The organism is Flavobacterium daemonense, from assembly GCF_007341385.1.
In the GTDB taxonomy this organism is placed as follows: domain Bacteria; phylum Bacteroidota; class Bacteroidia; order Flavobacteriales; family Flavobacteriaceae; genus Flavobacterium; species Flavobacterium daemonense.
Genome location: NZ_VJYD01000002.1, coordinates 1 through 57,671 on the forward strand (window position 1 = coordinate 1; position 57,671 = coordinate 57,671).

Here is a 57,671-nt window from a genome sequence, read left to right on the forward strand (position 1 = left end):
CTTCCTTTCTCAATCATAAATCTACTCAAAATTTCAAAAAACAAATCTAAAGGAGGAACGAGGAATCTCCACGAGTAGCTCTACAAAGATTGTCGATTTAGATTGTCGAGTTTCTTGCAGAGATTCCTCGTTCCTCGGAATGACAAAAATGAAGATTATGATAGTGAAAATGGATATTAAATTTTCAAAACAAAAAACCTCAACTATCTATTTTTTATATTAGTCTGTATCGTTATTTTTACTTTCTAATAAATCATCAAGCAAATCAAATTCGCCTTAAACTTATCGTTATGTTCAAAAAATCAACTTTTGCTATTCTTCTTCTTTTAGTTCTAAATTCATGTCTCGTTCAGCGAAAAAGTTTAGAAATAAACGATTGGTATGCTTTTACAAAATCTAATACAGCACAACAAGAACCATCAAAAGTATATGAGTTCACAGACGGAATGATTCGTATGCACGGTGAAGACCCGAGTTGTTTGATGACCAAAAAAAGCTATAAAAACTTTGAGCTTGAGCTTGAATACAGATGGAATCTTGACGAAAAATACAAAATGAAAGGTGTAAAAAACAGTGGCGTTATGTATAATATTCCATTAGACGCCTCTGACAGAATCTGGCCAAAAGGAATTCAATTTCAAATAAAAGAAAACGTTACTGGAGATTTTATTTTTTTAGATCAAGTTACGGCAAAAGTAAACGGAAAATTGGTCGAAGCTGGCGCAAGTGTGGTTTCTCCTAAGTTTTTAGAAAACGAAAAACCGTATGGCGAATGGAATTTGGTTGTCATTAAATCTTTAAACGGAAAAATAAAGCAATATTTGAACGGAAAACTAGTAAATGAATGCACTGAAGCTTCTTCGACCGAAGGTAAAATTTCTTTGAATTATGAGCGTTCTCCAATTGATTTTAGAAATATCCAGATAAAAAACATTTCTAAGGAGTAAAGATTTAGTCGAAAATCTTATGAAAAAGCTAACATGAGAAACTTCATGAAAAACATAATCTTGATTTGCTCTTTGATTTTTACAGTTTGTGTTAATGCGCAGAAATATTCTGAAAACACATTTTTAAAAGTTTCAAAAAAAATAGAACCTCAAAAACTTATTGAAACTAAACTTGTAAGGAGTAAACTACCCAAGAAAAAACCAAAATGTATTACTTATCAATGCAATACTAATTTAAAAACCTCATTCTGCAATGATGATTCAGATGAGAATTATGTCGAATTTCAGGAATTAGGTTATATCATGAATACTGACATTTTTGTAATAAATAAATTTACTTACAACGAAGAATTTTATATCCTGCTAAACAAGAAAGAGTGCAAAAGCTTAACTTTAGATGGATTTCCTCTAAAAATAGAAAACACTAACTTTTCTATCGTTTATAATGATCCATCAACTGACCAAAGAAAAAAAATAGAAATCCTTAAAATGGAAAATGGAAAAATGAGCCAATTTGGCAAGATTGTTTTTCCTGAGAAAATCAAGCTTAAAAAGTTTATTCGTTTAGACTCAAATGAGGTTTATATTCTTGATGAAAAAAATCAACTTTGGAAAACAATAATTTCGAAGTAATTTTTCGGCTAAAGCCATTCCCTTTAAAACACAAAAACCTCCAGTTAAAACTGGAGGCAATTTAATTTACTCATTTATTTAAATGAACTTATATTTCTTATATGGTTTTAGAATTTAGCTGTTTAACAACTCAATTATCTTATCCACATTAATCTCACTATAATCATTAATATAAAAATCGCATGGCGGAAGTTCTTCTTTTGTATGCGTACTCAAAACGCCAACCACCTTCATTCCCGCATTTAATCCTGCAGAAGCACCCGAAAAAGAGTCTTCAAAAACGACACAATCAGAAGGAGAAACACCAACACGCTCTGCCGATTTCAAATATACTTCGGGATTTGGTTTATGAAATTTCACATCTTCACTAGACATCATAGAATCCATTTTGTCTGCAATTTTCAAAGTATTTATGATCAAATCCAGATTCGCACGTGGCGCCGATGTTGCGACCGCCGTTTTAAATCCGCGTGATTTTAATTCGCTTAAAAAATCTAAATAATACGGAATCGTATCGACTTTGTCTTTGTAAATCTCACGAAACATTCCTTCTTTTTCGTCTTCTAGTTTTAGAAGTTCTTCTCCTGCAATCGGGCGTTTGAAAAAATGCGTCATGATATAACTATTGTGTTTTCCGTACATATGTTCTTCAAATTCTTCTTTCGTGTACGGAATATTATATTTATCGAAAAACTTTTTAAAAGCGATTACATGATGCGGATTGGTATGTGAAATCACACCATCCATATCAAAAATTACACATTGCTGTTTCATTTTATTTTTTTGTTTTTTAACGAGTGCAAGATAGGGGAATAAAGTGTTATTCCACAGAGATTCACGGAGGTTTTTCGCGGAGATTCGCTAAGATTTTGTTTTAATCTCGCAAAGTCGCAGAGGCGCAAAGATTTATTTTAAAGCCACAGATTAATAAGATTTAAAGGGTTTTCTTTCACGCAGATTCTGCAGATTTTTGCAGATTTAATTTTAATAATTTTCTACGCTGATCTGCTTAAATCATTTAAAATCTGTGTGAAATAAAACTTTGCGACTCTGCGTCTTTGCGCGAATAATCAACAAAGATTGGTAAAAACTTGAAACATTAAACCTGAAACAAAATCTCTACCCAATCCAAATCTTGCTTTTAACCAAAGTCATAGTTTGTCTCAAATGCTGATTACACGCAATTAGAATAATCAAAACCAGCAAACCATAACCAACAACCGTATAAATCTCCATATCGGCCAGTAAAGTCGCTTGTTTGGCAACTGTTCCGAAGACTTTTTTCAAGGCTAAAGTATTCGCATTATCTGCAGAATAACCTTTTGCCATAAAACTTTGTGTTGTTGAAGCAATAGTTTGTTGCGCTTCCGGGTTTTCACTGGTTACAAACTGACTTAGTTTTAAAAAGTGTTTTTTATTAAGAAAAACGACCGCATTCTGCATCACACAAAAACCAATCGTACTTCCCCAAAAACGTCCGGAAACCCCAACAATTCCCGAAGAAACCGCCATTTTTGCAGGAACCGATGATGTGGTAAATAAGATGAGCGGAACAAATAAAAACCCAACACCGATTCCTTGCAAAATATAGGGAATGATAATATCGCTCAGCGCAACATCTGGCACAAAAAGAAACGTAAACCAGAAGTGGAAAATAGCAATGAGCGTAAAACCAATTATAAAAATGATTTTGGTTGAAACGGATTTCATCAGAAAATAAGCCGCTAAAATCAAACCTATTACATTTCCTAGTCCGTTAATGTATTGCACGCCCGCAACGCGCGATGGATCCCAATTCCAAATGGAGAACATTGCTGAGTGACAAAGACTCAACGTAGCTCTGCTGATGTAAAAAAGGAAAAACAGTAAAAACCCGATTCGGAGGTTGGCGTATTTAAAAACTTCAAAATCAAAAGTGGGTCTTTTTACTAAACGTTCTTTAAATATGAATAAACCACCCGTAATCAAGGCAATCATCAACATCAGAACCATTTCAGAAGAATCAAACCAGTATTTTTTCTCCGCATACACAAAAAAGTAGGCACCGCAAAGAATGGCAGTTAAAACCAAAAAATAACTCATCCAGTCGATTTGATACAACGGAATTTTCTTTGTGATTCGGTGCCCACGAAAAGTAACTAAGATTAAAAAGACATTCAAAACCTGTAATCCACCTGAAACATAAAGCATGTATTTCCAGTCGTAATGATCCAGAAACCAAACCGCAATGTTCATAATAAAAGGCGTTGACAATAATAGCGAACCGTAATAAAACGAAAAACCAATTATTATGGCGTTTTTCGAATTAAACTGCTCGATCAACAATTGTCGGATTGTAATTACCGGAAGCGCCATCAAGATTCCTTCGGCAATTCTCAGCATTAAAAAAAGATAAAAATTGGTGATATATGCCGATGAAACAATCGTAATCCCAATTAAGGAATAAACAGCCATTAGGTAATTTTTTGCCGGAAAAAAACTCGAAAATCGGCTTTCTATCAAAATCGTAGCCAGCAAAGTTCCATACGTAACGCACATCGCAAACTGCAAATCTTCGGGCTCAATGTCCAGAAAACTTGCTGCGTAGGTGACGTTTGAAGTATAAACTCCCAATAAAATCATGGAATGCAAAAGGCAGACAAACAAAATTGTAATGATTGCCCATTTTGGAACCCAGGATTTAAAAATACTTTTATCTTCCATTTTAGTGTGCTGCGATCACAGTGATATTCATTCCCGCTCTTAAAAAATCGGTTAGTTTGTCGTTGTCTTTTAATTGAATTCTAACCGGAATTCTTTGCTCAATTTTAACGAAGTTTCCGGTTGCATTATCCGGAGGAAGAAGCGAAAATCTAGCCCCGCTTGCTGGCGACAACGAAGCTATTGTCCCCACAAAAGTTTTGTCGCTCAAAGCATCGGCTTTAATTTCAACCTCTTGCCCCACGGTTAAATACTGCAATTGTGTTTCTTTAAAATTGGCGGTAATCCATTTTTCTTTGCTTACAATTGAAAGCAGTGATTGACCTTCTTTTACTAATTGTCCTGGTTGCAACGTTCGTTTTCCAACCCAACCATCATAAGGAGCTGTAATTATAGTGTATGAAAGAAACAAGGCTGCATTATCAGCAACGGCTTGTTTTGATGCTATATTCGTTTGCGTTGTCGGCACATTCGCTTCTGCAACCGATGTACTTAAAGTAGCCGAATGAATTCTGTTTTTCATTTCTTCAAAATGTGCCTGAGCCGACTCGTAATCTGCTTTTACTTTTTCTAATTGTTGTGAAGTTGCTGCTTCATCTTTTACCAAAGCTTTATATCTTTCGTATTCTAGTTTTGTTTTCCACAGATTCGATTTTGCACCCTCTAACTGCGATTCATTAATAGCCGTTGCACTTGCTGTTGTTACTGCATTTTTTTGCGCCACAACATTGTTTTGTTTTGCATTTTGAACATCGGCAAGCGCCACATTTAATTTTGATTGATATTCACGATTGTCAATTACGACCAAAGTATCACCTTTATGAACAAACTGATTTTCGTTAAAACGAACTTCCTGCACATAACCCGTAATTCGTGACATAATTGGCGTTACATATTGCTCAACCTGCGCGTCATTGGTTTCTTCGTGGTTTCTGTTGAACACATAAAACCAAATTCCCAAAATAACACCACTTGCCACAAGCGCGCACGCAATAATTGTTATCAGTATATGAAACGTTTTATTTCTTTTAGTTTCATTTTTTATCTTAACCATCTTTCTTATTCTCTTTTATCTTAGTTCTTTTTTAAAAATCTTTCCTCTTGCTTCTTTCTTCTATCAAGTCTAATATTTAACTCTGAGGCATAATCCCTGCAGTATGAAGCAACTCATAATGTTTTAAAACCGCATCCAATCGGGTAGAAATTTTATTGTATTTCGCCTGAAGCAAAGCATTATCAGCATCAACCATTTCAGTAATTAAAACCAGTTGATTTAAGTATTTCAGTTTTACGATTCGGTAGTTTTCATTGGCCAAATCCAAAGCTTTATCAACTACCACAAACTTTTCAAGGATTTCTTGATATTGCGTATGTTCTTTATACAGTTTGTCCTGAATTTGATCTTTTACAATTTCAGACTGCATTTTCTGCCATTCGATTTTAGTATTTGCCTGATCCATTTTGGTTTTATTTTTATACAAAGACGAAAGGTCAAAAGTGGCTGCAATCCCGACTTGTCCTAAAGTGTACAAATACGGATTTGGCGGAAAAAATTTATAGTTAGGATAATAAAAACCATAATTCCCGAAGAAATGAACGCTTGGCAAATAATTTCCTTTAACCATTTTCAGCTCCGTTTTGCTGATGTCTAATTCTTGGCTTGCAATTCGCATTTCTTCGTTTTGAAACGCTTTATTCATATAAAAATCATATGGATCCAAACCATTCATTTCATCTAAAGCTGACGTTGTGTCGATTGCGATTTCTTCGTTTTCCGGAATCTGAATTAAGGTTTTCAAATCATGAAGCGCAATTTTTATGTTTTTAGAATTTGTAAGCGCGTTCAACTCACGATCTGAAAGCTGTAGTTCGGCACGAATAACTTCATTTTTCGTAACCGTTCCATGTTTTTGAAGTGACTGAACTTCTTTCAAACGGCTTTTTTCTTCTTTGATATTTTCTTCAAAAATCTTCTGAAGTTCCATCATCTTATAAATTGAAAGATAATTTGCTACAACTTCAAGTTCGATGTCATTTTCAGTTTTTTCGGTTTTAATTTTGGCAATTTCGTTTTCTTGGTTGGCAATTTTGATAGCGTTATTAATCTTATTACCTGCATAAATGGGCATTTTAAAAGTCGAATTCACTTCATAAATTTCAGGAATTGCCTTTGTCACTTCTTTCCCATTCAAGAAACCGTCTCCTTTGAATTCGGTAATATTCGTAATTCTGGAATACATCCCGTTCAGTTGCACATCAGGAAGTCGAAGTTCTTTTCTTTCTTTGATGTTTTGCTCTGAAAACGTAACCTCCAGTTGAGATCTTAGGATTTTTTTGTTGTTTTCTTTTGCCAATTTCAAAGCTTCTTGCAATGAAACTGAATGAATTTCCTGTGCTTGTAAGCCACTAAAACCTAAGAAAATTAGAAGCAACAACAGGATTTTGGGAAAACAATCGTCTGTAGAATTTGTTGTTTTAAGGAACATGAATACATAAATATTTTATGCTGCAAAGTTCCTTCATTTTTACGATGACTGATAATTCTAAAAAGTCAATAACGTATTCATTTCGGACAAACGTTAAAATTGCATTTTTCGAAAACGTTATATTAAAACACTGAAAAACAATTTGTTGTAAAATAGATTCTTTTAGGAGGTTTCACGCAGATTTAAAAAGGATTTAAGCAGATGTACGCTGATTTTATTTTTTTTCCATACAAAATCAGTAATTATTTAACACATAGAAACATAGGTTTATTTTAATTGCATAAAAGATTAAAAATAAATGACACATCATTTACGCATAGCTCTATGTGTATTAATACAAAGCGAAGCGTCTTTCAACACAACGAAAAACTATGTTTCTATGTGTTAAAATTATCTGCACGATCTGCTTAAATCTTTTTAAATCTGCGTGAAATAATTTTATTTAACTCGTTCCAAAATCTCCTCACCATTTAAGTAATCAGAAGGTCTTTGGCCTAAAATCTTGAAGAATGTATTGCTGAAAGTTGGAACGCTATTATAGCCAACTTCTTGAGCTACCTCTTTTACAGAAAGTTTTCTTTCTAATAAAAGTTCTATCGCTTTTAAAATTCTTCGAATGGTATAATATTGAATAAAGGACATTTGGAGATCTTTTTGAAACAAGCGATACAAAGAGCGTTCGCTATAACCAAATTCATGAGCAACATCGGCAAATAAAATTGTTTCTCCGAGATTATTTTCGATATAACGTAGAATTTTCCCAAGTCGTTTGTCTTTTGGTTGTGGCAATTCCAACGGTAGATTGTTGGCACAAATTTGCGGAAGAATCGCTTTAATCGCTTTAGCAATAGCAAAATTTGGAGTTCCTTTTTTAAGATCGCCGTTCCATCGATTGGTAAAAAGCATCATTTGCAAGAGTAAATTATTGACCGGATAAATGCCTTCTACTTTATAAAAATCATCTTCGTCTTTTTCTACCGGAAAATATAAATTCCGCATTGTCACACTTTCCGATTTTGGCTCAATACTATGCTCCACTCCACTCGGAATCCAGATAAAATGTCTTGCTGGCAAAAAATAGGTTTTGGTTTCGGTGGTCACGAAAACAACATCGCCCTCAGCATACAACATCTGCGCCTTAACGTGTCTGTGTGGCGGAATGAACAATTCTCCCATCAAATCATGGTGACAATAAATGCTTTTTTTATCGGCATCTACTTTCTTGATGTAATACTTGTCTAGTTTTTGACCTGAATGTTCCATTGAAGTTTAATAAAACACATTTGTGATATTAAAGATAGAGAAAATTAAAATTCCAATATCTGAAATTCCAAATTTCAATTCCACAACGTTTGTCATTTCGACGAAGGAGAAATCTCCGTAAGTAGCTCCGTCGCTATAATCCAATCTTTGTGGAGCTTCTTGTGGAGATTTCTCCTTCGTCGAAATGACAAATCAGAGTGAGTAATACAAAACTTTGTTAAATAACAAAAACAAAAATGCCTTTCCGTTAAGAAAGGCATTTTTAAATTTAAGCGGTCTGGACGGGACTCGAACTTATCAATAAATTGTTAGTAAATCCAATACTTTACAGAGGTTGAAAATTTACAGGGAATGGTCTAGGGGATGTTTCCTGTAAATTTCAATAAAATAACTTTATTAATTATTTATTACTACAAAAGACTATTTACCCACTCCAAAAATACATTTTACACTTATTCCTGTAAGATTTAAGTGTTAATAAACGTTAAAAATGTTAAATTAATCAGCCTTGATTCGGTATTTCGGATTTAAATAAAAAATGCAATTGCCAATAAATCAATTGATTAAGCATTATTTGTAAGATTTATATTTATAATTTAGCCGAAAATTCCGTGAGAGAAAAAAAAGCTTACTAGAGTTTATTAAAAATATAATTAAAAAATACATTTATATGGAAACAAATTATTTTACAGTGAGAGCTGTTTTAAGAACGGACAAAACCCGAAAAGACGGAACTTGCCCAATTCACATTGTATTACAACGGAATAATGTAACGCAAAAATTCTCTTCTTCTGAGTTTATAGAAGAAAAGTATTGGGATAAAAATACCGAACAAGGTATTGGAAAAGGATTTGGAAATCTAAATGCTGTTATTAAAAAAAAGAAGCAAAAACTTGAAGACTTTATTCGGGAAAGTAAAAGCCTTGGTAAATCACTTTCTAAAGATGAGATTTCTAATTTTTGGAATGGAAAATCCGATTCAGAAGATGATCTATTGTTTTCCAAATTTTATGAATCATTTTGTAAAAGACATTTTCTTACTATAAAAGAAAGTACGCAAATACATTATGTAACCTTAGGAAAGAAACTGAAATATTTTAAGCCAAATTTAAAACTCTCAGAAATCGATTATTCATTTATGATTGAATTTGACAACTATTTAATTGAAACTAATAGTGGAAGATACAATATGATTAAGTTTCTGAAAAGGGCTTTGAAAGAAGCGGTAAAATTAGATGTTCTAAAAAACGAATCTTGGAAAGGATTACAGAATGTTTCTCCTAGAATAAGAGAGGAATATTTAACAGTTCCTGAAATTAATCAAATTATCAAATGTGATCTCTCTTTAAAAAAGCATCTAGAACTAACCAGAAATATGTTTCTATTCAGTTGCTATACTGGAATGCGTTTTAGCGATGTTGTTGCTTTGAAAAAAGAAAACTATAAAAATGGAATAATCACTTTAAGGCAAATTAAAACCAATGTAGATTTAAAAGTACCAGTTAATGTTAATGCAAAAAAAATAATCTGCAAATTTTACAATCAAAGAGAAGATGATGAAAACATTTTCCCTACGATAGAAAACCAAACTGTAAATAGATATTTAAAAACAATTGGAGAAATTGCTGAAATAAAAAAGAAACTTCATTTCCATCTTGCTCGTCACACCTTTGGTACTACATTATTAAATAATAATGTAAATGTATTTTATATCTCTAAAATGATGGGACATAAAAAACTAAGTCAAACTTATTCTTATACTGGCGTAGATGTTACTCAGATGAAAAACATAATGAATAATGTAAATTTTAACTCTAAAAACTAAAACAATGGCAAATATTAAAAATTATAACATAAAAATATGTTCCCAAAATTATTATCTAAATGAAAAAGAAATAAAATGGAAGTTAGCTCCGACTAGTAAAACTAAATATAAATTTAGCCATGGCTTGCTTTACCTAACAAAAAAGAAAACTCTATATAAAACTAAATTTTATAATAGCAGTAATAAAAACAAAATATACTACATGCGAATTTATATACTTTTTTCCAAGCATAATGTTTATGGTACTTTATATGTAGAAGGTAATTTGAGCGATTGGTATTACCAAACATCTCTAGGGCGAAACTTAAGTTGTGAAGAATACGAAAATTGCATGAACTTTTTATTATCAGAAATTGAAATTCCAAAAATGGACGCTAAAGATATAGAAGAATCACTCACTTCATTTGAATATGAAAAAACTATACACTATATAACGAAACACAAAGAATTTAAAGATAAAAAAAGACACAAGCGAATTTCTAAAATAAGACTTACATAAATTATAAATCTTTAAAAAACTCATTAAGAGTCAAATTATGAATTGCGAGAACTTTGATTAGGGTCTTAAGTGTAATATTATTACCCTTTTCAATTCTCCAATATTGAACTCGATTAATATCGTACTCGAAGGCAAAGGTTTCATAGCTAGTGAAACCTTTTTCTTTTCTTAATGCTTTAATCTTTTCAGCAATTTGCAGGATTATAGTGTCTATATCTTTGTCCAAATTTTCCATTAAACGAAATTTGACATTTTACCGCATAAAATTTACCTCATAAAATAAACCGCATATAATATACTTTTTATTATTTTAGCTGAAAAGTAAACATATGAAGCATTTAATATTTACAATTTTAATAATTGTTTTCCCCACTATACGAGGTAATTCACAAGTCAACAATCTAAAAGATTTATTAGAAATTTCGGAGCTTAACGCAAAAGAAATGGTTAATGAATTGCAATATACTTGGAAGTTGCAACCTCCTATTCAGGATACATCAGAAAAAGGTTTTGTTACAGAACGATATACTTTTACATTTGATAGAGACAACAAGAAACAAGTTCTAAAAAAGTGTGGCAAGATGGATCTAGACACTGGACAAAAATTTTGGCTTACAAATTTTATTTCTGATGATAAGGATTTATTAAATAGGATTACTAAAAACTTAATCTATCAAGGCTTTGCCTTAAAAGGAAAACCCACAACTAATTCAATGTATGAAGATGGAAATAGAATTGTAACGATACAAACGAAATCTGATAATGACTACCCGTTACCAAAGAATTGTTACTCCATTAATGTGATTATAAACAAAAAAACTAATAGTAGCTATCTATCAGGGAGCAACGAAAGAAAAATAATAGTCCCTGAAAAGACAAACCCTTTAGATAATATTTCTAACTCAAAAAGCAATACAACTAAAAAAATTAGTCTATTGACCAAATTATCCGACTTGCTTCAAATATCTAAAACTTCTTCTGATAAAGTATCTACAGTATTAAATTCTGATTGGAAATTTGTTGAATATCCTAAAAACTTAGAGCCTGTTGATGAATGGTACTCTTATAAAAATTCTGATCAATTAATCGAAAGTTATATGGGATGGGATAATGGAATTGGAAAAGATTTAAGAATAACTTCGTTTGAATTTTCTCAAAAAAAACTATTAGATGAAATTCTTCTTGAATTAAATAATTCCGATTTTAAACTTGTAGAGAAAACCAAAGATTATTATAATTTCGAGAATAACAATAATATCATTGGGATATATTTAAACAGAAAAATCGAAGAAAAAGAAGTCTACAAGATTGAAATATCAACAGCAATTATTAGTAATTTTAAAGGGGTAGCAAAGAAAAAAATATAGACAAAAAATGATGATCAAATTTACTTACCCATTCCTTCCATTTGTAAAAACATTATCGCTTTACAAATCCTTACTAACTTTAATTTATTGGACTTGATGAAAATAGAAAATGATATTACAGAAAATCTTAATCAAAATGAATAAATACAAAATTGGAAACCAGCATGAAATAGAGTTAGAAAAAAAAAGTTTGTAACAAATAACCCCATTGGCTATTAATGGTAAAAACATAAATAAAATGGATACAAATATAAACCCTGCGGTACTTAAAAAAGAGTCATTTGACAATCTCGCTTTTATACTTTCCAATTCTATGAGAGAAGGATATATTGTTAATTCCAAAATTGAACTTTTACTTAAATTTGGATATATTTTGTATTGAATTTGTTTCAATCCGGCATCAATTAACTGATTAAAAGCCATATATGTTATAGTAAAATAATAACAAATAACAGACAGAAAAGAAATCCCCACAAGTAAAACTTTTTTATTTTTTAAATTAACATCAAGAAAATTTATTTCCTTAATTATAGAACAATCAACAAGAAACCAAATAAATATCAAAACAACAGTTGTAAAATAGAAAGTATACATTTGTTTTATACTTGATTTACAATTCTCTATTAATATAGGTTCAATTGCTTTTAATTCCTCCAGAGTAGTTTCATTATTATTAATTGTATTATAAACTTGAGTATTGAAATTTGGACTTTGTTTCATCGATAATTGTTATTAGCTATGACAATTTTAAAAAAAAATAATTCGCTTTATTTTTTAATTTTAAAAATCATCAAACTCTTCAATAATATTCTTAGACTCAATTGGGTTACCAAGACTTACTAAAGCATCAATGATTGTAGCAGGTGGAATTCGATCTTTTGTTTTATAAGCCAATAAATACAGTAATGCTTCGGAGGATAATAGAATAAATCTTTTAATGTCAGTATTCCAAGTTATCTCATTGATAAAACTATCAAAATTAGATTTGAATGAATTACTCACTATTATAAACCCTATTTTCTTATATCCTTCTTTCTGTAATTTTGGACAATAATGATTAATGTATTCCTTAATGGCTCTATCATCAATACCTAAGCTATATCCATTTGTATATGCTTTAGCATCAACTAAAAAAGCAGTATTCTCCTCTCTATATCTAATAATAGCATCAGGATTTCGTCCACTTCCTTGTCCTAATATTTCAACATCAAAATCCAGTTGTTTAAAAATTTCACTTACTAGCTTTTCATAAGCGTTTCCTTTGGATGAAGATGATTTATTTATCTCACTACCTAATTCTATTAACTTTGCTACTTTAGGAATAAGATAATCTGATAAATCAAATGAAGCGTTAACAGTAATTATTTTTTCTTCTTCAATTTCTTTTCCGGCTATAATGTTATGCCCTTCTTTTTTTGGCGCTTTTAAATTTGGTTTATTGGGATTTCCTTTAAAATTCCAAAAAGCATGCTCTGCATCCCAATTAGTTATTTCTCTCTGAGAATGATTTCTTAAAATTTCTTTTATCTCATCATTTAAATCGTAAAAATATTTATATGTATCTACTTGGTTTGCACTTTCTTTCCAAATTTCCAGTTCTGAATAAGCATTAATTAATGAAGTGTATAAAATAGGCCATTTTTGTTCATCTTGAATTTGCCAAAAATAGGATAGAAAATAACTAACCGAACCAGGATTAGGTACTTTTCGTTTATCTTTTGCTTTATTGTAAATAGTTGCACAATGTTTTTCTAATGTCCCTATTTTAGATAATGATTCCTCTATTGATTTAGGTATAGCAATACATTGTTTTAATAATGACGTCAAATTTTCAATATTCGTTTCATTGTTTTTAACTAGCTGGTTAAAAAACATTTGGCCTTTTGTTGCCGTAAATCCCCAAAGATTATTTCGTTTATTATAACTATCTATACTTGTTTTAAATTCATAAATATTCGAATTCCCTTTTTGAAATTCATCGATAATTTTTTTTAATTCAATAATTGCAAAACGTCTTGCTTCATCGATATTAACCAATTCTTTTCCTTTTGCATCAAGAACTATTCTATTTGTTTTGATGTAATTATCCCAAATAGTGTTTACTAATTGTATTTTGTCTTTTGGTATCATAAATCTATGCTGGTTATAAACATATTTAAAAATGTTGGCAATGAACAGTAATCAAATAGTCATAATTTTTCTAATCCAGTTAGCCAACTTTTTAATTCTTCCATAATTTTTAAATCCCTAATACTTTCTAGAGAAGGATTTGGAGGATCATATTTTGTGACAAAAATGTTTTTAATCAGCCAACCTGTAGAAAAGTTATAATTATCTGCTAGATGTTTACGAGAAATCCCCTTGGTGCGACAAGTATTAACGATAATATCTATAGTGCAATCTATTTCTAAAATAGAATCGTTCCCTAATATACAATCCAAATCATCTCCAGCTGATACAAAACCAATTTTAAGCTTATTAATTTGTACAACGCCTAATATATCTCCCTTCGTAAAGTCTATCCCATGATTGATAGCGTGAGGATAATTTGCTAAAATCCAATTTGCAATATCTTTTACTTTTGAAGATTTACCACAATGACTCACACCACGAAGTGTAAACATTTTTTTCATATTACCTTAATTTTTCTAAAATTATTTTTAAAACGTGAAATGCTGCTGAATAGACTTTTTGCGCATCGCGATTTGGAACCAATTCACCATGAAATACTACATTTCGTAACTGATATAGTATCTCAATTAAAGATTTTACAATATTATGTGCATAGCAAGTTGTATTCGAAGTATCTCTTTTTAATCTATAATTATCGCACTGGTAATAATTCTTTGGACTTTCAATAGTATTGGTTTCAATTACAGATATTTTAGTAAAAGGTAATAATTCTTGAAAGTACAATCGTACCTGTGTTTGCACTTGAGCAGATAAAGATTGATAAGCTGGGAAATTTAGTAAATGCTCCATGTCATAATCATTATGAGTATAACTAAAAATACTTGAGTTGTCAGAAAGTTTTTTAACATTTATCTGAAACTGAGTGACGTTACCAATATAGGTTCCATCTGTTCTTCTCAAAAAATATTGGTTTCTATTAAAGGGCTCATTTTTTTGATTTATAGTATTCTTAACCCTTATTATATTCTCAAAATTGATGATACCATCTCTACCTTGTATATTTAGCTCAGCTGTGTGAAAAATTAAGGATGCTAAATAACTTTTAAACTCCATTGAGAGCGAAGAATCTCCTTCCATTAAAGTATTTATTGCATTTCGAACTGTATTAGCATTATTTTTAATTTCATTTATTTTTTCCCTATCTGTTGAAAGTGTTTGAAATGTGTTATTATACCAAGCATTAAAAGGAATCCAAGCTTTTATATAATGCCCAATATAATCAATATCAGATTGTTCAATCCAACGGTTTATGTTTTCTTGACTTATTGTAGCCATCTTTTTAACTATTTTGATTAATGAATGTCATAGCATTTTTTTCATTCTCTTCTATAGCGATTTCTACAGCACGTTTTGCAACTTCTAATAATTGCTCACCTTTTGCTTTTACTGCAAAACTTTCTTTAATTAAACTGGCTATTTTTTCTTGAATTTCTTTTTCGATAATTGGAATTGATAAGTCTGCTACTTCATTCAAATTCAAATTAGTTTGCAATCCTTGTCTAGAATATTTAGAAACAAAAAGCTTTCCTATTTTTGAATTAAAAAAAGCCACTAGATACATTCTATTAACTAAAGTTTCCTCAAATCTTAATATTGCAACAGCTTGATTTATATTAGCTTCAAATTTATGTTGGAAAATTGCAGTTCTACCAACCGTACCTGCAATTGAGAACAAAACATCATTTTGCTTCAGTTTGGTTCTTTTTAATAAATTATCATGAATTGGGCTTTTTATGTAATTAAAATTATTTGGATTTACTTGCCCATTTTGCAAATCAACGGCTCTAATAAATGGGATTCCATCGAAAGCATCTGTGTAATCGTCACCACCAGCCTTAGGAGTAACACCACTTGAGATAGGATATTCAACTAAATTACCTAATCGGATTCTTTTAAATTCGTTAAATTTTGCTTCAATTGAATCATACTTCGGCTGATAATATTCAGCATCAAGACGACCTGTTGAAATGAAACTACTTTTAAAAAATTTGACATTTACGGCTTCTGTAGAAGGTTCAAAATCCTGTAATCCTAAAGTTTCTAATAACAAAGTTTCTGCTTCAGCGTACTTTTGTTGGGAAATAATAAGACTTTTATGTGCTTTTTCAAAATTATTAGATATTGATTTTTGTAATTCTAGTCTTAGTAATGGTATCTTTATCTCTTTAACTTCTTCAGGATTTACATTTGTTTGATTTATTGATTGTCGGGCTCTTCTTTTAATATCAATAATACCATATTTAGTATTTAAAAAGGTAGTTAAATATTCTGGCAAAATGATTTTTTGATTGGGTATAAATCGAACTAAATAAGAAGCAAATACATAATCACGATTATCTAATTCATTTTTATAATAGATACCTGTTCGACCAACCCACTCAAAAGAATTTGTTCTATTAAATAAAACATCCTTATTGTTTAACTTAAATGTTTTTAATTCATTTAAATCAATATCAGCACTCTTACTAACTTCTAAATCACACAACATATTATGTATTTCATTCATTCTATAAATGGGGTAACCTTTTTCCTCTTCATTCATAGAAATAGAAATGCCATATTGTGCATTTTCTAAACAATTACCTATTCTTTCATAATTTAATTTAGGATTATAGTATATTTTTTCTGTCCAAAATTGAGTATCTATTCTTCTGTCCTTATTAAAAAGAACTTCTTGGAGTAAAACCTCATTTATCTCAAGCCCTTTCAACAATTCGTTATAACGTTGCTCGTTGAAAGGGCTATTTAAAAAAAACTTAATCGCTCTTTTTTTGCAAATTCAGCAAATGCCTCTGCAATACCGTCTTGTGTTAATTGATCATGGTTAAACAAATCGTGCTTTACAATCAAATGTCCGTGTGTGTCAAGTAAATATTGGTCCAGATCTTCTGCAACTTCATTATACACATCTACAGCTACATCTTCTAATTCTTCATTATTTGTGATACGAGCGGATACAGGATAATCCCTTTTCCTCACGTAGATTTTCTCACCGCTATTGTCCTTACTAGTTTCTTGCATGGTAGCAAAAAAAATAGGATAGTCGTCTACTTTAGGGCATAAAGCGCCAGCTTTAGAATCATCATTCCATTTTTGTACCAATAGTACTGATGTTTTAGTGCCTGTATGTGGTTTGAACACATTCCCGTGCAAACCTACTACACCCAAAATGCGACAACGATCCGCAATATACTCGCGAATTTGCTTGTCACTACTGTTATTAAAACGACCTTGTGGCAAGACAACTGCCATACGTCCACCTGGTTTTAAGAAATCTAGATTGCGCTCTATAAATAAAATATCACGACCTACTTTGGTTTGATATTTTCCATCAGGTTTTTTACCCAATTCGTATTTAGCCAGAATGCGACTTTCTTTGATATCACCCGCAAACGGCGGATTTGCCATTAATATATCAAACTGGAAATCACGATTACTGTTTTTGTGGGTGCGTAAATTTTTTAGTTTTTTCCAACCTTCGTTATAAGTATCAATCCAATCTTCATCTTTTGTATTTTCATCCCATCTCTCGTAATCCAATGTGTTTAAATGTAAAACATTGGTTTGTCCGTCACCCGCAATAAGATTTAAAGTACGTGCTACACGTACAGCTTTTTCATCAAAATCTACTGCAAATACATTGTTTACTACGTAATCGGTACATTCAGTAGGCTTTTCTTCTGATGTAAATAAATGACTTTTTGTTAAACCTTTTTCTTTCAGAATTTGTTCCCATACATAGAAAATACTGTGTACAGGAAAACCACAACTTCCTGCAGCTGTATCAATTACCGTTTCCTTTTTTGTAGGATTCAGCATACGTACACACATATCGATCACATATCTAGGTGTAAAATACTGGCCTTTTTCTCCTTTACTGCTTTTGTTTATCAAGTATTCAAATGCTTCGTCGACTACTTCTAAATTCGAATTGAAAAGTTTCACATCTTGCAAAGAAGAAACACAAACCGACAAATGCGAAGGGGTAAGCATCAAACGAGCGTCTTCAGAAAAAACACCTGCCCATTTGTTTTTAGCTTTATCAAAAATATTTTGAAGCTTTTCTTTTAATTCACTTTCAGTATCGCCATAATTTCGGAATTCTAAATGACGAGTTCTATTTCTTCCACTTTCCATTTCGTCAAACAACTTGGTAAAGATCAGTTTGAATAATTCTTCAAATACATCTACACCTGCATTTGCCAAAACTTCGTCTTCCATTTCTCTAATTAGATCTTTCAAAGATTTTCTTTCGGTAACTAATTTATCCTTAGCCATCAAATCATCTATTGTCCAACGGTCTTTTAGAATATCAGATAATTTTTGATGTGATGCGGGTAATTCGGATATGTCTTCAAAGTAATTGGGATCTTTTCTGTGATAATATGAAATAGATTCTCCATTAGACCATACCCCAATTGGCGCACCTGTAGCATTACAATATGATTTTAGTTGTTCTTTACCATCTTTAAGTTTAGGTTTTTTCAACTCTACCATAATATATGGAGAAGTGGTTTTATCTTTATCAAAAATTACAATATCTGCTCTTTTCTTTTCACGACCAAAAGAAACCGCATATTCCAATTCAATACGATCTGTTGGATAACCTAGATCCTTCGTAAGTTTCATCAAATATAATTGTCTAACAGCTTCTTCAGGAGTTAGCTTAATTTCCTTTTTTCTAACAATGCAAGTAATGTAAGGAATTTGCTTCTCTTTTAAATCTTTGAAAAAAATTGTGTTTTCAAATTCAGCGATCTGTCTGTCTGAAAATTGAGAGAGTTTATAATTAGAGTCCTTTAGGAATTCGGATAATTTCATTTTTTTTTATTTCGTTGACTTGATAATTCTACAACACTTTTAATAATCTTAGAGTTGTTCTTTTAAATATTTATTTGGCTGGCATTAAGCCCCAATTATTCTGGAAATTGACCCTGATATTAAAAGTGCTAAAATATCGATTAAATATGGAAGAGTAAACAATATAAATTTAAAAAATAGAGAAATATCTTTCTTCTAACTTCTTTAATATGGTTTTAGTTGTAATTAAACTAAAACAGCCTTAATTAAGTTTTACGTTGTAACAAATGAAGAAAATTATTATTGTTTTAAAATCAATGCAGAATTACTCAACTTGTATAGAAATCTGGATGGCAAGTTAGATATTCAGCATCATACTATTTATGTATTTAAATGCTAGTTTTCATAATACATAAAACAATATTTCTTCAAACAATTTCAACGATCTGTTCATGGGAAATCTCCATATAATTTCACATAAAATTCCTGAAGATATCTCAAAAAATGATTTTAATTATGTAATCTTTTTCTCTCTACGTAAGTGATTGATTAAGTGATGATTAAAAAAAAACAGGTGTTAATTTTTCACTTTAATCAAACAAAAATATTGTTATCCGAGTATTATCATAGAAAAGTATAAAACTGAAAAACTATGTGTACAAAAATTTTAATTGACAAAAAAGTCTACAGTAATCTTGTTAAATGTGTTATTGAAACAAGAAGACTATTATTGGAATTATCAGATCGCCCTGAATTTAATAAAGAATGGTTATCGATACATGATATTGAAACCGAATTCGGATTAAGCAGAAAAATCATTGATAGTTACAGAAAAAAAGGTTTAAAAACTAATCAAAGAAATCGTAATGGAAAAATTCTAATCAGACGAAACGATTTGGAAAAATTCATCCTAAAAAAATAATCAAATGGTAGATCGAATTAAAATAAAGATATCAAAATTTACTGTTGTAAATGATTATCCCTTATGGGGAAACTATAGACCTAGTAAATTTCCCAATAGACATATTTTTAGCAGAGAAATCTCTAACGAAAAAGCGAAAGTTAAAAGACCATTTGAGATAACTCTAATGCTATATTACGATGATGAAAAGGACAAGTTTACCATTGGTTTCAATGGAAGTATAAGAAAATGGTATTTTGGAAAAAACACCAGAAGAAACCTAACTCCAACTCAACTAAAAGATTGTATTAAACTCTTAAGCGTTAAAATAGGAATTAGAGAACAAGATTTATTAAATGCTCGAGTAACTCAACTAGAAAGCGGTGTCACACTCTTATTAAAATCTGATTTTAAAGAAGTTATTAATTGTTTTGCTAGACATCGCACTTTCAGCAGAGAAGTTGATGGAACTACAGTTTATTTTAAAGGCAAAAAAACAAAGGAAGGGAAAGATAGTATTTACAAATATAAATTTTATGAAAAATATCTAGAAATAAATAAGAATGATAAAAATTTCCGAGAAAATCCCATCAAAATGAATGTACATAAAAAGTTTTTGTTTTTCCGTTTCGAAATAGTCATAAAAAAAGTTTCTGGAATGGATTTTTATAAAACAAAAGCAAAAACTCTTAACAACATAATTATTAATTGGGAAGAAATAAATCTAGAATTAATAAATCGCTTTCAGGCTATCCAATTTATAGATTTAATTTCTGATGAAAAAATTATCGATTCTACTAAGCTAGGCAAGAGAGATTCTGAAAAATATTTAAACTTCCAAAGAATAAGAAAAAATGGCTTTCTCAGAGAACTAGAAAAATTTGAACTTACTAATACCTCTACAAACAGAACTACAAAAACCAAAGCTTTTTTTAAAAATTACGAAATGTTCTTAGATAAAAAGATCGATTATAAAAATGAACTATATCAAGCGTTAAAACGAAAAATAGACAGTTTAGTATAATAAGAGTAATATTTATTAGAATAAATCAACTAACCTACTACAAGAAAGGATAAGCGAATATAAGTAAACCAACTTTGAAATGATAAGTATGATTGATCCCTAACATAAGTAAAAACTACCTAGACAAGTTTCTAATTATATTAATCCTTTTACTTGTTATAAGAACATCTTGACAACTTAAAAATATAAGCTTTTAAGCAATAATTTTATGCTAATTACAAATTATAGCTTTCTGCTATAAAAACCAGCTTAAATTGATTGTATATTAGTACTTAGTTAGCGGTCAGCATATAACGACCCGCCAGTAATTCAAGAACCTAACGATATAATCACCATGAAAACAAGATTAATCACATTGATTTTTGTATTATTTGCAACGATTTCGTTTGCGCAAAGTACATCACAAGCTCCTATTCAAAACATTTCTACAGACAGTGATGTTACATATAGGCTTTTCGCGACACGAAATATGTATACATTTATAAAATTGAATACAAGAAACGGACAGATGCGACAAGTTCAATGGAGCACTGAAAACGAAACCAGGTTTGAAACGATACTATCCGACATATCCCTAGTAAATAAAGAAGAAGAGAGAAATGGTAGATTTTTTCTTTACCCCACAACCAATATATATAATTTTATCATGATTGACCAAATTGACGGTAGAGCGTGGCAGGTTCAATGGTCAACTGAAGAAAAGAATAGAGCAGTTATGCGTATCTACTAAAAATTGATCTTTTATAAAATCCCAAGGTAACGGATTAGGGAATACAATCTTGGCTAAAAATAGCAAAAGAAGTAAAAAGAACTTCGCCAAAACTGAAGAGATAATTTTATTTGAAAAATAATAAAATATAAATTCTGAAACTTAACTATCTTTTTTTGTTAATTTTAAGAGGGATATAAAACAAAAAAGCCTTTCCGTTAAGAAAGGCATTTTTAAATTTAAGCGGTCTGGACGGGACTCGAACCCGCGACCCCATGCGTGACAGGCATGTATTCTAACCAACTGAACTACCAAACCCACTGCTTTTGTGAGTGCAAAAATACAACAGAAGTTGGATTCTGCAAGGGTTTTTAGCAATAAAATTCAAGAAATTTTTAATTGGCTAAATTCCAATATTTTATCCCGAAGCCTCGGGATGCTAGCTAAATCAAAAAACAAGAACTTTCTTTCTTTTTAACTGCTGAACTTTCAAAACCACAAAATATAACGATCTTGTCATTTCGACCAAAGGGAGAAATCACACAAGAAACTCTGCAATCAAAATCACCAATCTTTGTAGAATACTGGATGCGATTTCTCCCTTTGGTCGAAATGACACACTATACGTTAAATTTGGAATTTGGAATTTTTCCCGAGTTTTAGGAATTGGAATTTGCCTTTTGCAAATAGTCTTAAATCAAAAAAGCCATCCACAAAAGTGGAAAGCTTTTCATTGGTCTAACTACTAAACCAGCTGCGAGTTACAAAGTCGCAGCAAAACAACACAACTAATCTTAGATACCGTATTTGGGCAAAAAAGCCTTTCTGTTAAGAAAGGCTTCTCCCAATATTGCGGTCTGGACGGGACTCGAACCCGCGACCCCATGCGTGACAGGCATGTATTCTAACCAACTGAACTACCAAACCTCTGCGTTATTGCGGTTGCAAAGATAGTACAGAATTTCATTTCTGCAAGTGTTTTTGTGAAAAAATTGAAATATTTTTTCACAAAATCAACCAAAGTTCTGTTTTTCAACTAAATAAGTAGTCAATATTTTTTCAAAATTATCGCCAACATTTACTGGAACATACTTAATCTGGTTCTTTGCGCAGGTTAAAGCCAAGTTTTTAAAATAGGCTTCTACCTTTTTTTCGTATTCAACTTTAACATTATCAGCAAAAATAGAAACCTCTTCGCCTGATTCTAAGTCAATAAACTTTCTTGGCGCATTGTCAAAATCAAATTTCAATTCGGTTTCATTATCAACTACATGAAACAAAACCACCTTGTGTTTGTTGTGTTTAAGATGCTGTAAAGCATTAAAAAGCTTTTCATTATCTTCAGTCTGAAACATATCGGTAAACAAAATAATCATTGAACGGCGATGCATTTTCTCTGCAATTTGGTGCAAATACGTAATCGTATCGGTCGTTTTTTTGACTTTGGGCTGTACCAATAATTCTTCCAGTTTGTTCAAAAGCATTCTGTGATGGCGGTCACTTCCTTTTTCTGGCGCGTAATATTCGTATTTATCCGAGAAAACGCTTAAACCAACGGCATCGCGCTGTTTCTTCAAAATATTCATTAAAACCGCCGACGCCAAAACCGCAAATCCTATCTTCTTTTCATAAAATGGCTGATTTGATTTGAGCTCTGGATAATGCATTGACGACGAATTATCGACAATCAAATGACAACGCAAATTGGTTTCTTCCTCAAAACGTTTTGTGTACAAACGGTCCGTTTTGGCGAATAATTTCCAATCAATATGTTTAGTGCTTTCACCTGCGTTATATACTTTATGCTCCGCAAATTCAGCCGAAAATCCATGAAACGGACTCTTGTGCATTCCTGATATAAAACCTTCCACAACCTGATTTGCCAGCATTTCAAGATGCTGAAAACTGGAGACTTTCTCTATTTCCGATTCAATTTTCATTCGGTTTCTTTTTTGATATTTTGCGCTTTATAAAGCAAATCTGTTGACATCAATAATTTACGTTTCAAGATCGGACTAAAATTAGGGTTTTCTTTCAAGAATCGCTGTACTTCATCAAAAGCATATTTCGATGAATATCTTCCAACGGTATTATCCAGCCAATCTTTCGGGAAGAAAATATCTCCCGTGCGCTGGATTTTCTCTACCAAATCTAGTGAAAATCTAATATATTTTTGCGCACTTTCCTGACGAAGCGGGTGATTTACATTGGCCAATCCTACAGAAACCCATGCTTCTTTCTCGCGATTTGCATCGTCTTTCAAGGATTCTATAAACGAATTTCTAACGGATTCATTTTTTGATAATGAGGGAAGCAAAAATTCAAATCGTTTCTTTTTGTCTGGATTTGTGATCGTAGTTCTCGTTTTTTCTAAAATTTCATCGGCTTTTTCATGCTTGAAAATCGCCAGATTCATTGCCATATTGGTAAAATCATCTTCATTTAATTTCAAATTCGGAATCACAATTTCTTTGTTCCAAATCTGATATAATTTGGTCTTCGCCGAATCTGAATACGCAATCGAACTGAATAATCCGAATAAAGTCTTTTTGATATTTGCCGATAGATTAGCTTGCAAACGTTCGTTTAAAACATCTTCAAGTTGTTTCTGAACTTTAATTTGTTGTTTTTCGTTTAAAAATCTCCAATAAATAGTATTCAAATTGTTCGAAACTATTCGTAAAACCAATTCATTTTCTTCAGTCTGAATTCCTTTAAAAAAACAATCAAATGCTTTGTCCGGAGAAACGTTTCCAATTAAAGTATTTTCGTAAAGATTACTATAAGAAGATGCTCTCGCAACCTCATCTTTTAAAGCAGAAATAAAATTCAAATTATTCCCGTCAAGCGGAAAAACGCCGTACCCATAACCATTATAATTATAAATGATAGTAAGCGGTTTTTCAAGTCCGATGGCTTCTTTTACAATCAGGTTTTTGTCTTTAATATTGACATTTAAAACTTTCACATTATTCGCATAAACTAAACCAATCTGAAAAATCTGCGGCCAAACATTCGTTGATTTATCCTCGGCTTGCTGCGTGATTTCAAACTTTTTGATTCGGTTTTTAGAATCATATTCTATTTTATCTGTAAAAATCGCTCTACCCGATTTGTTTACCCAAACCTCGCTCCATTTTTTCATATCTAAAGGCGTTTCGGCATCTAGAATTTCTACAAGATTGTTCCAATCTGCATTGTCGTTGGCATATTTTTTAATATATTTTTCAATTCCTTTTTGAAAAGCTTCCTTTCCCATCGAAGCTTCTAATTGGCGCATCATAATTGGTGCTTTGTTGTAAATCATAGCACCGTAAAGCGATCCCGCATCTTTCAAATTTGCTAAATGTTGCCTTATCGGATGTGTGCCCAAAGAACGATCTTCCGCATAAGCGCTGGCATAATGTGTACTAAAAAACTGGAGATTATGATTGATTTTCGGGAAAATCGGATTCATGATTTTGTCTGCCATGAAGTTGGCAAAAACCTCTTTCATCCAAACATCGTCAAACCATTTCATCGTAACCAAATCGCCAAACCACATATGCGAGGTTTCGTGTGCGATGAGTTTTGCTCGGTTTAATTTCTCACTATCGGTTGCGCTATTGTCCAGAAACAAAGTCGATTCTCGGTACTGAATTGCCCCAACATGCTCCATTCCGCCATATTGAAAAACCGGAATTGAAGCGAAATCCAGCTTTTGGAATGGAAATTTATGATCAGTATATTTTTCTAAAAATTCCAATGATTGCTGATGCAATTTAAAAATCGTATCAACACTCATTTTTATCTTTTCAGCATTATTTTCACGATAGAGCAACGTCATTTCCATTCCTGGTTTTTCTGTTGCGCTTGTAAATTTTCCGGCAACAAATGAGAACAAATAAGTACTCATTTTATCTGATTCGCCGAAAGTGTACGAAGTAAAATCTCCATTTTCAACTTTCTCTTTTACATCGGCTCCAGCCAAAACCGACCAATCTTTTGGCACTGAAAGACTCAATTTATAAGTTGCTTTTAGATCAGGCTGATCAAAACACGGAAACAAAGTACTCGCACGGTCTGGAACTAAAAGCGTATATAGAAAATCATCATTTCGATTCAGGGATAAATTTCCAGCGATGAAGGAAATTGAAATTGTATTTTTCCCTGAAATCAAATTTTCAGCAGGAATAATAATATGTCCGTTTTCGTGAAGAATTTGGATATTTTTTCCGTTTGCCGAAACTGATTTTATATTTTGAGATTTCTCTTTAAAATCTAAAACAAGCGGTTTACTTATGTCTAATAAATTCAGATTTACCGTTAAACTCGAATTAATATCTTCGTTTTTCTGATTCGGGATTTCAAAAGATAATCCGTATTGGATATTTGAAATCTGTTTTTTTCGAAATTGAGCCAACTGCTCTGAAACGCCATTTTCGACAATAAAATTTTCTTTTGGTTTTGATTGAGAAAAACCAATCGTCGTGATTATAAAAAGAGCAAAAAAGCTGTGAAGAATTTTCATTTTGAAGGAATATAAGATTCGTTAAAAATAAAAAATAGTTTGCCACGAATTTCACCAATTTACACGAATTAAAATTTAAGTCTCATTTTTTTGCCACAGATTAAAAGAATTAAAAGGATTCTTAATCTGTGGAAATCCATTAATCTGTGGCAAACTTTTTAAATCAATTCGTGTAAATTGGTGAAATTCGTGGCAAAAAAAGAAAATAAAAAAGGCTTGACTTTCGCCAAACCTCTTTTATATAAATCATAATCTTTCGATTACAACAAAGCGTCTAAACTATCTGCGTAGGTTTGTTTTGGAGCAACTCCAACTTGTTTTCCTACTACTTCACCGTTATGAAAAACCAAAACGGTTGGTATGTTGCGCACACCATATTTTGCAGCGAATTCTTGGTTAGCATCTACATCTACTTTACCAACAACTACTTTACCAGCGTACTCGTCGCTTAATTGGTCAATGATTGGACCAACCATTCTACAAGGACCGCACCATGCTGCCCAAAAATCTACCATTACTGGTTTATCTGACTTTAAAACTACTTCGTCAAAAGTAGCATCTGTTATTGCTAATGCCATAATAATTTGTCTTTAAATGTTATTTCAGCTTTAGTCTCGAGAGACTCGTTTTTTGTTATTTCCTAAACTGAGGTACAAAGTTAGAAATTAAAAACAAATCATACACCATTCATAAATTAGTTTTGATTATAAAAGTATTGTAAATAATTATATCATAAATTCAATTGCAATACACAAATTTAACCTTACAGTAATTTGAAAATCAGAAATTTAAATATGATTGTTTTTTGTAGTATCTTTAATCAACCATTAAAATTTTCCAGATGAAAGAAACTTTGCATCGAATAAAAGTCTTTTTGCAATCGGCTGGTTTTAGAAAATACGCCAAACGTTTTGGGTTTTTTATTTTAGGATTAATTGCGCTTCTCTTAATTGCTTGTGGCGGATTATCGATTTATTTCAACAGAAACAAACCCGAAATTATTGCTAAAATCAACACCAAAATAAATGAAAACATCAACGGAAAATTTCATATTGGTGATTTTCATTATAAATTTTTAGCTGGTTTTCCCAATTTTACTTTGGCTTTAAAAGATGTCGAGTTAAAAGACAATAAATGGGACACGCACAAACATACTTTGCTGAAAGCCCAAGAAATAGAAGTTCGCTTGAACGTTTGGAGTTTATTGCAAAAGGAAATCGACATACATCGAATTCTCATAAACGACGCCCAGATTTATGTTTACAAAGCCGCAGATGGTTACTCTAACTCCGATATTTTTAAGAAAAAAAAGAAAAAGACTCCCGAAAACAAGGCTAAGCCCGAAACAACAATTAATCAGATCGACCTCAACAATGTTCGCTTTACAATCGACAATCATGTTGGGCATAAATTATTTGATTTTGAAGTGGCGAGCTTAAAATCAAAAGTAAATTATGAAGGCGATGATTGGCAGACAGATCTTTTCTTGGATACTCAAATCAACAGTCTGGCTTTTAATACCGTTCACGGAAGTTTTGCAAAACAAAAGCGCCTCAAAGGAACATTAGCCGTAGCTTATTCTGCTGAAAAACAAAAAATTGATGTAAAAACAGACGGTTTAAAAATTGGAACCGATTCTTTTGACATTACTGCATTTTTTAATTTAGGAAAAACCAATTCGCTTTTCGGAATCAATATCGGAACCTCTATTTTATGGCAAAATGCATCTAATTTACTTTCGGGGAATATTAGTTCTAAGCTGAATCGTTTCAATTTAAAGAAACCAATTGACGTAAATTGCGACATAAAAGGCGACTTGAATGCCGAAGGTGATCCTAAAATCGTAGTTCAGGCTATTATAAAAGACAACGAATTAAGTATTCCCGACGGACAATTGAACGATTGCAATTTTAAAGGAATTTTTACCAATAATTTTAAACCAAATGAAGGTTGTACCGATGCCAATTCGGCTGTGATTTTGACACGATTTTCGGCGACTTATGAAAATATTCCGCTGAAAATTGCCCAATTATCGATCAATAATCTTGAAAAACCGATTGCAACCGGAACTGTAAATTCAGATTTTGATGTTGACCGACTCAATCAAATCAGCAACGATAAATGGATTCAATTCACGGAAGGACATGCGACTGCGAACTTGAATTTTCAGTTTGATATTGTTGATTTATACATCAATAAACCAAAATTTATAGGAAATGTAAACGTAACAAATACTTCATTTGATTTTATTCCGAAGAATATTCATGCCGAAAAAGTAAACGTTCAACTTGAATTTACGCAAGAAGCTTTGTTGATCAAGAAAATCGCGTACAAACACAAAAAGAACACGATTTATATTGAAGGAAAAATTGATAATTTCTTGAATCTGTATTATGATGCTCCTGAAAAAATGGTTGTGAACTGGAAAATTCATTGTCCGAATATTGATATCAGACAATTTCTGGGCGTTTTGGCTTCTTCTAAAAAACAGAAACCCGTGGCTAAAACAACCAAACCGACTATTTCTCGTCATTTACGAACGGTAATCGAAAAATGTTCTGTAGTAATCGACATTAAGGCCGATAATATTACGTACAACAAACTCACTGCAACTAATACAACGGCTACAATTCAAATGCTGAATTCAAAATTGGTGATTAAAAATGGTTTTCTGCAAACTTCCGGAGGCAGTATTGCTTTTAATGCTGAAATTTCGCCAAGCGGACAAAACTATGCTTTTGGTTCAAACGCTCAAGTAAACCGAGTGGATATTGCGAGTTTTTTAAAGTCGTTCAACAACTTCGGAATCAAGTCTTTTTCTCCAAATAATATTCACGGAAAATTAACCAGCAATGCGAATGTTACCGGTTTGATGAACAGCAAAGGCGAGTTAATTACAAATTCAACACACGGAAGTTTGAATTTTAATGTCAGCCAAGGCGCTTTGGTGAATTTTGAACCAATTATGAAAGTAGGAAAATTTGCTTTTCCGTTCCGCGATGTTGAGAACATTACGTTCAGTGATTTATCAGGCGATTTTAAATTGCGTGGTGAATTGGTCGATATTAATAAATTGACAATTAGTTCGAGTGTTTTAAATCTGGATGCAAAAGGTATTTATTCTTTTGGCCGAGGTACTAATTTGGCACTTACGATTCCGCTTCGAAATTCTAAAAATGATGCCAAACTCGCCACAAAAGAAGAACGTAAAGCCGTTCGCGAAAAAGGTATTATACTGCGTTTAGTTGCGTATGATGATAATGGGAAGATGAAGATTAAGTTTGGGAAGAAGGAGAAGGAGAAATAAAAAAGCTCATCTTTGTAGAAATAATACAATTTTACCCCAACAAACCTATAACCAATTAAATACCACTAATTATTAAATTTAAAACCTTTAATAATTAAATTTCCATGGACTGTTTTACGCCAGAACAACGTTCCAAGGTCATGAGCAAAATTCGTGGCACTAATACCAAAGACGAAGTTCGTTTGGCAAAAGCGTTATGGCATATTGGATACCGCTATCGTAAAAATAATAGAAAGGTTTTTGGCACTCCGGATTTGACTTTTACTGCCTTGAAAATTGCGATTTTTGTTGATGGCGAATTCTTTCATGGAAAAGATTGGGAAACGCGAAAAAAACCGCAGAGCAATACCGAATATTGGATTAAAAAAATTGAACGCAACATGAAAAGAGATCTCGAAGTCAATGCTTACTTAGAATCTCATAACTGGAAAGTTTTGCGTTTTTGGAGCAATGATATCAAGAAGAATTTGGGGGCTTGTATTTCAGAAATTCAGAATACGATAATTCTGAGAACAGAAATGTTAACGAAAATTCCACCCTTTTCAGAATGATAAAAAACGATTAAAAATTTCATAATGTTTTATTAACTCACTTGATTTTTTCCCTTAAAAAAGATAGCTTTGAGAGACAATCATAAAATTTAAACCATTATGAAGATTCAAATCAACACCGACAAAAACATTGAGGGACATGCAAGATTAGAAAGCTACTTTTCTGCAGAATTAGAAAAAGGTTTAGCTCGTTTTGAAGACAAAATTACTCGTATTGAAGTTCACTTTGGGGATGAAAATGGGGAAAAATTTGGTTTACATGACAAAAAATGCTTAATCGAAGTACGTCCGCAAAAATTACAGCCAATCACTGTGACAGAACACGCCGAAACATTAGAAAAAGCTTTTAGCGGTGCTTTAAGCAAAATCAAAAAATCACTAACTACAACCTACGAAAAACAAAAAGCTTTTTAAATTCAAAAATTTTATAAAAAGTTACAAAGGCACAAAGGTGCAAAGTTACAAAGGGTAAAAAACTTAGAACCTTTGTCGCTTTGCACCTTTGTTACTTCTTTACGATTTCGGTAAAGGCGCTCCAACCGCAATATCACATCTGTGTCCTGCTTGTCCGTGAGGCGGATTCATACCTTCAGCAACTGTTTGAGTTTGCGTTGTTTCTGTACTTAATAACGCCGGAGTTGGATTGCTTTTTACGTTAAACGATTGTGAAACAGTACCGCTTTCTCCAGCTGTTGGCGATGGCGAATTTAAAGGTGCCCCAACAGGAATATCACATCTATGATTTGGCTGACCATGTGGCGGGTTCATTCCTTTTGCTACTTTTACAGGCGCTGCAACTGTTGCAACTACATTTTTCTGATTTGGATTTACTTGAACCACTTGCGACGACTGAGTTGCTACAACTTGACCTTGTTGTGGCGGCGCCGAATTTAACGGAGCGCCAACAGCTATATCACAACGATGTCCTGGTTGTCCGTGCGCAGGATTCAATCCTTTTGTTTCTCCAAGAACTGTATTTGGATTTGCGGTCTGCGTTTGAACGGCTGGCGCTGCTGTTGCAGCTTTGGCAGTATCTTTCGCAAGTCCGAGTCTTACTAATTCTGATGTTGCTGTATTTTCCTGAGGCTCTAATTCTTTTTTACAAGAAATAAAAAGCAAGGACGAAAAAGCCAACGAACTTATAATGATTTTCGGATTCATATTTGTGGTATTTTATAGCATTCAAATATAAAAATTTTTAAACCATATAAGTAATGCAAGGTAATTTTAGTTTTACTGGGAATTTCTTTACCTATTAATCTCGCAAAGGCGCAGTCCCGAAGCTTCGGGAGCAAAGTATTTTTATATAGATTTAAAAAAGAATTAAGTTAATTATATCTCTATATTATATGAGCTTATATTACTTATGTGGTGGAAAAACTTTAACTTTAAACCTAAATAATCTATCTCATGAAAAAAACTATTCTACTCCTTTTATTCGTTGCTTCTTTTGCAAATGCACAAACTGACAAAGACAAAATCAATCAGACTTTAGATGCTTGGCATAAAGCTGCAGCCGATGTTAAATTTGAAACCTATTTTGATTTAATGGCGGATGATGCGATTTTCATTGGAACTGATGCTACTGAAAATTGGACAAAAAAGAACTTCAAAATTTGGGCAAAACCGTATTTCGACAAAGGAAAAACATGGAAATTTACGGCCATAGAGCGACATATCTTTTTTGATAAAACAGGAACTATTGCCTGGTTTGACGAATTGCTGAATACGCAAATGAAAATCTGCCGTGGATCAGGAGTTTTGGTCAAAGTTGGCAAAGATTGGAAAATTCAGCATTATGTGCTTTCCATGACAATTCCGAATGAGGATGTTGATGCGATTACTAAAATAAAAGCGCCAATTGAAGATGCCTTGATTGGAAAGCTTCAAAAAAAATAAACATTTTCAAGTTTTATTCTGATAATCCTAACTTTTAGAGCGCTTTACAAACTGAATTATTAAAATAATTATAATGCAATTGACAATTTTAGGCACAATTTAGAACTTCAAAATAAAATACTCTCAAAAAATCAATCCATAATTTATAAAATCGACTAAAATACACGCAAGACCACTATTTTAACAGCCCTTAAAATCTAAATATTTAATTTTTTTTAACTTTGACCCCAAAAAAAATAGGGTTCAATAAAGTATTTGAAAAATGAAAATAGAAAGACGCTGGATCATTTCCTTTATTATTATTAGCATTGTTTGTATTACAGGTGCATTTTGGCCGGCAATGACGGAGAATAGTTATGTATTGTCTGAATTTGGTACCAAAGATCATATTGTCCCAGCAGATGTTGCTTGGATGCTTACCTCATCTTGCTTGGTTTTGATTATGACACCAGGATTATCTTTCTTTTATGGCGGAATGGTGGGCAAGAAAAACGTGATTTCGACTATGCTTCAAAGCTTTATTTGTTTGGGAGTTGTTACACTTTTATGGGTTGTAGTCGCATTTAGTCTTGCTTTTGGAGAACCGGTTGGTTTTGGTTCTGGCGAGCATTTTTATAGTTTCTTCGGAAATCCAACTACTTTTGCTTTTATGGATTATGTTGGTGTATTGCCTCATAAACAATTGGCGAGCACAATCCCGTTTATGCTTTTTGCTTTGTTCCAAATGAAATTTGCCATTATCGCTCCGGCAATTATTACAGGTTCATTTGCAGAACGTGTTCGTTTTATCTCTTATTTAATTTTCATTAGTTTATTTACTCTTTTTATATACGCTCCTTTATGCCACGCCGTTTGGTATCCAACAGGTATTTTAGGAAGCTATTTTGGAGTTAAAGATTTCGCAGGAGGAACTGTAGTGCATATGAGTTCTGGTTTTGCCGCTTTGGCCGGAGTTATTGTTTTAGGAAAAAGAAAAAATAGCCAGCATATTCCAACTAATATTCCGTTTGTATTACTAGGAACTGGAATGCTTTGGTTTGGCTGGTTCGGATTCAATGCCGGATCTGCACTTGCTGCAAACGGAACTGCCGCTATGGCTTTTGCAACTACTACAACTTCATCGGCTGCAGCCATGCTGACTTGGATTTTCTTTGACCGAATGAATGGCCGAAAAGTCTCCGCACTTGGTGCCTGTATTGGCGCTGTAGTTGGTCTTGTAGCCATTACTCCAGCTGCTGGTTTCGTTTCTGTTCCAGAAAGTATGTTTTTCGGTTTTGTGACAGCTTTGGTTTCAAACACTGCAGTAAATTGCAAATACTCAAAAAAATTCGACGATACGCTTGACGTTTTCGCTTGTCACGGTGTTGGAGGAATTATGGGAATGATTTTAACTGCCATTTTCGCTCATGGCGAAGATGCAAGCTTGCTTCACGGCGGATGGAACGTATTCGGACACCATATGATGGCGTTGGTTTTGGTTTCAATTTTTACTTTCTTCGGAGCTTATTTCTTATTCAAAGTGACCAATTTTATTATTCCGCTGAGAGTTTCTGAAGAATCAGAACATATTGGACTTGATTTATCGCAACACGACGAAACACTTGACCCCAAGACGAAAGCAATTACAGAACCTCATTACGGTTAAAAAATAAAAGTTGCCACGAATTTCACAAATTTTCACGAATTAATTTATGCGGTTTGAACGAAAAAAAAATTCGTGAAAATTTGTGAAATTCGTGGCGGAAAACTTTTAAACCTAATTCCGCTATTTTCATTCGTTTATATTCCTTAATTTTGCGGAAAATTTTTGTAAAAGTGGGAAGTAAAAATAAACTTAAGAGATTCAGAGAAAACGAAACATTTCAAAACGTTTTTCAGCCAACCAGAGAAGAAGTTGTAGGCGATTTAATGCCTTTAAAAGGAAAATGGAATTCTGATTTCTTTAAAAATGACAATCCATTAGTTTTGGAATTAGGATGTGGAAAAGGAGAATATTCTGTTGGATTAGCTGAAAAATACCCAAACAAAAATTTTATCGGAATTGATATTAAAGGAGCTCGTTTCTGGCGCGGTGCTAAAACTGCTGTTGAAAATGGACTTCATAATGTGGCTTTTGTTCGTACTCAAATCGAATTGATCAATCATATTTTTGCTGAAGGCGAAGTAGATGAAATCTGGATTACTTTCCCAGATCCGCAGATCAAATATAAAAGAACAAAACACAGAATGACCAATTCTGAGTTTCTTCAATTGTATAAAAAAATCCTTAAAAAAGACGGTGTCGTAAACTTAAAAACCGACAGCGAATTCATGCACGGTTATACACTTGGCTTATTGCATGGAGAAGGACACGAAGTGCTTTACGCCAATCATAACGTTTATAAAAATGAAGGAAGTCCTGAAGTTGTGACTTCAATTCAGACATTTTACGAAAAACAATATTTAGAAATTAACAAGGCAATTACGTATATTCGTTTTAAAATTAAAGACTAATTTAATTTCAAAAAAACAAATATTCTAACTGATCCAGCAACTGAATGGCATTATTTACTCCATTACTTTCGGGCTTTATTGCTGCTGCTATTGGGACAATTCCACCGGGATTACTCAATATGACGGCTGCAAAAATAAAATTGAAAGAAGGAAAAAAAAATGCTTTATCATTTGTACTTGGCGCTGTTTTAGTTATTTTTTTTCAGGTTTATATCGCAGTATTGTTTGCTCGTGTTATAGACAATCGGCCAGATGTTATTACCTTATTGCGTGAAGTTGGCTTTGTAATTTTTTCGATTTTAACCATTTATTTTTTGTTTATTGCCAAAGATCCAAAAACAAAGAAAAAGACAAAAATTAAACAGAGCAGCAAAAAAAGCCGTTTCTTTCTCGGAATGCTGTTATCTGGATTGAATTTTTTTCCGATTCCATATTATGTTGTCGTAAGTGTGACATTGGCTTCGTACAATCTTTTTGCATTTGAAAACACTGTTATTCTAACATTTGTATTAGGCTCTGTTCTTGGAGCTTTTGGAATTCTGTACAGTTATATCGCTTTCTTTGGACGAATCGAAAAGAAAACCGATTATTTCATGCGCAACATGAATACGATTATTGGAAGCATTACCGGTTTAGTTGCTGTCGCGACGCTTTTTAATATTTTGAATTATTATTTCGGATAAAAGTATTTGCATATAATATTTCATGCAGATTCAGCCGATTTAAATAGATTTTCTTATTTAATTTATCTGCTTAAATCTGCAATATCTGCGTGAAACAAAAAAAACAAAATCATGGCTGAAGAAAATTTTTTCGAAAGAGTTTATGCGATCGCTAGACAAATTCCGTACGGAAGAGTAACTTCTTATGGCGCAATTGCAAAAGCTTTAGGAACAGCTCGTTCTGCCCGAATGGTCGGCTGGGCGATGAACGCCTGTCATAATATGGATGATGTTCCCGCACACAGAGTCGTTAACCGAAAAGGACTTTTGACAGGAAAACATCATTTTGACGGAACAAATTTAATGCAGCAACTTTTAGAAAACGAAGGTGTGAAAGTTGTCGATAATCAAATTGTTGATTTCGAAAAACATTTTTGGGAACCGGAAGTTGATTTTTAAACCATATAAGTGATATAAGTTCATTTTATGTGTTGCGCATAAATCTCTCGCAAAGTCGCGAAGTCGCAAAGAAAACTTTAAAGAAAAGACTTTGCGACTTCGCGACTTTGCGAGATTAAATCACACAGTCACGCAGTACAAAAATTTAAAATGAACTTATATAACTTATATGGTTCATTTTTTAAATCAGGCAAATCACAAAACTCGTTTTATCTTCATCGGTTTGATAGCTTAAGTAACCGCCGTGTGCTTCGATGATGTTTTTAGAAAGCGTTAAACCAATTCCGGCGCCATCTTTTCTGGTGGTGAAAAATGGAAGGAAAACTTTATCTTGAATTTCCGGCGCAATTCCTTTTCCGTTATCCGAAATCGAAATGAAAAAACGATTATTTTCTGTGTAACTAGAAACATACATTTTCTTTTCTTCCCTTTCTTTCAAGGCATGAATACTGTTTGTAATCAAATTTATAATCACTTGTTCCATCTGGTTTTTATCAATTAAGATGGAACGCGAACTGTGAATTTCATTAATTAATTCAATATTTTCAGCTTTCAAGATGGGACTCATGATGCGGAGACAATCCTCAAAAAGCGCATTTATTGGCGTCATTTGTTTTGTTGGCGTTGGCAACATGGCAAGTTTACGGTAATTCTCAACAAAAACCTGCAAGTGGTCGCTTCGGTTTATAATGGTCGAAATACTGCTTTTAATGTCGTCAAAGTCATCTTCTTCCAAATTTTCCTGGTCGACAATGTGAAGTAAATTCTGCGAAAGCGCACGAATTGGCGTCAAAGAATTCATTAATTCGTGTGAAATAATTTTCATCAAATTAATCCAAGCTTCTTTTTCTTTTTTCTCAATAACTCGCTGAATACTATCCAATAAAATAATAAAATATTCTTTGTTATAACTCTGCGTTCGCGAAGTTTGGAGCATAAACGTCTGCAAATCCTGCTCTTCGATTTTTATAGAAATAGCCGATTTAAGTTCGCTGAAATCTGTTTTTTCAATTTCAAAACAAAGTGATGGAAGGTAATTTTTAAGGTATTTCCAATGACTTACTTTAGGCACTTTAAAAAGATCTGAAAAACAATCGTTCATCAAAAAAACATTCCAATCTTCATTTTCTTTTTCCAAAATCAAAGCCGCACTTTCAATATTATTTAAAAGAGAACGGTAAATCAATTCTTTCGAAATTTGCTCCTGTTGTTGTACTTTCAGCGTTTCATACAAAAGGTACAAACTTTCAAAATTGTCTTTTCTATTCTCTTCAGGGAAATTGGTTGTGAAATCATTCTGAAGAATCGAAAGCACTGTTTTGTCATAAAACAGCAGTTGATTTTTTACAAAAAAATACATTTCGGCAAGCATTATCAAAACAAAAATGCCAACCAAAAGCGCATTATAATAAAACGTTTTATAAATCAGAAAAACGCAGAAAAAAAAGAGTATCATTACAAACAAAACTCTCACAAACAAAGCGTTATAAAATTTCCAGTTTTTCATTGTATTTATTTTTTTTTATGCTGATGAAAATCTAACCGCAAAGGTCGCAAGGATTTTACGCAAGGAACGCTACATATAGCTTTGCGAACTTAATAAAGCAATTACAAACACTACAAAAAAAATACTTTGCGTACTTTGCGGTTAAATTAACGCTTTTACTTTAATTTTTTAGATCGTATTTTTCAATTCTTCTATACAGTGCAGCTCTTGATAATCCTAATTCTTCCGCGGTTTTTGAGATATTTCCGTGATGTTTGAAAAGTGCTTTTTCGATTGCTGTTTTTTCCAATTCAGATAATGGATTTTCGTCATTTTCCTGAATTTCCTCAAAATCTAAAATATCTAAATCATGAACTGAAATTGTATTGTTGTCCGCCAAAATTAGCGCGCGCTCAATCTTATTCTCCATTTCACGAACATTTCCCTTCCACGGATATTTTTCTAGATAAGAAGCCACATTTTCTTCAAAACGCCAATTGTCTTGATTATATTTTTCAGCAATCTGATCCAGAACAAAATGCGCCATTGGCACAATATCTTCTTTTCGTTCGCGCAAAGGCGGCAAATTGATTTCCATGGTATTGATTCGGTACAACAAATCTTCTCTGAAAATCTTATTTTTCACTTCAGCTTTAATATCATTATTTGTAGCTGAAATAATTCGGACATTTAAAGGTCTTGCTTTGCTTTCGCCCAAGCGCGTCACTGTTTTTGTCTGTAAAACGTGCAGCAATTTAGATTGCAGATGAAGTGGAATATTTCCAATTTCGTCCAAAAAAATAGTACCGTTTTGAGCCAATTCAAATCTTCCCGGCGTATCTATTTTTGCATCTGTAAATGCTCCTTTTGCATATCCAAAAAGTTCACTTTCGAATAAATTATCACTCAAAGAACCCAAATCAACATGTACAAACGGTTCGTTTTTTCGTTCAGAATTCTGATGAATAAACTCAGCAAAAACATATTTCCCGGTTCCGTTTTCACCTAAAATCAAAACATTCGCATCGGTTCTTGCTACTTTTTCAGCAATTGAATAGGCTTGTTTTATTTTTTGAGAAGTTCCGGTAAAATATCGTTTTTCTGTCTTTTCAACAACTGGTTTTTTATTGTTTTTTCGACTTTCGGCGACAGCCTTATCAATTGTTTCAAGGAGTTTTTCGTTGTTCCAAGGTTTTAGAACATAATCAAAAGCACCGATTTTTATCCCTTCAACAGCAGTGTCAATTTTTCCAAAAGCGGTCATCAAAATCACAATTGTATTTGGCGAAAGTGTTTTGATTTCTTTCAGCCAATGAATTCCTTCGCGCCCATCTTCAAACCCAATTCGGTAATTCATGTCTAATAAAACAACATTGATGTCATTTTCGGTTAAAGCCGCAATGATTTTTTTCGGACTATTTTCAGTAATAATCGTTTCAAAATGCTTTTTGAGAATCATTTTTGCCGAAAAAAGAATTTCTTCTTGATCGTCAACAATTAATATTTGGGCTTGTTTTTTTCTCATGCTTTATTTTTTTGTCCGATTTTGAACGGTCAACTGTTCATTATCGAACACTCTTTGATTTGGTTGTTTTAAAAAGCTTCTTTAAAATCAATGCTTTACAAATTATAAATTTTGTGGCACAGTATTTACCTATTGGTAATCAGTAAATTATTTAAAAAATGGACACCGTTATTCCTCGTAAAAATAGAAAATTTAGATATCTCACAATAGTAATTGGAGTTTTTTTAGTTTTGGCCACAATTGTCTTTTTTTCGTTTAATACCAAAAGAAGTTTAAATGTAAAAGCTGAAGAACTTTCTGTTCAAAAAGTCGAGAAAGCTTTTTTTGAAGATTTTGTGGTTTTTCAGGCAAAAGTTGAACCTTTGAACGTAATGCTTGTAAACGTTACCGAAGGCGGATCTGTAAAAGAGATTTTTGTTGAAAACGGAGCAATGGTAACAAAAGGCCAATCGCTTGCAAGACTTTACAACCCAAATACCGAACTGAATTACTTGACTCAGGAAACGGCTATTATTGAGCAAATCAACAATTTAAACACAGGAAAACTGAACATCAGAAATCAAGAATTGAATTTAAACAAAGATTTGGTTTTGATCGAACACGATTACAACGACGCCAAAAGATTGTACGACATGAATGCCAAATTGTATGAAAAAGAAGTGATTTCGAAAAACGACTGGAATACTTTTAAAGAAAGCTTGCGTTTTCAGGAAGAACGAAAAAGAACGATTCAGCAAAGTATTCAGAAAGAAAAACAAACCAATCAAATTCAGATTTCACAAATCAATCGTTCTATCCAGACAATGGAAAAAAGTTTGGATATTTTGAGAAACAACAAAAAGAATTTCTTGATAACTGCCCCAGAATCTGGCCGATTAACTTCTTTTGAAGCTGTGTTAGGGCAAAATTTTCAAGCTGGTCAAAGCATTGGAAAAATCGATTCAAAACGCGGTTACAAACTTGCTGCCGATGTTGACGAATTTTATTTGGAAAAAGTTCGCGAGGGCTTAAAAGGTCAAGTAGAATTTAAAGGAAAAACACTTGAAGTTCTTGTAACGAAAGTAATTCCAGAAGTAAAAAGCGGACACTTTACAGTAGAATTGGCTTTTACATCTAAAGAAAATATTGTACTGCAAGACGGACTTAGCTTTGGCGTGAAATTGATTTTATCAGAAAGAAACAAAATTTTAGTGCTGCCAAAAGGAAGCTTTAGCCAAGAAACTGCAGGGAAATGGATTTTTGTAGTAAAAGGAAATAAAGCTGAAAGAAGAAATATAAAATTAGGAAGAGAAAATCCTTCATACTTTGAAGTTCTTGAAGGCTTAAAAGAAGGCGAATCTGTGGTTACTTCATCGTATTCAGACTATAAGGACATTGAGGAACTTTCTATTAATAGTGATCAGTGATCAGGCATTTAGTAGTCAGTTTTCAGTCACAGTTTAAAGTTTTTCAATTTACAATTCATAATTCACAATTATAAAAGTTTCAATCATCAATCAAAAAACGTAATCAACAACATTTAACACCTTTACAAAAATGATAACAATTCAAAATTTAACCAAAGTTTTTAGAACAGAAGAAGTAGAAACATCAGCATTGAGCGGAATTTCTTTAGAAATTAAAAAAGGTGACTTTTTAACTATCATGGGGCCGTCTGGTTGTGGAAAATCGACTTTATTAAATATCATTGGGCTTTTAGACAGCGCTAATGATGGAAGTTATAAATTATTGGATCAAGAAATGATTGGCCTTAAAGAAAAAGGAAGAGCGCAGGTTCGCAAGGAAAATATCGGATTCATTTTTCAGAATTTCAACTTGATCGACGAGCTTTCTGTATATGATAATATTGAACTGCCTTTGTTGTACAATAACGTAAAAGCATCTGAAAGAAAACAAAAAATTGAAGCTATTGCTGAGAAATTGAATATCTCACATCGTTTGAAACATTTTCCGCAACAACTTTCTGGAGGTCAGCAACAAAGAGTTGCCGTTGCAAGAGCTCTTGTAAATGACCCGAAAATAATTCTTGCCGATGAGCCAACAGGAAACTTAGACAGTAAAAACGGTAATGAAGTAATGGAACTTTTAACCGATCTGCACGCAAAAGGCGCAACAATTTTGATGGTAACCCACTCTGATTATGATGCTTCGTTCTCACAAAGAACCATTCATATGAAAGACGGTGTGATATTCTCTGAAAAATTAAACCAGAGAAATGTAGATGTTTTTATGGACGCTAAATAAAGAAAAGATGGTAAAATTTATCGTAGCAGCAATCGTAATTCTGGTAGAATTCGTCTGCAAAATATGGGCTTTGATTTAAAAACTAATCGGGTTTAAAAACCTCAATAACTACAAAACACAAATACCATGATTTCTAACTGGTTTAAAATATTTATTTATCATTTAAAGCAGAGCAAACTTTTTTCGCTTTTAAATGTTTTAGGGTTAAGCATTGGGATTGCCAGCGTAATCTTTGCGATTTTATATTGGAACAACGAACATTCATACGATCAATGGAATCCAAATAAGGAAAACGCTTATATGGTTCTGAATAAAATTGGTCAAACAGGTGATACTTGGGGATCAAACTCTATTCCGTTTGGAGAAACTTGTAAAGCGACAATTTCTGAAATTGAATCTGTTTGTTTCTTTAATACTTGGTATGACGAAGATATCATCAAATCTCAAGGCCAGAAATTAATGGCTAAAAAAATTACCGTAAGTGATGAAAATTTCTTTGATTTTTTTCCTTTCGAAATTCTGAAAGGTGCAAAAACTAATATTTTAAAAGAAAAAAACAGTGTTGCCATTTCGGAAGAACAAGCAAAATTGATTTTCAAAGATGAAAATCCAATTGGAAAAGCGATCGCATACAATACCAAAACATATACTGTTAAAGCTGTTTATCGCATAACTTCGCCTTCATCAATTGAACCAAATTATGTTTTTAGCGGTGTAAAAAAAGAACGCGACATAAACAGCTGGGGAAATTTCAATTACGGCTTGCTTGTAAAAATAAAAAAGGATGCTGATCCTGTTGCCGTTTTAAAGAAAATGCAAAATGTAAATTTTGTGAACCGAACTGTAAAAGATGCCAAAGCAAACGGCCAGACAGTTGAACAATATGTAAAAGAAAACGGCGACATCACTGTTATTTTAGATCAATTGCAAATGTCTCGTTTGCATGGAACAAAAAGTTCGGCAGGACAAAATTTTCCTGAAGGCGTAGGAAATTTAAAACTGCTTTATATTATGGCTGGTCTGTCTATTTTGATTTTAGTTTTATCATTAGTAAACTATATCAATTTAGCAACTGCATCGGCTATTAAACGCGCAAAAGAAGTTGGCGTACGCAAAATTGTGGGCGCTACCAAAAACCAAATTGTCACTCAATTTATATTTGAAACAGCCATAATTGTTGTACTTGCGATTGTGTTTGCACTTGCAATAGTAGAGCTTTCGTTGCCGTATTATAATACATTTTTGAAAAAGACATTAACCATGAATGGGAGTGAATTTTACCTGCAACTCATTATGATTTTTGGATTAGTAATCATTCTTGCAGGTATTTTCCCAGCCATTTACATCTCAAATTTCGAGACTTTAAAAGTATTAAAAGGTAATTTTTCGAGAAGCAAAAGCGGTATCTGGATTCGTAATTCGATGCTTATCTTTCAATTCGGAATTGCAGCGTTTTTTATCATTGGCGCTTTGATTGTCAATTCGCAGGTAAATTATATGATGAATAAAGATCTTGGTTTCAGCGGTGATCAAGTGATTTCAATTCCATACAACAAACCAGACAGGGATAATCGAATCCCGCTATATGAAGCCGATAAACAGCAAATCAAAAAAATATCAGGAGTGCTGGATGTTTCTACTTTTGCAGGAAGTTTTGGCGGAAGCACAAATTCAAGTTCAGGTTTTACACACAATGGTATTTTTGTACAGCCACGAAATGTTGAAATGGATTTTGGTTTCCTTGAAATGATGAAAATCAAAATTGTTGAAGGACGAAGCTTGTCGCCAAAATTTGCTTCAGATAGCGTTAGCAGCATGCTGATAAACGAAACGCTTGCAAAAACACTGAAATTAAAAAATCCGATAAATACTATTATTACCTCGGGCTGGAGCACGGGAGGTGATAATTTGAAATTTAAAATCGTGGGAGTTGTAAAAGATTTTCACATCACAGGTTTGCAGAATAAAGTACCTCCAATGGTTTTTATAAACATCAAAACATTAGGTTGGAACAACTTCAATAATGTTTTTGTAAAAGTATCGCCGAATAATTTAACAGAAACGTTAGAAAAATTGAAATCGTTCTGGGCAAAAAATGTAAACCCTGATTATCCTTTTGAATATGAATTTGTTAACAAAGGATTTGCAAGAACTTATCAAGAACAAATTAAGCAAAAAAACCTATTTTTCATTTTAAATTTGGTTGTAATTATAATTGCTGTGTTCGGATTATTCGCTTTGGCATCATTTTCGATGGAGAGAAGATTGAAAGAAATTGCAATTAGAAAAACGCTAGGCGCAGAAACTGATATTTTGTTGAAAGAATTATCAAAACAATATGTCTTGTTCTGTTTGCTTGGATTTGGAATAGGAATCGTTCCAGCTTATATTTTATTACAAAAATGGCTTGAAGATTACGCATTCAGAATAAACATTTCGACATTGCCATTTTCAATCGCCTTAGTTTCATTATTGATCCTTACGTTGCTGATTGTCTTGACAAAAGCATATCAAGTAACTAAAATAGATGTTTTGAAATATCTAAAATACGAATAACTTGTAGACCATTTTTTTTAGGAAACCCGCCAAATCAGAATCTTGGCGGGTTTCTTTTTGTCTTTTTTCGTCTTAAATTTTTATCTTTTTCATTTAAAATTTATTTTTGTCTGTTTCACTTTTTAAAATCGTTTCGAAAAAATACAACTATATCATTTTGAATAATTTCGATATCAATAAATACGATTCAAAAAAAGTAAGAATCCGAACTTAATCTGTTATCTTTGCAGTCTGAAACAAGTTTAAATAAACATAATGCTTAAACAAGTTTCGTCATTAGAAAACACCTACATTAAAAATGAAATTAGACAGAAAAGAAATTCTTAAAGCTTTAGAAACCATTACTATAGCAGGAGAAGGAAAAAATATGGTTGAAAGCGGTGCTGTTGCCAACGTTATTACATTTGGTGATGAAGTTGTAGTCGATTTAGTACTGCACACACCTGCAATGCACATCAAAAAAAGAGCGGAAGACGATATCAAAAAAACAATCCACGATTTGATTTCGCCAGATGCTAAAGTGAAAGTAAACATCAAAGTTGAGGCTAAGGAAAATCCTAATGAAATAAAAGGAAAAGCAATTCCTGGAATCAAAAATATTATTGCCGTTGCTTCTGGAAAAGGAGGAGTTGGTAAATCTACTGTTACTGCAAATCTTGCTGTGACATTAGCAAAAATGGGCTTTAAAGTTGGGATTTTAGATGCTGATATCTACGGTCCTTCAATGCCGATTATGTTTGATGTTGAAAACGAAAAACCAATTTCGATCACCGTTGACGGAAAATCAAAAATGAAACCTATTGAAAGCTATGAAATCAAAATACTTTCTATCGGTTTTTTTACAGCGCCTAGCCAAGCTGTAATCTGGAGAGGTCCGATGGCCGCAAAAGCATTAAACCAAATGATTTTTGATGCTGATTGGGGAGAATTGGATTTCATGCTTCTAGATTTGCCTCCAGGAACAGGAGATATTCACCTTTCAATTATGCAGTCGCTTCCTATTACAGGAGCTGTTGTAGTAAGTACACCACAGGCAGTCGCTCTTGCTGACGCTAAAAAAGGAGTTGCAATGTTCATGCAGGACAATATCAACGTTCCAGTTTTAGGAATTATTGAAAATATGGCTTACTTTACACCTGAAGAATTGCCAGAAAACAAATATTATATCTTTGGTCAAGAAGGTGCAAAAAACCTTGCTGCAGATTTAGATGTACCATTTTTAGGTGAAGTTCCAATTGTACAGTCTATTCGCGAAGCAGGAGATTACGGTCGTCCAGCAGCTTTACAAACAGCTTCAGTTATTGAAACTGTTTTTGAAGAAATCACTCGAAATGTTGTACAAGAAACTGTAAACAGAAACGAAAACCTTCCTGCAACAGAAGCCATCAAGATTACAACAATGGCAGGATGTTCTGCAGTGAAAAAATAATTAGATAATGAGACAATGTGCCAATTAGATAATGAATTAAATTTTCTAATTGACACATTCTCTAATTGACACATTAATATTATGACAACAGAAGAATTAACAAATAACGTTTTATTAGCTTTAGACGAAATAAGGCCATTCTTAAAATCTGATGGTGGCGATATCACGCTAATTTCGATTGATGAAGACAAGCATGTAAAAGTTCGTCTTGAAGGCGCTTGCATTAGCTGCAGCGTGAATCAAATGACCTTAAAAGCAGGAGTTGAAACTACTATCAAAAAGTATGCACCACAAATTGAAACTGTGGTAAATATCATGTAACAACTCTTTTTGTTTGAAGCCTTTGCGGTTTTGTATTATTAACAAGAATAATATTTCTTTTGAAACTTTTTCTTGGTTTTTTTACTGAAAACAATCAAAACCAATCAAAATATTACAGATTTAGCAAAAAACAACATAAAGATTTAAGAGTTTTAGTTGCGTTATTTTTACTTTTTTAACTTAAATTTGTAAAATAACCCTAAATCTTAAAATTTATGAAACACTATTACACTTTATTTTTATTGTTGTTTTTTGTATCTGTAAATTATGCGCAGCAAACACAAACTCTAATTGTGGACAAGGCTTGGGTAAGTGAAGCTGAAGAATGGTCGGATTTTAAATTTTCAGGGCAAATTGTATTTAACACCAATGCAAGCAGTGAAGAAGGTAGTTTGAGAATTGGCAATTACGATTTTTTATATGATTTTGCTGAAGGAAAAGCAAAGTTTTCAAACAAATCAACGTACAGCACAGCTGAATTTTCACATCCAAGAAAAGTTTCTGTTACCACAGACAAGCAAGGAGTTGTAAATTCAACTTATGAAGGAACATTGATCTTTCAAGGTGATAAAGATTATTATTCTGTAATTGCTATTGTTACACTGCTTGAAAAAAGTGGCAATATGCTGGGTGTAAAAATGCATCTTAAAGAAAATGGTCAAAAAGAATACGCATTTAGCCTAAAACCAAGTTAAAATAAACATAGGATTTTTTCACCTTATAAAATCCTGACCTTAAAATTCCAAACAATAAAAATGGATGTATTAATTAAGATTAAAGATCGAGAAGGAGTTATACACGAATTACAGGCTCCAACTGATATGGCAATGAATATAATGGAGTTATGCAAAGCATACGAACTTCCTGTTGAAGGAACCTGCGGAGGAATGGCAATGTGCGCTTCCTGCCAGTGTTATGTTCTAAATGATGTTGCATTGCCAGAAATGGGAGACGAAGAAGAAGCCATGCTTTCGGAAGCATTTTATGTTAAATCTAATAGCCGCTTAGGTTGTCAGATCCCTATTACTGAAGAATTAGAAGGCTTAGAATTAGAACTAGCCCCTGAATATTAAAAAATAGTAAAAGGCGAGAATTTTGGTTCTCGCCTTTTTTGTTTTATGAGTTAAACCCGACAGGTTTTAAAAACCTGTCGGGTTTTCTTTACGGAGATAAATCAAAAAAGCCGTAACTGCATTACTGCAATTACGGCTTTTTCTTTATAACAATTTTCTTTAATCTCTCAAATTTATACCAATCCAGCTTGAATCAAATATTCAGCAATTTGGATTGTGTTTGTTGCTGCACCTTTTCTTAAGTTATCAGCAACGATCCACATATTTAATGTGTTTGGCTGGCTTTCGTCACGACGGATTCTTCCAACAAAAACATCATTTTTACCTTCAGCATATAATGGCATTGGGTAAGTGAATGTGTCTAAATTATCTTGTACCGTTACACCATCAGTATGGTGTAAAATTTCGCGAACTTCATTTACATCAAAATCATTTGTAAACTCGACATTTACTGCTTCGCTGTGTCCGCCAACAACTGGTACACGAACAGCAGTTGCAGTAACTCTGATCGTATTGTCTCCAAGAATTTTTTGAGTTTCGCGAACTAATTTCATTTCTTCTTTAGTGTATCCGTTGTCTTCAAAACTATCGCAATGTGGAATTGCATTTCTATGAATTGGATATTTGTAAGCCATATCTCCTTGAATTCCAGCATACTCATTCTCTAATTGTCTAACCGCTTTCACACCAGTTCCAGTTATTGATTGGTACGTAGAAACAATAATTCTTTTAATGTTGTATTTTGCATGCAAAGGTGCCAAAGCCATTACCATTTGAATAGTAGAACAGTTTGGGTTTGCAATAATTTTATCTTCTTTAGTCAAAACAGAAGCGTTGATTTCTGGAACCACTAATTTTTTAGTCGGGTCCATTCTCCATGCAGATGAGTTGTCGATAACAGTTGTTCCAGCAGCTGCAAATTTTGGAGCCCACTCTAATGAAGTATCACCTCCAGCAGAGAAAACAGCGATGTCAGCTTTCATGTCAACTGCAGTTTGTAAACCAACAACTTTATATTTTGTTCCTTTATATTCAATTTCTTTTCCTACTGATCTTTCAGATGCAACAGGAATCAATTCTGTAACTGGAAAATTTCTTTCCGCTAAAACTTTAAGCATTACTTCGCCAACCATTCCGGTAGCACCTACAACTGCAATTCTCATTTTTATATTTTTAAATAATTCTATAATCAAATTTGTTCTGCAAAAATAAGTATAATAAAAGTCTCCGCAAGGCACATCACAAAAAATAACAAAATGTTATAAAATAAACATTTTGTAAAAAAACCGCCTCTTTAGAAGGCGGTTAAGTTAGACTTAGTGTAGCGGTATTATATTTTTATTTATTTTTTAATAAATCTCTAATTTGAGTAAGCAATTCTTCCTGAGTTGGTCCTGCAGGCGCTGCTGGAGCTTCGTCTTTCTTTTTAAGAGTATTAATTCCTTTGATTATCAAGAATAAAACAAAAGCAACAATTATAAAGTTTAAAACAGCCGATAAGAACAATCCGTATTTAACACCTCCAAAAGCTGTCAATTCTTCGATCGTCGACAAATGCGCAGCATCTAAAGCCGGTTTCAATAATAATGGTGTAATGACATTCTCGATAAATGAGCTTACAATTTTACCAAAAGCCGCTCCAATGATAACTCCGACAGCCAGATCGACTACGTTGCCTTTCATCGCAAATTCCTTAAATTCTGAAAAAAATCCCATAATTATTTTATTTTAGTTACGATTAATTATCCCGAAAATACGCAATTTTCTTGAAAGTTCTTAAAATTATCTGAAAAATACCCGCTTGACGCGTTGCGAAATACTAGTCATAATCTCATACGGAATCGTTTTTAAAGCTTCGGCCATTTCAATTACCGTTGGGCTTTCGCCAAAAATAATCACCGAATCGCCTTCTTTGCAATCTAAATGACTTACATCAACCATCAGCATGTCCATGCAAACACTTCCTACGATTTTGGCTTTCTGATTTTTGATGGTTACAAAACCAACTTCATTTCCCCATAATCTCGAAATTCCGTCTGCATAACCGATTGGAATTGTGGCAATTTTTGTTTCTTTTTCGGCCATAAAACGACGTCCGTAGCCAACGCTGTCACCACTTGGAATCGATCGAATCTGTGAAATAATTGATTTCAACGTTCCAACATTCTCCAAATATTTTTGTTCCAATGGATCATTTGAAACACCATACAAACCAATTCCTAAGCGAACCATATTATATTGTGCATTCGGAAAATTACTGATTCCCGATGTATTCAAAATATGACGAATTGGATTTATCTTCAATTCCGACATTAATTTTGAAGACAATTTCTCAAATAAATTGATTTGTTTTTCCACAAAATCAAAATGTTTCGGATCATCGCTTGTTGCCAAATGCGATAAAATACTTTGAACGCGAACGCTTGAATTGTTTTTTAAAGTCTCAATTAATTCATCAATTGTGTTTTCTTCAAAACCTAAACGATGCATTCCCGTATCTACTTTAATATGAATTGGAAAATCTTTTAGATTTTTTTCTTTTGCAATTTTCAAAAAGGCATTTAGACCTTTTAAGCTGTAAATTTCAGGTTCTAATTTGTACTGAATTATAGAAGGAAAACTTGTCGATTCTGGATTCAAAACCATAATTGGCAATTTGATTCCGCCGTTTTTCAGGGAAATTCCCTCATCGGCGAAAGCCACACCTAAATAATCTACTTTATGATGTTCCAGAAGTTTTGCAATTTCCAAACCTCCATTTCCGTAGCCAAAAGCTTTTACCATTACCATGATTTTGACGTCATCAGCCAATTTCGATTTATAGTAATTCAAATTATGACTTATAGAATCTAAGTTTATTTCTAAAACGGTTTCATGCGTTTTTTCCTCAAGCAGCGACACGATTTCCTCAAACTGAAAAGATCTTGCGCCCTTGATCAATATCGTTTCGTTGTTGAAATTCAAGCTTTCAAATGCAGCTATAAACGAGGTCGTATCTGGAAACGTAATACAATTCGAAAACTTGTCTTTAAAAGAAGAAATCGTTGGACCAATGCCAATTACACGATTTATTTTATTATCAGAAATAAGCTGAGAAACTTTCGAATACAATTCTTCATTAGAAAAACCGCTTTGAAAAATATCAGAAAGGATTACTGTTTTTGTGGCATTCTTTTTTTGCTGGCTTTCTAAAAAATCCAAAGCAATTTTAAGCGATTGAAAATCGGAACTGTAACTATCGTCAATTATGCTGCAATTGTTAATTCCGTTTTTGACTTCCAAGCGCATTTGCACCGGATACAGCATTTGCACACGATTTTGAATGGTTTTAGAATCGTATTTAAAATAAAGCAAAACCAACAAACAAGAAACTACATTTTCGATTGAAGCCGAATCGCTAAACGGAATTTCTAAATCGAAAATTTCGTTTTTATATTGGTATTGAATAGTCGTGATTTCGTTTTTGATTTCTTTTTTCAGAATAAAAACATCAGCATTTTTATCTGTAAAACTCCACGAAAAAAGTTTTCTTTCTTTTAATGGATATTCACTCGAAAATACTTCAAGACTTCGATCCACCAATTCCTCTTTTTGATAAATAATGACGGATGCATTTTTAAAAAGCAATAATTTTTCGTTGATTTTTTGTTCCAAATTTTCAAAGCCTTCATCATGTGCAGAACCAATGCTGGTTAAAACACCAATATTGGGTTTGATGATTTTTTCCAGCTTTTCCATTTCATCAACGGTAGAAATGCCGGCTTCAAAAATGCCCAAATTATGTTTTTCGTTTATCGAAATAACCGAAAGCGGTACACCAACTTGTGAATTGTAGCTTTTTGGACTTCTGATAATATTATAATCGGGGCTTAATAAGAAATTGAGCCATTCTTTTACAATTGTTTTTCCGTTGCTTCCGGTTAATCCAATTACCGGAAAATCAAATAAATTTCGATAATAAGCCGCGAATTGCTGTAAAGCATTCAATGTGTTTTCAACGATTAGAAAATTGGCTTTGCCCAAAACATTTTCAGGAATATACTGAACAACAAAATTTTGAACACCTTTTTCAATAAGTTCGGCAATATATAAATGAGCGTCGTTATTGACACCAGACAAAGCAAAAAACAAAGTTTTAGATCCGTTTTGCAGCGAACGGCTGTCGATTGAGATATGATCTATAAAACTATCTTCTTTAGAACCTTTCAATTCGGCATCAAGAACCGCTACAAGGCTTTTTACATTTATGCTCATTTACAATTTTCTTTTTGTCAAATTTAAAAAAAGGTTTGCCACGAACTTCCTAAATTTTCACTAATTTATTTTTAGTTTACAAAGAAAGGTATGCCACCAATTACACTAATTTCCGCGAATTTATTTTTAGTCCCTATGAAGTTTAGTCACAGATTAAAAGAATTTAAATGATTTTTAATCTGTGGAAATCTTTTTAATCTGTGGCTAAAAAACAAATAATAATTGCCGAAAATTTCCGCATTTCGTGGCTAAAAACTTTATTTCCTTATATTTGTTCAACACCGCAAATTACACTGTTTTGAAAAAAATACTTCCACTATTCTCTTATATTTTACATCCAATTTTTATTTCGATGTATGCTGCATTATTCTATCTTTTTTGTAAAGAAGATGCTTTCAGCAATCAAGAAAAATATTTTGTTTTATTTCAAATTCTGATTATTACCATTTTAGTTCCCGTTTTGTTTTTTCTTTTGCTGAAATCGACTGGACACGTAAATTCGATCATGGTTCACGAAACTTCGCAACGCAAAATTCCTTTGTTGCTGCAATGTTTTTTATATATTTTGCTGGTAAAAAGAAGTATCATAATTACACGTTATCCTGAACTTCATTTCTTTTTTCTAGGTGCATTGTTTACCTCGATTTTAGCTTTGGTTGCTACTTTATTTAAGCTAAAGCCAAGTCTCCATGTAGCAGCAATAAGCGGATTCACCATTTTTGTAATTGGCTTAAATATTCATTTGCAAATGCAGAATCCATATTGGCCAGCGCTGTTAATTTTGCTTACCGGAATTGTAGCATCTTCTCGCATGGAAATGAAAGCGCATACGTCAAGAGAAATTATATTAGGGTTGTTTATTGGCGTGCTTCCGCAAATACTTTTTATTTATTTGTGGCTATAAAATATAGAACATAAGTCCAATGTTCATTGCTTTCATGTTTACTTTTTCGCCAGAAATTGTAGAAACCGAATTGAATAACGGATTTAAGCCATAATAAGCAAAAACGTTCCAAGTATTGAAACCTGTGGCAAGATAAATTCCGTACTGAAATTTATTGACATCGGGGTTATTGACTATTTTATATGTGTTTTCTCCGTCGTCTAAAACCGATTTGGTAGAGAAAACATAACTCATTTTTACACCACCATAAACTCTCCAGAATTTTGTGCTTTCGTAAGTCGAATTTCGCCATCTAAATTCAATTGGAAGATCGACAGAATATTGTCTATAACGGTTTGAAACAAATTCACCATAATCATTTACGCCATAAATTGGAGCTCCTTGCGTGTCTTCAGAAACCGTAAAATTCTGGTAAAAGTTCTGATAACTCAATCCGAAACCAGCAGCAATTGCAACGGTTCTCTTCTTGTTTATTGGCATATCGCGTAAAAAACCAGCAGAAAGTCCAGCAGAAAATTTATCCTGTTTTAATTTTTCGGGAGTATCTACTAAAAGATTATAAGCTACTGAAAAATAAAACTGATCCTCACGATATAAAGAATCGATTTTAATTACCGGTTTGATTTCAGGCTTCACTTCTGCCTGTGAAAAAACATTCAGAAACGAAACAAAAAACAAACAAGTAAAAAATAATCGCATATCGAATTTTGGTTTTAATGAGGTTTTCAAGTTTTAACGTTTTTTGCAGGACATTTATTTCACTTACAAATATAATATAATGCCGTTTGAAGATGACCGTTTAAAAACAATTATTCGTTTTTTCTGTAAGAATAAAAGCATTTGTTGCACTTTTTTCAATAAAACTGCAATAAGTCCCAAAAAATGAATCATTTTTTCATTCCGCTTTTATACCTTTGTTCTTGATGAAAAGAAAACAGCTCATATTAAGTGTTTCAATGACGCTGACAATATTGTTCACAATATTGTTTCAGTCGATACACAGTTTTGAGCATATTGTAAAACAGCTTTCAGAAAAGCAGTGTCATCATGCCTATAATGATCCAAGTGGCGAAATAACGCACCAGCACCACAATTATGACTTATGTTATGTTTGTAATTTTGCTTTTGGAAGTTATACAGTTGCTGAAATCTTCTCCTTTCAATTTCACAATTTCTATAAAGAAATCCCTTATTTCTTTTCGTTTTCAGAAAATATCAGTTCATTTTCAGAAAGCGCTTATTTGCTTCGGGGTCCGCCTGCAGCTATAGTTTCTTAAATTTCGATCATTCGAAAAAAAATCTTATTTCTTTTAATTTAAATTCAAATTCCATTGAGTTTCCTAATCCTATTTAAATCAATTAGGATCAGAATGCTTTACTTTTTGTTTTGTTTTTTCATTTAAAAGAAAAAAATCAATTAACTATAGCATCATTTCCAAATGAAAAAATTTTTACTAGCCCTAGTTTTGGGTTTTTCGAGCATACTTTCTGCTCAAAATTCGGTTTCAGGAATTGTAACCGACAATCAAAATCAGCCAATGCCAGGCGTTTCTGTATATGCGCCCGAATTACATAAAGGAACAACCACCGACGCAAACGGAAAATATGAGTTGAACAATCTGCCAAACGGAAGTCTGCGTCTTGCGTTTAATTTTGTTGGATATGCCAATCAAAATCAAACTATTGCCAAATTAGCAAAAGAAAACACACTGAATATTAAACTTTTAGAATCCATTATGGAAATGGATGAAGTTGTTGTTTCTACTCCATTTAATAAATTGCAGTCGCAGAATGTAATGAAAATTGAGCACGAAAGCATCAAGACTTTACAGCAAAAAGGAACCTCAACTTTGATTGAAGGTTTAGCGACAATTCCCGGAGTTGCACAAATTTCAACTGGAACTTCGATAGGGAAACCCGTAATTCGTGGACTTAGCGGCAATCGTGTTTTAGTGTATTCACAAGGCGTTCGTATCGAAAATCAACAATTTGGAGACGAACACGGTTTAGGTTTAAATGATGCCGGAATCGAAAGCGTTGAAGTTATTAAAGGACCTGCTTCGTTATTATATGGCTCTGACGCTTTGGGCGGTGTTTTATATTTTAATCCAGAAAAATTCGCCGACGCTGGTGATTTCAAAGCAAATTTCAGCCAAAAATATTTCACCAATACACAAGGAAGCAATTCTTCTATAGGACTAAAAACTTCTACAGATAATTGGAAATTTCTGGCAAGAGGAAGTTACAACACACATTCAGATTACAAAATTTCAGGTGGCGATCGCGTCACAAATTCTCGTTATAATGAAACCGATTTTAAGACCGGAATTGGTTACAGCAATTCGACTTTTTCAAGTGTTTTAAGATACAATTACAACAAACTAGATATTGGAATTCCGGAAGACGGAATTGCAGAACAATCGTCAAGCAAAGACACGCAATTTCCGAGACAAGGGATTTTCAATCACTTATTGAGTTTGAACAATGTTGTCTTTTTTGAAAACTCAAAACTTGACGTTGATTTGGGTTACATCGCAAATGACAGAAGCGAATTTGAAGACAGTAACGAAGCTTCGTTGCACATGAAACTGAATACTTTCAATTACAATGCGAAATATCATTTCCCAAAATTTGGAAAAATTGAAACTATTTTAGGCGTTCAGGGAATGCATCAGACCAATGCAAATTCAGGAGAAGAATATTTGATTCCGGATGCCACAACAAATGATTTTGGTGTTTTTGGAACTGCTAATTACGAATGGAACAGCAGCGTTATTCAAGCCGGCTTGCGTTTTGACAACAGAAATATTAATTCAATAGCACACGGAATTGAAGGCGAAGAAGGATATTTTCAAGCTCTAGATCGTTCTTTTGACAGTTTTAATGCTTCTCTTGGATACAAAACAAAATTAGCAGAACCTTTGGTGCTTCGCTTAAATGTTGCAACTGGATTTAGAGCACCAAACTTAGCCGAATTGACTTCAAACGGTGTTCACGAGGGAACAAATCGCTACGAAATTGGAAACGCCAATCTAAAAACCGAGCAAAATGTTCAAACAGATTTAAATCTAGAATATAAAAATTCACATTTTGAGTTTTTCATCAACGGTTTCTACAATCACATTAATAACTACATTTACACTTCACCAACTGGAGAAATTTTAGACAATAATGATGTCTTTGCTTATGTACAGGATAATGCCAAATTATTTGGAGGTGAAGTTGGGTTGCACATTCATCCACATCCGCTTGACTGGCTGCATTTTGAAACGAGTTTTGAAACCGTAACTGGCAAAAAAGACAATGATGATTATTTGCCTTTAATTCCGGCAAACAACTGGAATAATACACTGAGAACGGAGTTCAATATCAAAAACTGGCTGAGCGAAGGTTTTGCTTCATTAAACGTTTCTTCGACTTTTAATCAAGATAATGTGAGTGGTTTTGAAACGGCTTCAAAAGGTTATACTTTGGTGAATCTTGGTTTTGGAGGAACTGTGAAATTAGGAAAAACAGCTTTTGACATTAACTTGAACGGAAACAATTTATTCGATAAAAGATACATTGCGCACCTTTCAAGATTAAAGACAGACGGAATTCCGAATATTGGAAGAAACATTGTTTTGGGCGTTAATTTCAATTTATAGACTTTATTTAACCGCAAAGACGCTAAGAAAAAGCGCAAAGTTCGCGAAGTTTTAATTTGCTTTGCGGACTTTGCGTAAAACTCCTTGCGTGCTTTGCGGTTAATGTTTTACTACTCTCACAAAAAATGCTATTTTTGTTAAAACCGACAAACTTAAATATGAAAAAAACATTTCTACTAATGGCAATTACAACTGCAGGAATTTCATTTGGACAGAATAAAATTCAATATCCACAAACTAAAAAAGGTGAAACTGTCGATGTTTATTTTGACACAAAAGTAAGCGATCCCTATCGCTGGCTTGAAGACGATAAATCGGCTGAAACCGGTGCTTGGGTTAAAGCCGAAAACGAGGTAACTTATGGTTATTTAGATAAAATTCCGTTTAGAAATGAGTTGAAAACTCGTATGGAAAAACTTTGGAATTATGAAAAAATAGGCGCTCCGAGTAAAGAGGGGAAATTTGCTTATTTTTCTAAAAACAACGGGCTCCAAAATCAATCTGTCATTTACAGAAAAGACCAAAACGGAAAAGAAGAAGTTTTTCTTGACCCGAATACTTTTTCGAAAGATGGTACAACTTCTCTTGGTGGATTAGATTTTTCTGAAGATGGCTCAAAAGCCGCTTACTCGATTTCAGAAGGCGGAAGCGACTGGAGAAAAGTGATTATCATTGATGCTGTTTCTAAAAAAGTTTTGGAAGATACTTTAGTTGACGTAAAATTCAGCGGTATTTCTTGGCATGGAAATGAAGGTTTTTACTATTCTAGCTACGACAAACCAAAAGGAAGCGAATTATCTGCAAAAACAGATCAGCATAAGTTATACTTTCACAAACTGGGAACTTCTCAAAAAGACGACAAAGTAATTTTTGGCGCCGATCAAAAAAGAAGATACGTTGGCGGTTATGTTACCGAAGACAACCATTATTTAGTAATAACTGCAGCCAATTCGACTTACGGAAATGAATTGTACATTAAGGATTTAACAAAACCAAACAGCCCGATTATCACAATTGTAGATAATTTTAATACCGAAAATTCAATTATTGAAAATCAAGGAACAAAATTATTTATACATACTGATTATAACGCACCAAACGGTCGTGTGGTGGCTGTAGATTTTAGTAATCCAAAACCGGAAAACTGGAAGGATTTTATTAAAGAAACCGAAAATGTTTTATCTCCTTCTCTTGGTGGAGGTTACTTTTTTGCCAATTATACAAAAGATGCGGTTTCGTTTGTACAACAATATGATTACAATGGAAAATTAGTTCGCGAAATCAAGCTTCCAGCTGTTGGAACTGCTGGCGGATTTAGCGGTAAAAAGAGTGATAAAATATTGTATTACAGTTTTACCAATTATACAACGCCAGGAAGCATTTATTCTTTTGAACCAAAATCTGGAAAATCTGAAGTTTATCAGAAACCAAAAGTAGACTTCAAAAGTGAAGATTATGAATCAAAACAAGTTTTCTATACTTCAAAAGACGGAACCAAAGTTCCGATGATTATTACTTATAAAAAGGGAACAAAATTAGACGGCAAAAACCCAACGATTCTGTACGGTTATGGTGGATTCAACATTAGCTTGACGCCAAGTTTCAGTATTGCAAATGCAGTTTGGATGGAAAACGGAGGCGTTTATGCTGTTGCCAATTTAAGAGGTGGTGGTGAATACGGAAAAAAATGGCACGATGCGGGAACAAAACAGCAAAAACAAAATGTATTTGATGATTTTATTGCTGCTGCCGAATATTTAATTGCTCAAAAATATACCTCATCCGATTATTTAGCTATTCGCGGAGGGTCTAACGGAGGATTATTAGTTGGCGCAACCATGACACAGCGTCCTGATTTGATGAAAGTGGCGTTGCCAGCCGTTGGAGTTATGGACATGCTTCGTTACAACGCATTTACAGCCGGCGCAGGTTGGGCATTTGACTATGGAACAGCTCAAGACAGTAAAGAAATGTTTGAATATTTAAAAGGATATTCTCCTGTTCACAATGTAAAACAGGGAACTCATTATCCAGCAACAATGGTTACAACTGGGGATCATGACGATCGCGTGGTTCCGGCGCATAGTTTTAAATTTGCTTCTGAGTTACAAGAAAAACAAGCTGGGGATAATCCTGTTTTAATTAGAATTGATGTTAAAGCAGGTCACGGAGCAGGAAAATCTGTTGCGGCTACAATTCAAGAAAATGTAGATATTCAAGCTTTTACACTTTACAATATGGGTTTTAAAGCTTTGCCTTCTAAATAAGACTTTAAACTAAGTTTTTTAGCCACGAATTCACGATTTATATGTGAGTTCGTGGCTTTATTTTTTTTGCCACGAATTTCACGAATTAGCACGAATTTAATTAATGAGAATTTGTAGAGTGCTTTTTTGCCACAGATTAAAAGGATTAAAATGATTATAATACCTATGCGTTTACTTTTGTAATCTGTGAAAATCCTTTTAATCTGTGGCAAAACTTCAATAAATAATTAGTGGAAATTCATGTAATTCGTGGCAAACCTTTTTTAAATTTGAGAAACTTAAAACTTAAACCATGAAAATTATAAAATGGGGAATTATTGGTTGTGGAAATGTCACCGAAGTCAAAAGCGGACCAGCGTTTCAAAAAGCTCCAAATTCAACTCTAGTTGCTGTTATGCGACGAGATGCTGCCCTTGCTGAAGATTACGCCAGACGTCATAATGTCCCAAAATGGTATTCAAATGCCGAAGATTTAATTAATGATCCCGAAGTTGATGCCGTTTATATTGCCACTCCTCCATCATCTCACAAAGAATACACTATTTTGTGTGCCAAAGCTGGAAAACCAGTTTATGTCGAAAAACCAATGGCTTTGACTTTTGAAGAATGCAACGAAATGATCAGCGCTTGCAAAGAACATAATGTTCCGTTATTTGTTGCTTATTACAGGAGAGCCTTGCCACGTTTTTTAAAAATAAAAGAAATAATCGATCAAGGAAAACTAGGCACCATTCGCC

At 32.9% G+C, this 57,671-nt stretch carries 49 protein-coding genes, 2 tRNA genes and 1 pseudogene (1 of these 52 running past the window's edge); 28 read left to right on the plus strand and 24 right to left on the minus strand.

The window, feature by feature from the left end:
- Positions 1 to 290 precede the first annotated feature (290 nt).
- Positions 291 to 947: a 3-keto-disaccharide hydrolase gene (locus tag FND99_RS02325; protein ID WP_144336395.1), complete on the plus strand. Its 657-nt coding sequence runs from the start codon at positions 291 to 293 to the stop codon at positions 945 to 947.
- Between the two features lie 45 nt (positions 948 to 992).
- Entirely contained in the window at positions 993 to 1,580 is a 588-nt protein-coding gene (locus tag FND99_RS02330; protein WP_144336396.1) for a hypothetical protein, read from the plus strand.
- Positions 1,581 to 1,826: 246 nt separating this feature from the next.
- On the opposite strand, the pseudogene FND99_RS02335 reads toward FND99_RS02330, so the two are convergent.
- From FND99_RS02335 to FND99_RS02355, 5 genes and pseudogenes are all read right to left on the minus strand, one after another.
- Positions 1,827 to 2,354: pseudogene (locus FND99_RS02335) on the minus strand (HAD family hydrolase); the annotation flags it as partial.
- 345 nt (positions 2,355 to 2,699) lie between these two features.
- The gene (locus tag FND99_RS02340; RefSeq protein ID WP_144336398.1) at positions 2,700 to 4,283 is read right to left on the minus strand and encodes an MFS transporter; all 1,584 of its coding nucleotides are present in this window, start codon (positions 4,281 to 4,283) and stop codon (positions 2,700 to 2,702) included.
- A gap of 1 nt (position 4,284) precedes the next feature.
- Positions 4,285 to 5,334, minus strand: coding sequence for an HlyD family secretion protein (locus FND99_RS02345; protein WP_144336399.1), 1,050 nt, complete (start codon positions 5,332 to 5,334; stop codon positions 4,285 to 4,287).
- A 76-nt stretch (positions 5,335 to 5,410) separates the two neighbouring features.
- A complete protein-coding gene (locus tag FND99_RS02350; RefSeq protein WP_246074156.1) occupies positions 5,411 to 6,712 on the minus strand; it encodes a TolC family protein in 1,302 nt (433 codons plus the stop codon).
- A gap of 492 nt (positions 6,713 to 7,204) precedes the next feature.
- Positions 7,205 to 8,029 (minus strand): helix-turn-helix transcriptional regulator, encoded by an 825-nt coding sequence (locus FND99_RS02355; protein ID WP_144336401.1) that lies wholly within the window; start codon positions 8,027 to 8,029, stop codon positions 7,205 to 7,207.
- A 670-nt stretch (positions 8,030 to 8,699) separates the two neighbouring features.
- Between FND99_RS02355 and FND99_RS02360 the strand changes: the two genes are divergently transcribed.
- Together FND99_RS02360 and FND99_RS02365 are read left to right on the plus strand one after the other, a co-directional pair.
- Positions 8,700 to 9,854: a site-specific integrase gene (locus FND99_RS02360; RefSeq protein ID WP_144336402.1), complete on the plus strand. Its 1,155-nt coding sequence runs from the start codon at positions 8,700 to 8,702 to the stop codon at positions 9,852 to 9,854.
- A 4-nt stretch (positions 9,855 to 9,858) separates the two neighbouring features.
- On the plus strand, positions 9,859 to 10,353 hold the full coding sequence (locus FND99_RS02365) for a hypothetical protein (protein ID WP_144336403.1): 495 nt from the start codon (positions 9,859 to 9,861) through the stop codon (positions 10,351 to 10,353).
- Between the two features lies 1 nt (position 10,354).
- Here FND99_RS02365 and FND99_RS02370 read toward each other — a convergent pair whose 3' ends face one another.
- Entirely contained in the window at positions 10,355 to 10,588 is a 234-nt protein-coding gene (locus FND99_RS02370; RefSeq protein ID WP_144336404.1) for a helix-turn-helix domain-containing protein, read from the minus strand.
- Positions 10,589 to 10,682: 94 nt separating this feature from the next.
- On the opposite strand from FND99_RS02370, the gene FND99_RS02375 reads away from it, so the two are divergent.
- Positions 10,683 to 11,720, plus strand: coding sequence for a hypothetical protein (locus tag FND99_RS02375; protein WP_144336405.1), 1,038 nt, complete (start codon positions 10,683 to 10,685; stop codon positions 11,718 to 11,720).
- A gap of 84 nt (positions 11,721 to 11,804) precedes the next feature.
- Here FND99_RS02375 and FND99_RS02380 read toward each other — a convergent pair whose 3' ends face one another.
- Genes FND99_RS02380 through FND99_RS02405 form a run of 6 tightly spaced genes read right to left on the minus strand, consistent with a single transcriptional unit; the run spans position 11,805 to position 18,734 of the window.
- Positions 11,805 to 12,440 (minus strand): hypothetical protein, encoded by a 636-nt coding sequence (locus FND99_RS02380; RefSeq protein WP_144336406.1) that lies wholly within the window; start codon positions 12,438 to 12,440, stop codon positions 11,805 to 11,807.
- 60 nt (positions 12,441 to 12,500) lie between these two features.
- Positions 12,501 to 13,850 (minus strand): restriction endonuclease FokI C-terminal domain-containing protein, encoded by a 1,350-nt coding sequence (locus FND99_RS02385; RefSeq protein ID WP_144336407.1) that lies wholly within the window; start codon positions 13,848 to 13,850, stop codon positions 12,501 to 12,503.
- Between the two features lie 59 nt (positions 13,851 to 13,909).
- Positions 13,910 to 14,353 carry a hypothetical protein gene (locus tag FND99_RS02390; protein WP_144336408.1) on the minus strand — a complete coding sequence of 148 codons (444 nt, stop codon included), beginning with the start codon at positions 14,351 to 14,353 and terminating at the stop codon, positions 13,910 to 13,912.
- Position 14,354: 1 nt separating this feature from the next.
- Positions 14,355 to 15,188 (minus strand): hypothetical protein, encoded by an 834-nt coding sequence (locus tag FND99_RS02395; RefSeq protein ID WP_144336409.1) that lies wholly within the window; start codon positions 15,186 to 15,188, stop codon positions 14,355 to 14,357.
- A 4-nt stretch (positions 15,189 to 15,192) separates the two neighbouring features.
- Positions 15,193 to 16,626, minus strand: a complete 1,434-nt coding sequence (locus FND99_RS02400) for a restriction endonuclease subunit S (RefSeq protein WP_162615528.1) — start codon at positions 16,624 to 16,626, stop codon at positions 15,193 to 15,195.
- Positions 16,627 to 16,658: 32 nt separating this feature from the next.
- On the minus strand, positions 16,659 to 18,734 hold the full coding sequence (locus FND99_RS02405; protein WP_144336411.1) for an N-6 DNA methylase: 2,076 nt from the start codon (positions 18,732 to 18,734) through the stop codon (positions 16,659 to 16,661).
- Positions 18,735 to 19,365: 631 nt separating this feature from the next.
- Here FND99_RS02405 and FND99_RS02410 point away from each other — a divergent pair.
- The 3 genes from FND99_RS02410 to FND99_RS02420 all read left to right on the plus strand — a co-directional run bounded on the left by FND99_RS02410 (position 19,366) and on the right by FND99_RS02420 (position 21,368).
- Positions 19,366 to 19,635 (plus strand): hypothetical protein, encoded by a 270-nt coding sequence (locus FND99_RS02410; RefSeq protein WP_144336412.1) that lies wholly within the window; start codon positions 19,366 to 19,368, stop codon positions 19,633 to 19,635.
- Positions 19,636 to 19,639: 4 nt separating this feature from the next.
- Positions 19,640 to 20,638 carry a hypothetical protein gene (locus tag FND99_RS02415; protein WP_144336413.1) on the plus strand — a complete coding sequence of 333 codons (999 nt, stop codon included), beginning with the start codon at positions 19,640 to 19,642 and terminating at the stop codon, positions 20,636 to 20,638.
- A gap of 334 nt (positions 20,639 to 20,972) precedes the next feature.
- Complete coding sequence (locus FND99_RS02420) at positions 20,973 to 21,368, plus strand: hypothetical protein (protein ID WP_144336414.1); 396 nt, start codon at positions 20,973 to 20,975, stop codon at positions 21,366 to 21,368.
- 223 nt (positions 21,369 to 21,591) lie between these two features.
- On the opposite strand, the gene FND99_RS02425 is transcribed toward FND99_RS02420, so the two are convergent.
- The 5 genes from FND99_RS02425 to trxA all read right to left on the minus strand — a co-directional run bounded on the left by FND99_RS02425 (position 21,592) and on the right by trxA (position 26,435).
- Positions 21,592 to 21,665 (minus strand) — tRNA-Asp (locus FND99_RS02425).
- A 535-nt stretch (positions 21,666 to 22,200) separates the two neighbouring features.
- Positions 22,201 to 22,274 (minus strand) — tRNA-Asp (locus FND99_RS02430).
- Between the two features lie 86 nt (positions 22,275 to 22,360).
- Entirely contained in the window at positions 22,361 to 23,287 is a 927-nt protein-coding gene (locus FND99_RS02435; protein ID WP_144336415.1) for a DUF58 domain-containing protein, read from the minus strand.
- Positions 23,284 to 25,857, minus strand: a complete 2,574-nt coding sequence (locus FND99_RS02440) for a M1 family aminopeptidase (RefSeq protein ID WP_144336416.1) — start codon at positions 25,855 to 25,857, stop codon at positions 23,284 to 23,286. The genes FND99_RS02435 and FND99_RS02440 overlap by 4 nt, the downstream gene beginning before the upstream one ends.
- A 260-nt stretch (positions 25,858 to 26,117) precedes the next feature.
- Positions 26,118 to 26,435, minus strand: a complete 318-nt coding sequence (gene trxA, locus FND99_RS02445; protein WP_012023423.1) for a thioredoxin — start codon at positions 26,433 to 26,435, stop codon at positions 26,118 to 26,120.
- A gap of 263 nt (positions 26,436 to 26,698) precedes the next feature.
- On the opposite strand from trxA, the gene FND99_RS02450 reads away from it, so the two are divergent.
- The 3 genes from FND99_RS02450 to FND99_RS02460 all read left to right on the plus strand — a co-directional run bounded on the left by FND99_RS02450 (position 26,699) and on the right by FND99_RS02460 (position 30,129).
- Complete coding sequence (locus FND99_RS02450) at positions 26,699 to 29,164, plus strand: AsmA family protein (RefSeq protein ID WP_144336417.1); 2,466 nt, start codon at positions 26,699 to 26,701, stop codon at positions 29,162 to 29,164.
- Positions 29,165 to 29,268: 104 nt separating this feature from the next.
- The gene (locus FND99_RS02455) at positions 29,269 to 29,715 is read left to right on the plus strand and encodes a very short patch repair endonuclease (RefSeq protein WP_144336418.1); all 447 of its coding nucleotides are present in this window, start codon (positions 29,269 to 29,271) and stop codon (positions 29,713 to 29,715) included.
- Between the two features lie 99 nt (positions 29,716 to 29,814).
- Entirely contained in the window at positions 29,815 to 30,129 is a 315-nt protein-coding gene (locus FND99_RS02460) for an HPF/RaiA family ribosome-associated protein (RefSeq protein WP_144336419.1), read from the plus strand.
- A 99-nt stretch (positions 30,130 to 30,228) separates the two neighbouring features.
- Here the strand turns inward: FND99_RS02460 and FND99_RS02465 are convergent, their stop codons facing one another.
- Complete coding sequence (locus FND99_RS02465) at positions 30,229 to 30,876, minus strand: hypothetical protein (protein WP_144336420.1); 648 nt, start codon at positions 30,874 to 30,876, stop codon at positions 30,229 to 30,231.
- Between the two features lie 249 nt (positions 30,877 to 31,125).
- Between FND99_RS02465 and FND99_RS02470 the strand changes: the two genes are divergently transcribed.
- The 5 genes from FND99_RS02470 to FND99_RS02490 all read left to right on the plus strand — a co-directional run bounded on the left by FND99_RS02470 (position 31,126) and on the right by FND99_RS02490 (position 35,228).
- Positions 31,126 to 31,614 (plus strand): nuclear transport factor 2 family protein, encoded by a 489-nt coding sequence (locus FND99_RS02470; protein ID WP_144336421.1) that lies wholly within the window; start codon positions 31,126 to 31,128, stop codon positions 31,612 to 31,614.
- A 262-nt stretch (positions 31,615 to 31,876) separates the two neighbouring features.
- Positions 31,877 to 33,259: an ammonium transporter gene (locus FND99_RS02475; protein ID WP_144336422.1), complete on the plus strand. Its 1,383-nt coding sequence runs from the start codon at positions 31,877 to 31,879 to the stop codon at positions 33,257 to 33,259.
- Between the two features lie 170 nt (positions 33,260 to 33,429).
- Positions 33,430 to 34,107: a tRNA (guanosine(46)-N7)-methyltransferase TrmB gene (gene trmB / locus FND99_RS02480; RefSeq protein ID WP_144336423.1), complete on the plus strand. Its 678-nt coding sequence runs from the start codon at positions 33,430 to 33,432 to the stop codon at positions 34,105 to 34,107.
- A 44-nt stretch (positions 34,108 to 34,151) separates the two neighbouring features.
- Positions 34,152 to 34,790 (plus strand): LysE family transporter, encoded by a 639-nt coding sequence (locus FND99_RS02485; RefSeq protein ID WP_144336424.1) that lies wholly within the window; start codon positions 34,152 to 34,154, stop codon positions 34,788 to 34,790.
- Between the two features lie 111 nt (positions 34,791 to 34,901).
- Positions 34,902 to 35,228 carry an MGMT family protein gene (locus FND99_RS02490; RefSeq protein ID WP_144336425.1) on the plus strand — a complete coding sequence of 109 codons (327 nt, stop codon included), beginning with the start codon at positions 34,902 to 34,904 and terminating at the stop codon, positions 35,226 to 35,228.
- 181 nt (positions 35,229 to 35,409) lie between these two features.
- Here the strand turns inward: FND99_RS02490 and FND99_RS02495 are convergent, their stop codons facing one another.
- Together FND99_RS02495 and FND99_RS02500 are read right to left on the minus strand one after the other, a co-directional pair.
- Complete coding sequence (locus FND99_RS02495) at positions 35,410 to 36,735, minus strand: sensor histidine kinase (RefSeq protein ID WP_144336426.1); 1,326 nt, start codon at positions 36,733 to 36,735, stop codon at positions 35,410 to 35,412.
- Positions 36,736 to 36,895: 160 nt separating this feature from the next.
- Complete coding sequence (locus FND99_RS02500; RefSeq protein ID WP_144336427.1) at positions 36,896 to 38,239, minus strand: sigma-54-dependent transcriptional regulator; 1,344 nt, start codon at positions 38,237 to 38,239, stop codon at positions 36,896 to 36,898.
- A gap of 158 nt (positions 38,240 to 38,397) precedes the next feature.
- Between FND99_RS02500 and FND99_RS02505 the strand changes: the two genes are divergently transcribed.
- The 7 genes from FND99_RS02505 to FND99_RS02535 all read left to right on the plus strand — a co-directional run bounded on the left by FND99_RS02505 (position 38,398) and on the right by FND99_RS02535 (position 45,862).
- Positions 38,398 to 39,645: an efflux RND transporter periplasmic adaptor subunit gene (locus FND99_RS02505; protein ID WP_144336428.1), complete on the plus strand. Its 1,248-nt coding sequence runs from the start codon at positions 38,398 to 38,400 to the stop codon at positions 39,643 to 39,645.
- 130 nt (positions 39,646 to 39,775) lie between these two features.
- On the plus strand, positions 39,776 to 40,483 hold the full coding sequence (locus FND99_RS02510) for an ABC transporter ATP-binding protein (RefSeq protein ID WP_144336429.1): 708 nt from the start codon (positions 39,776 to 39,778) through the stop codon (positions 40,481 to 40,483).
- A 126-nt stretch (positions 40,484 to 40,609) separates the two neighbouring features.
- The gene (locus FND99_RS02515) at positions 40,610 to 43,039 is read left to right on the plus strand and encodes an ABC transporter permease (protein WP_144336430.1); all 2,430 of its coding nucleotides are present in this window, start codon (positions 40,610 to 40,612) and stop codon (positions 43,037 to 43,039) included.
- A gap of 298 nt (positions 43,040 to 43,337) precedes the next feature.
- Positions 43,338 to 44,468, plus strand: coding sequence for an Mrp/NBP35 family ATP-binding protein (locus FND99_RS02520; protein WP_144336431.1), 1,131 nt, complete (start codon positions 43,338 to 43,340; stop codon positions 44,466 to 44,468).
- Between the two features lie 81 nt (positions 44,469 to 44,549).
- Positions 44,550 to 44,789, plus strand: coding sequence for a NifU family protein (locus tag FND99_RS02525; protein WP_026727037.1), 240 nt, complete (start codon positions 44,550 to 44,552; stop codon positions 44,787 to 44,789).
- Between the two features lie 215 nt (positions 44,790 to 45,004).
- The gene (locus tag FND99_RS02530) at positions 45,005 to 45,484 is read left to right on the plus strand and encodes a hypothetical protein (protein WP_144336432.1); all 480 of its coding nucleotides are present in this window, start codon (positions 45,005 to 45,007) and stop codon (positions 45,482 to 45,484) included.
- Positions 45,485 to 45,544: 60 nt separating this feature from the next.
- Entirely contained in the window at positions 45,545 to 45,862 is a 318-nt protein-coding gene (locus FND99_RS02535) for a 2Fe-2S iron-sulfur cluster-binding family protein (protein WP_012023404.1), read from the plus strand.
- A gap of 173 nt (positions 45,863 to 46,035) precedes the next feature.
- Here the strand turns inward: FND99_RS02535 and FND99_RS02540 are convergent, their stop codons facing one another.
- From FND99_RS02540 to FND99_RS02550, 3 genes are all read right to left on the minus strand, one after another.
- Entirely contained in the window at positions 46,036 to 47,025 is a 990-nt protein-coding gene (locus FND99_RS02540; protein ID WP_144336433.1) for an aspartate-semialdehyde dehydrogenase, read from the minus strand.
- Between the two features lie 175 nt (positions 47,026 to 47,200).
- Positions 47,201 to 47,578 carry a large conductance mechanosensitive channel protein MscL gene (mscL, locus tag FND99_RS02545; RefSeq protein ID WP_144336434.1) on the minus strand — a complete coding sequence of 126 codons (378 nt, stop codon included), beginning with the start codon at positions 47,576 to 47,578 and terminating at the stop codon, positions 47,201 to 47,203.
- Positions 47,579 to 47,644: 66 nt separating this feature from the next.
- Positions 47,645 to 50,116, minus strand: a complete 2,472-nt coding sequence (locus FND99_RS02550; RefSeq protein ID WP_144336435.1) for a bifunctional UDP-N-acetylmuramoyl-tripeptide:D-alanyl-D-alanine ligase/alanine racemase — start codon at positions 50,114 to 50,116, stop codon at positions 47,645 to 47,647.
- A gap of 298 nt (positions 50,117 to 50,414) precedes the next feature.
- Here FND99_RS02550 and FND99_RS02555 point away from each other — a divergent pair, with 298 nt between their 5' ends.
- The gene (locus FND99_RS02555; RefSeq protein ID WP_246074157.1) at positions 50,415 to 51,020 is read left to right on the plus strand and encodes a phosphatase PAP2 family protein; all 606 of its coding nucleotides are present in this window, start codon (positions 50,415 to 50,417) and stop codon (positions 51,018 to 51,020) included.
- Here the strand turns inward: FND99_RS02555 and FND99_RS02560 are convergent.
- A complete protein-coding gene (locus FND99_RS02560; RefSeq protein WP_246074158.1) occupies positions 51,015 to 51,749 on the minus strand; it encodes a porin family protein in 735 nt (244 codons plus the stop codon). The two genes, FND99_RS02555 and FND99_RS02560, sit on opposite strands and share 6 nt — an antisense overlap.
- A 194-nt stretch (positions 51,750 to 51,943) precedes the next feature.
- Here FND99_RS02560 and FND99_RS02565 point away from each other — a divergent pair, with 194 nt between their 5' ends.
- The 4 genes from FND99_RS02565 to FND99_RS02580 form a co-directional block, all read left to right on the plus strand.
- Positions 51,944 to 52,297 (plus strand): hypothetical protein, encoded by a 354-nt coding sequence (locus FND99_RS02565; RefSeq protein WP_144336436.1) that lies wholly within the window; start codon positions 51,944 to 51,946, stop codon positions 52,295 to 52,297.
- Positions 52,298 to 52,459: 162 nt separating this feature from the next.
- Entirely contained in the window at positions 52,460 to 54,667 is a 2,208-nt protein-coding gene (locus tag FND99_RS02570; protein ID WP_144336437.1) for a TonB-dependent receptor, read from the plus strand.
- Positions 54,668 to 54,825: 158 nt separating this feature from the next.
- The gene (locus tag FND99_RS02575; protein ID WP_144336438.1) at positions 54,826 to 56,934 is read left to right on the plus strand and encodes a prolyl oligopeptidase family serine peptidase; all 2,109 of its coding nucleotides are present in this window, start codon (positions 54,826 to 54,828) and stop codon (positions 56,932 to 56,934) included.
- Between the two features lie 292 nt (positions 56,935 to 57,226).
- Positions 57,227 to 57,671, plus strand: partial view of a Gfo/Idh/MocA family protein gene (locus FND99_RS02580; RefSeq protein ID WP_144336439.1) — the beginning only. 551 nt of this gene lie beyond the right edge of the window; only the first 445 of its 996 coding nucleotides appear in the window; its start codon is at positions 57,227 to 57,229; the stop codon falls past the right edge of the window.

Coding starts and splice junctions, on each gene's coding strand:
- FND99_RS02355 (WP_144336401.1), bottom strand. CDS start 8,029: ATGGAACATTCAGGTCAAAAACTAGACAAGTATTACATCAAGAAAGTA.
- FND99_RS02520 (WP_144336431.1), top strand. CDS start 43,338: ATGAAATTAGACAGAAAAGAAATTCTTAAAGCTTTAGAAACCATTACT.
- FND99_RS02410 (WP_144336412.1), top strand. CDS start 19,366: ATGTGTACAAAAATTTTAATTGACAAAAAAGTCTACAGTAATCTTGTT.
- FND99_RS02550 (WP_144336435.1), bottom strand. CDS start 50,116: ATGAGCATAAATGTAAAAAGCCTTGTAGCGGTTCTTGATGCCGAATTG.
- FND99_RS02470 (WP_144336421.1), top strand. CDS start 31,126: ATGAAAAAAACTATTCTACTCCTTTTATTCGTTGCTTCTTTTGCAAAT.
- FND99_RS02485 (WP_144336424.1), top strand. CDS start 34,152: ATGGCATTATTTACTCCATTACTTTCGGGCTTTATTGCTGCTGCTATT.
- FND99_RS02380 (WP_144336406.1), bottom strand. CDS start 12,440: ATGAAACAAAGTCCAAATTTCAATACTCAAGTTTATAATACAATTAAT.
- FND99_RS02465 (WP_144336420.1), bottom strand. CDS start 30,876: ATGAATCCGAAAATCATTATAAGTTCGTTGGCTTTTTCGTCCTTGCTT.
- FND99_RS02525 (WP_026727037.1), top strand. CDS start 44,550: ATGACAACAGAAGAATTAACAAATAACGTTTTATTAGCTTTAGACGAA.
- FND99_RS02340 (WP_144336398.1), bottom strand. CDS start 4,283: ATGGAAGATAAAAGTATTTTTAAATCCTGGGTTCCAAAATGGGCAATC.
- FND99_RS02435 (WP_144336415.1), bottom strand. CDS start 23,287: ATGAAAATTGAATCGGAAATAGAGAAAGTCTCCAGTTTTCAGCATCTT.
- FND99_RS02475 (WP_144336422.1), top strand. CDS start 31,877: ATGAAAATAGAAAGACGCTGGATCATTTCCTTTATTATTATTAGCATT.
- FND99_RS02495 (WP_144336426.1), bottom strand. CDS start 36,735: ATGAAAAACTGGAAATTTTATAACGCTTTGTTTGTGAGAGTTTTGTTT.
- FND99_RS02365 (WP_144336403.1), top strand. CDS start 9,859: ATGGCAAATATTAAAAATTATAACATAAAAATATGTTCCCAAAATTAT.
- FND99_RS02510 (WP_144336429.1), top strand. CDS start 39,776: ATGATAACAATTCAAAATTTAACCAAAGTTTTTAGAACAGAAGAAGTA.
- FND99_RS02415 (WP_144336413.1), top strand. CDS start 19,640: ATGGTAGATCGAATTAAAATAAAGATATCAAAATTTACTGTTGTAAAT.
- FND99_RS02505 (WP_144336428.1), top strand. CDS start 38,398: ATGGACACCGTTATTCCTCGTAAAAATAGAAAATTTAGATATCTCACA.
- FND99_RS02575 (WP_144336438.1), top strand. CDS start 54,826: ATGAAAAAAACATTTCTACTAATGGCAATTACAACTGCAGGAATTTCA.
- FND99_RS02360 (WP_144336402.1), top strand. CDS start 8,700: ATGGAAACAAATTATTTTACAGTGAGAGCTGTTTTAAGAACGGACAAA.
- FND99_RS02375 (WP_144336405.1), top strand. CDS start 10,683: ATGAAGCATTTAATATTTACAATTTTAATAATTGTTTTCCCCACTATA.
- FND99_RS02570 (WP_144336437.1), top strand. CDS start 52,460: ATGAAAAAATTTTTACTAGCCCTAGTTTTGGGTTTTTCGAGCATACTT.
- FND99_RS02500 (WP_144336427.1), bottom strand. CDS start 38,239: ATGAGAAAAAAACAAGCCCAAATATTAATTGTTGACGATCAAGAAGAA.
- FND99_RS02395 (WP_144336409.1), bottom strand. CDS start 15,188: ATGGCTACAATAAGTCAAGAAAACATAAACCGTTGGATTGAACAATCT.
- FND99_RS02420 (WP_144336414.1), top strand. CDS start 20,973: ATGAAAACAAGATTAATCACATTGATTTTTGTATTATTTGCAACGATT.
- FND99_RS02390 (WP_144336408.1), bottom strand. CDS start 14,353: ATGAAAAAAATGTTTACACTTCGTGGTGTGAGTCATTGTGGTAAATCT.
- FND99_RS02345 (WP_144336399.1), bottom strand. CDS start 5,334: ATGGTTAAGATAAAAAATGAAACTAAAAGAAATAAAACGTTTCATATA.
- FND99_RS02385 (WP_144336407.1), bottom strand. CDS start 13,850: ATGATACCAAAAGACAAAATACAATTAGTAAACACTATTTGGGATAAT.
- FND99_RS02450 (WP_144336417.1), top strand. CDS start 26,699: ATGAAAGAAACTTTGCATCGAATAAAAGTCTTTTTGCAATCGGCTGGT.
- FND99_RS02565 (WP_144336436.1), top strand. CDS start 51,944: ATGAAAAGAAAACAGCTCATATTAAGTGTTTCAATGACGCTGACAATA.
- FND99_RS02515 (WP_144336430.1), top strand. CDS start 40,610: ATGATTTCTAACTGGTTTAAAATATTTATTTATCATTTAAAGCAGAGC.
- trxA (WP_012023423.1), bottom strand. CDS start 26,435: ATGGCATTAGCAATAACAGATGCTACTTTTGACGAAGTAGTTTTAAAG.
- FND99_RS02535 (WP_012023404.1), top strand. CDS start 45,545: ATGGATGTATTAATTAAGATTAAAGATCGAGAAGGAGTTATACACGAA.
- FND99_RS02440 (WP_144336416.1), bottom strand. CDS start 25,857: ATGAAAATTCTTCACAGCTTTTTTGCTCTTTTTATAATCACGACGATT.
- FND99_RS02540 (WP_144336433.1), bottom strand. CDS start 47,025: ATGAGAATTGCAGTTGTAGGTGCTACCGGAATGGTTGGCGAAGTAATG.
- FND99_RS02530 (WP_144336432.1), top strand. CDS start 45,005: ATGAAACACTATTACACTTTATTTTTATTGTTGTTTTTTGTATCTGTA.
- FND99_RS02460 (WP_144336419.1), top strand. CDS start 29,815: ATGAAGATTCAAATCAACACCGACAAAAACATTGAGGGACATGCAAGA.
- FND99_RS02490 (WP_144336425.1), top strand. CDS start 34,902: ATGGCTGAAGAAAATTTTTTCGAAAGAGTTTATGCGATCGCTAGACAA.
- FND99_RS02405 (WP_144336411.1), bottom strand. CDS start 18,734: ATGAAATTATCCGAATTCCTAAAGGACTCTAATTATAAACTCTCTCAA.
- FND99_RS02330 (WP_144336396.1), top strand. CDS start 993: ATGAAAAACATAATCTTGATTTGCTCTTTGATTTTTACAGTTTGTGTT.
- FND99_RS02370 (WP_144336404.1), bottom strand. CDS start 10,588: ATGGAAAATTTGGACAAAGATATAGACACTATAATCCTGCAAATTGCT.
- FND99_RS02455 (WP_144336418.1), top strand. CDS start 29,269: ATGGACTGTTTTACGCCAGAACAACGTTCCAAGGTCATGAGCAAAATT.
- FND99_RS02325 (WP_144336395.1), top strand. CDS start 291: ATGTTCAAAAAATCAACTTTTGCTATTCTTCTTCTTTTAGTTCTAAAT.
- mscL (WP_144336434.1), bottom strand. CDS start 47,578: ATGGGATTTTTTTCAGAATTTAAGGAATTTGCGATGAAAGGCAACGTA.